48 protein-coding genes and 1 tRNA gene are annotated in these 57,526 nt (G+C 54.1%); 31 read left to right on the top strand and 18 right to left on the bottom strand.

The window, feature by feature from the left end; genetic code table 11:
* Positions 1–255 precede the first annotated feature (255 nt).
* Complete coding sequence (locus AC4FIC_RS04380) at positions 256–735, top strand: helix-turn-helix domain-containing protein (protein ID WP_100255959.1); 480 nt, start codon at positions 256–258, stop codon at positions 733–735.
* On the opposite strand, the gene AC4FIC_RS04385 is transcribed toward AC4FIC_RS04380, so the two are convergent.
* The 3 genes from AC4FIC_RS04385 to AC4FIC_RS04395 form a co-directional block, all read right to left on the bottom strand.
* Positions 730–3,657 carry a GGDEF domain-containing protein gene (locus tag AC4FIC_RS04385; RefSeq protein WP_476194800.1) on the bottom strand — a complete coding sequence of 976 codons (2,928 nt, stop codon included), beginning with the start codon at positions 3,655–3,657 and terminating at the stop codon, positions 730–732. The two genes, AC4FIC_RS04380 and AC4FIC_RS04385, sit on opposite strands and share 6 nt — an antisense overlap.
* A 211-nt stretch (positions 3,658–3,868) precedes the next feature.
* Entirely contained in the window at positions 3,869–5,059 is a 1,191-nt protein-coding gene (locus tag AC4FIC_RS04390) for an ROK family transcriptional regulator (RefSeq protein ID WP_100255961.1), read from the bottom strand.
* Positions 5,060–5,063: 4 nt separating this feature from the next.
* Positions 5,064–5,837: an ATP-binding cassette domain-containing protein gene (locus AC4FIC_RS04395; RefSeq protein WP_100255962.1), complete on the bottom strand. Its 774-nt coding sequence runs from the start codon at positions 5,835–5,837 to the stop codon at positions 5,064–5,066.
* A gap of 217 nt (positions 5,838–6,054) precedes the next feature.
* On the opposite strand from AC4FIC_RS04395, the gene AC4FIC_RS04400 reads away from it, so the two are divergent.
* Together AC4FIC_RS04400 and AC4FIC_RS04405 are read left to right on the top strand one after the other, a co-directional pair.
* Positions 6,055–6,993 carry a sugar ABC transporter substrate-binding protein gene (locus AC4FIC_RS04400; protein WP_100255963.1) on the top strand — a complete coding sequence of 313 codons (939 nt, stop codon included), beginning with the start codon at positions 6,055–6,057 and terminating at the stop codon, positions 6,991–6,993.
* A 75-nt stretch (positions 6,994–7,068) separates the two neighbouring features.
* Complete coding sequence (locus AC4FIC_RS04405) at positions 7,069–8,607, top strand: ABC transporter permease (protein ID WP_287418571.1); 1,539 nt, start codon at positions 7,069–7,071, stop codon at positions 8,605–8,607.
* Positions 8,608–9,122: 515 nt separating this feature from the next.
* On the opposite strand, the gene AC4FIC_RS04410 is transcribed toward AC4FIC_RS04405, so the two are convergent.
* From AC4FIC_RS04410 to ettA, 3 genes are all read right to left on the bottom strand, one after another.
* Positions 9,123–9,207, bottom strand: a tRNA-Leu gene (locus AC4FIC_RS04410).
* A 134-nt stretch (positions 9,208–9,341) separates the two neighbouring features.
* Positions 9,342–10,073, bottom strand: coding sequence for a PAS domain-containing protein (locus AC4FIC_RS04415; protein WP_158524267.1), 732 nt, complete (start codon positions 10,071–10,073; stop codon positions 9,342–9,344).
* Between the two features lie 120 nt (positions 10,074–10,193).
* Positions 10,194–11,849, bottom strand: coding sequence for an energy-dependent translational throttle protein EttA (gene ettA, locus AC4FIC_RS04420; RefSeq protein WP_100258667.1), 1,656 nt, complete (start codon positions 11,847–11,849; stop codon positions 10,194–10,196).
* A 303-nt stretch (positions 11,850–12,152) separates the two neighbouring features.
* Between ettA and glyA the strand changes: the two genes are divergently transcribed.
* Positions 12,153–13,415: a serine hydroxymethyltransferase gene (gene glyA, locus AC4FIC_RS04425; RefSeq protein ID WP_100255966.1), complete on the top strand. Its 1,263-nt coding sequence runs from the start codon at positions 12,153–12,155 to the stop codon at positions 13,413–13,415.
* Between the two features lie 107 nt (positions 13,416–13,522).
* Here glyA and AC4FIC_RS04430 read toward each other — a convergent pair whose 3' ends face one another.
* From AC4FIC_RS04430 to AC4FIC_RS04440, 3 genes are all read right to left on the bottom strand, one after another.
* Positions 13,523–14,185, bottom strand: coding sequence for an anthranilate synthase component II (locus AC4FIC_RS04430; RefSeq protein ID WP_100255967.1), 663 nt, complete (start codon positions 14,183–14,185; stop codon positions 13,523–13,525).
* Between the two features lie 98 nt (positions 14,186–14,283).
* On the bottom strand, positions 14,284–15,687 hold the full coding sequence (locus AC4FIC_RS04435) for an anthranilate synthase component I family protein (RefSeq protein ID WP_227003737.1): 1,404 nt from the start codon (positions 15,685–15,687) through the stop codon (positions 14,284–14,286).
* Complete coding sequence (locus AC4FIC_RS04440; protein WP_100255968.1) at positions 15,680–15,922, bottom strand: Trp family transcriptional regulator; 243 nt, start codon at positions 15,920–15,922, stop codon at positions 15,680–15,682. The genes AC4FIC_RS04435 and AC4FIC_RS04440 overlap by 8 nt, the downstream gene beginning before the upstream one ends.
* A 112-nt stretch (positions 15,923–16,034) precedes the next feature.
* Between AC4FIC_RS04440 and AC4FIC_RS04445 the strand changes: the two genes are divergently transcribed.
* Genes AC4FIC_RS04445 through AC4FIC_RS04460 form a run of 4 tightly spaced genes read left to right on the top strand, consistent with a single transcriptional unit; the run spans position 16,035 to position 18,718 of the window.
* Positions 16,035–16,613, top strand: a complete 579-nt coding sequence (locus AC4FIC_RS04445; protein ID WP_273285985.1) for an anthranilate synthase component II — start codon at positions 16,035–16,037, stop codon at positions 16,611–16,613.
* A 35-nt stretch (positions 16,614–16,648) separates the two neighbouring features.
* Positions 16,649–17,680 carry an anthranilate phosphoribosyltransferase gene (gene trpD, locus AC4FIC_RS04450; protein WP_100255970.1) on the top strand — a complete coding sequence of 344 codons (1,032 nt, stop codon included), beginning with the start codon at positions 16,649–16,651 and terminating at the stop codon, positions 17,678–17,680.
* A 55-nt stretch (positions 17,681–17,735) separates the two neighbouring features.
* Positions 17,736–18,539, top strand: coding sequence for an indole-3-glycerol phosphate synthase TrpC (gene trpC / locus AC4FIC_RS04455; protein WP_100255971.1), 804 nt, complete (start codon positions 17,736–17,738; stop codon positions 18,537–18,539).
* Positions 18,539–18,718, top strand: a complete 180-nt coding sequence (locus AC4FIC_RS04460; RefSeq protein WP_100255972.1) for a hypothetical protein — start codon at positions 18,539–18,541, stop codon at positions 18,716–18,718. Before trpC ends, AC4FIC_RS04460 begins: the two co-directional genes overlap by 1 nt.
* 123 nt (positions 18,719–18,841) lie before the next feature.
* On the opposite strand, the gene AC4FIC_RS04465 is transcribed toward AC4FIC_RS04460, so the two are convergent.
* The 4 genes from AC4FIC_RS04465 to rpsT form a co-directional block, all read right to left on the bottom strand.
* The gene (locus AC4FIC_RS04465; protein ID WP_100255973.1) at positions 18,842–20,620 is read right to left on the bottom strand and encodes a DEAD/DEAH box helicase; all 1,779 of its coding nucleotides are present in this window, start codon (positions 20,618–20,620) and stop codon (positions 18,842–18,844) included.
* A gap of 413 nt (positions 20,621–21,033) precedes the next feature.
* Positions 21,034–22,176 (bottom strand): alpha-hydroxy acid oxidase, encoded by a 1,143-nt coding sequence (locus tag AC4FIC_RS04470; RefSeq protein ID WP_100255974.1) that lies wholly within the window; start codon positions 22,174–22,176, stop codon positions 21,034–21,036.
* A gap of 206 nt (positions 22,177–22,382) precedes the next feature.
* Positions 22,383–23,315, bottom strand: a complete 933-nt coding sequence (locus AC4FIC_RS04475; RefSeq protein ID WP_273285986.1) for a LysR substrate-binding domain-containing protein — start codon at positions 23,313–23,315, stop codon at positions 22,383–22,385.
* 150 nt (positions 23,316–23,465) lie between these two features.
* A complete protein-coding gene (rpsT, locus tag AC4FIC_RS04480) occupies positions 23,466–23,732 on the bottom strand; it encodes a 30S ribosomal protein S20 (protein WP_100255976.1) in 267 nt (88 codons plus the stop codon).
* A 290-nt stretch (positions 23,733–24,022) separates the two neighbouring features.
* Between rpsT and murJ the strand changes: the two genes are divergently transcribed.
* From murJ to AC4FIC_RS04540, 12 genes are all read left to right on the top strand, one after another.
* Positions 24,023–25,570, top strand: a complete 1,548-nt coding sequence (gene murJ / locus AC4FIC_RS04485) for a murein biosynthesis integral membrane protein MurJ (protein WP_227003738.1) — start codon at positions 24,023–24,025, stop codon at positions 25,568–25,570.
* A 67-nt stretch (positions 25,571–25,637) separates the two neighbouring features.
* Positions 25,638–26,567, top strand: a complete 930-nt coding sequence (ribF, locus tag AC4FIC_RS04490) for a bifunctional riboflavin kinase/FAD synthetase (RefSeq protein WP_100255978.1) — start codon at positions 25,638–25,640, stop codon at positions 26,565–26,567.
* Positions 26,560–29,379 carry an isoleucine--tRNA ligase gene (ileS, locus tag AC4FIC_RS04495; protein ID WP_273285987.1) on the top strand — a complete coding sequence of 940 codons (2,820 nt, stop codon included), beginning with the start codon at positions 26,560–26,562 and terminating at the stop codon, positions 29,377–29,379. The genes ribF and ileS overlap by 8 nt, the downstream gene beginning before the upstream one ends.
* Positions 29,380–29,470: 91 nt before the next feature.
* Positions 29,471–29,917 (top strand): FKBP-type peptidyl-prolyl cis-trans isomerase, encoded by a 447-nt coding sequence (fkpB, locus tag AC4FIC_RS04500; RefSeq protein ID WP_100255980.1) that lies wholly within the window; start codon positions 29,471–29,473, stop codon positions 29,915–29,917.
* Entirely contained in the window at positions 29,907–30,854 is a 948-nt protein-coding gene (gene ispH, locus AC4FIC_RS04505) for a 4-hydroxy-3-methylbut-2-enyl diphosphate reductase (protein ID WP_287420869.1), read from the top strand. The genes fkpB and ispH overlap by 11 nt, the downstream gene beginning before the upstream one ends.
* 132 nt (positions 30,855–30,986) lie before the next feature.
* Positions 30,987–31,607: a GspH/FimT family pseudopilin gene (locus AC4FIC_RS04510; RefSeq protein WP_273285989.1), complete on the top strand. Its 621-nt coding sequence runs from the start codon at positions 30,987–30,989 to the stop codon at positions 31,605–31,607.
* Positions 31,604–32,170 carry a type IV pilus modification protein PilV gene (gene pilV / locus AC4FIC_RS04515; protein ID WP_100255983.1) on the top strand — a complete coding sequence of 189 codons (567 nt, stop codon included), beginning with the start codon at positions 31,604–31,606 and terminating at the stop codon, positions 32,168–32,170. Before AC4FIC_RS04510 ends, pilV begins: the two co-directional genes overlap by 4 nt.
* A complete protein-coding gene (locus AC4FIC_RS04520) occupies positions 32,167–33,144 on the top strand; it encodes a PilW family protein (protein WP_100255984.1) in 978 nt (325 codons plus the stop codon). Before pilV ends, AC4FIC_RS04520 begins: the two co-directional genes overlap by 4 nt.
* A 1-nt stretch (position 33,145) precedes the next feature.
* Positions 33,146–33,697: a pilus assembly PilX family protein gene (locus AC4FIC_RS04525; protein ID WP_100255985.1), complete on the top strand. Its 552-nt coding sequence runs from the start codon at positions 33,146–33,148 to the stop codon at positions 33,695–33,697.
* Positions 33,697–37,377, top strand: a complete 3,681-nt coding sequence (locus tag AC4FIC_RS04530) for a pilus assembly protein (RefSeq protein WP_476194798.1) — start codon at positions 33,697–33,699, stop codon at positions 37,375–37,377. The genes AC4FIC_RS04525 and AC4FIC_RS04530 overlap by 1 nt, the downstream gene beginning before the upstream one ends.
* 10 nt (positions 37,378–37,387) lie before the next feature.
* A complete protein-coding gene (locus tag AC4FIC_RS04535; protein ID WP_100255987.1) occupies positions 37,388–37,744 on the top strand; it encodes a hypothetical protein in 357 nt (118 codons plus the stop codon).
* 60 nt (positions 37,745–37,804) lie between these two features.
* A complete protein-coding gene (locus tag AC4FIC_RS04540; RefSeq protein ID WP_100255988.1) occupies positions 37,805–38,263 on the top strand; it encodes a type IV pilin protein in 459 nt (152 codons plus the stop codon).
* 9 nt (positions 38,264–38,272) lie between these two features.
* On the opposite strand, the gene AC4FIC_RS04545 is transcribed toward AC4FIC_RS04540, so the two are convergent.
* The 3 genes from AC4FIC_RS04545 to AC4FIC_RS04555 all read right to left on the bottom strand — a co-directional run bounded on the left by AC4FIC_RS04545 (position 38,273) and on the right by AC4FIC_RS04555 (position 41,935).
* The gene (locus tag AC4FIC_RS04545; RefSeq protein WP_287419567.1) at positions 38,273–38,863 is read right to left on the bottom strand and encodes a GspH/FimT family protein; all 591 of its coding nucleotides are present in this window, start codon (positions 38,861–38,863) and stop codon (positions 38,273–38,275) included.
* An 86-nt stretch (positions 38,864–38,949) separates the two neighbouring features.
* Complete coding sequence (locus AC4FIC_RS04550; RefSeq protein ID WP_100255990.1) at positions 38,950–40,317, bottom strand: sigma-54-dependent transcriptional regulator; 1,368 nt, start codon at positions 40,315–40,317, stop codon at positions 38,950–38,952.
* Positions 40,318–40,345: 28 nt separating this feature from the next.
* Positions 40,346–41,935: a sensor histidine kinase gene (locus AC4FIC_RS04555; protein ID WP_100255991.1), complete on the bottom strand. Its 1,590-nt coding sequence runs from the start codon at positions 41,933–41,935 to the stop codon at positions 40,346–40,348.
* A 126-nt stretch (positions 41,936–42,061) separates the two neighbouring features.
* Here AC4FIC_RS04555 and AC4FIC_RS04560 point away from each other — a divergent pair, with 126 nt between their 5' ends.
* Together AC4FIC_RS04560 and AC4FIC_RS04565 are read left to right on the top strand one after the other, a co-directional pair.
* The gene (locus tag AC4FIC_RS04560) at positions 42,062–43,684 is read left to right on the top strand and encodes an NAD+ synthase (protein WP_100255992.1); all 1,623 of its coding nucleotides are present in this window, start codon (positions 42,062–42,064) and stop codon (positions 43,682–43,684) included.
* 5 nt (positions 43,685–43,689) lie between these two features.
* Positions 43,690–44,349: an HAD family hydrolase gene (locus AC4FIC_RS04565; protein ID WP_100255993.1), complete on the top strand. Its 660-nt coding sequence runs from the start codon at positions 43,690–43,692 to the stop codon at positions 44,347–44,349.
* A 55-nt stretch (positions 44,350–44,404) separates the two neighbouring features.
* Here AC4FIC_RS04565 and AC4FIC_RS04570 read toward each other — a convergent pair whose 3' ends face one another.
* Positions 44,405–45,244 carry an outer membrane protein assembly factor BamD gene (locus tag AC4FIC_RS04570; protein ID WP_158524268.1) on the bottom strand — a complete coding sequence of 280 codons (840 nt, stop codon included), beginning with the start codon at positions 45,242–45,244 and terminating at the stop codon, positions 44,405–44,407.
* Between the two features lie 62 nt (positions 45,245–45,306).
* Between AC4FIC_RS04570 and rluD the strand changes: the two genes are divergently transcribed.
* The 5 genes from rluD to ilvN all read left to right on the top strand — a co-directional run bounded on the left by rluD (position 45,307) and on the right by ilvN (position 52,185).
* A complete protein-coding gene (gene rluD / locus AC4FIC_RS04575) occupies positions 45,307–46,296 on the top strand; it encodes a 23S rRNA pseudouridine(1911/1915/1917) synthase RluD (RefSeq protein ID WP_287419558.1) in 990 nt (329 codons plus the stop codon).
* Positions 46,293–47,018 carry a peptidoglycan editing factor PgeF gene (pgeF, locus tag AC4FIC_RS04580; RefSeq protein ID WP_100255996.1) on the top strand — a complete coding sequence of 242 codons (726 nt, stop codon included), beginning with the start codon at positions 46,293–46,295 and terminating at the stop codon, positions 47,016–47,018. Before rluD ends, pgeF begins: the two co-directional genes overlap by 4 nt.
* Before the next feature lie 81 nt (positions 47,019–47,099).
* On the top strand, positions 47,100–49,691 hold the full coding sequence (clpB, locus tag AC4FIC_RS04585) for an ATP-dependent chaperone ClpB (RefSeq protein WP_100255997.1): 2,592 nt from the start codon (positions 47,100–47,102) through the stop codon (positions 49,689–49,691).
* A 260-nt stretch (positions 49,692–49,951) separates the two neighbouring features.
* Positions 49,952–51,694 (top strand): acetolactate synthase 3 large subunit, encoded by a 1,743-nt coding sequence (locus AC4FIC_RS04590; protein WP_100255998.1) that lies wholly within the window; start codon positions 49,952–49,954, stop codon positions 51,692–51,694.
* A complete protein-coding gene (ilvN, locus tag AC4FIC_RS04595) occupies positions 51,694–52,185 on the top strand; it encodes an acetolactate synthase small subunit (RefSeq protein ID WP_100255999.1) in 492 nt (163 codons plus the stop codon). Before AC4FIC_RS04590 ends, ilvN begins: the two co-directional genes overlap by 1 nt.
* Positions 52,186–52,331: 146 nt before the next feature.
* On the opposite strand, the gene ilvC is transcribed toward ilvN, so the two are convergent.
* Positions 52,332–53,813, bottom strand: a complete 1,482-nt coding sequence (gene ilvC / locus AC4FIC_RS04600; RefSeq protein ID WP_100256000.1) for a ketol-acid reductoisomerase — start codon at positions 53,811–53,813, stop codon at positions 52,332–52,334.
* A gap of 360 nt (positions 53,814–54,173) precedes the next feature.
* On the opposite strand from ilvC, the gene ilvY reads away from it, so the two are divergent.
* The 4 genes from ilvY to msrQ are packed head-to-tail and all read left to right on the top strand — an operon-like array spanning position 54,174 to position 57,490.
* Positions 54,174–55,070 carry an HTH-type transcriptional activator IlvY gene (ilvY, locus tag AC4FIC_RS04605; RefSeq protein WP_100256002.1) on the top strand — a complete coding sequence of 299 codons (897 nt, stop codon included), beginning with the start codon at positions 54,174–54,176 and terminating at the stop codon, positions 55,068–55,070.
* A complete protein-coding gene (pssA, locus tag AC4FIC_RS04610) occupies positions 55,070–55,876 on the top strand; it encodes a CDP-diacylglycerol--serine O-phosphatidyltransferase (protein WP_100256003.1) in 807 nt (268 codons plus the stop codon). The genes ilvY and pssA overlap by 1 nt, the downstream gene beginning before the upstream one ends.
* A gap of 43 nt (positions 55,877–55,919) precedes the next feature.
* The gene (msrP, locus tag AC4FIC_RS04615) at positions 55,920–56,885 is read left to right on the top strand and encodes a protein-methionine-sulfoxide reductase catalytic subunit MsrP (protein ID WP_475844719.1); all 966 of its coding nucleotides are present in this window, start codon (positions 55,920–55,922) and stop codon (positions 56,883–56,885) included.
* The gene (gene msrQ, locus AC4FIC_RS04620) at positions 56,882–57,490 is read left to right on the top strand and encodes a protein-methionine-sulfoxide reductase heme-binding subunit MsrQ (protein WP_145980212.1); all 609 of its coding nucleotides are present in this window, start codon (positions 56,882–56,884) and stop codon (positions 57,488–57,490) included. The genes msrP and msrQ overlap by 4 nt, the downstream gene beginning before the upstream one ends.
* Positions 57,491–57,526: the final 36 nt, after the last annotated feature.

The raw sequence follows: 57,526 nt of genomic DNA on the forward strand, positions 1-57,526 counted from the left end.
GACCCAACGCATCAATCTGCGCCTCTAAGCGATCGCCGGCGTCTGAGCGAACCGGCACAATGGTAAAAGACAAGGGCATGAGCGGCTTCCTAAAAGATATTTAAGTTTAGCAGAGCAATGACCGCGTGGATTTCTTGATTGTGCCACGCAGCGCTTTAGCTCATCTCATGCAGATTGACAGCAAGCCCCAAGTTGACCGCGGCCTAAAAAACTGTTCATAATATGAGCCTCTCTCCTACTAGATAGCTTGCATCCATGACGCTGCACTCACATTTGTCAAAAGAAGAAAAGTCGGACCCGAGTGCAACCTTTGCGGCGCGGCTGCGGATCCTGGTAGCGGAAAGTTCGGTGTCAGCCTTTGCCCGCAAGGTGGGCCTGAGCGAGAGTTTGATTCGTAAATATCTCAATGGCACTGAACCAAGCCTGTCACGCGCCGATCTGATCGCGCGTCGGGTTAATGTCAGCCTGGAATGGTTAGCCACCGGCTGTGGCTATCAATATCGCCAAGCGGAGGTCGTAGATGAGGCAGCCTTGATGGTCGCCAACCAGATCGCCCAGCAGCTTCTAAGTGCCGATGCCCGCGAACTCGACGAGACGCAAGGCTTAACCTTGCTGGTTTCGATTTACCAGTTTTTACGCGCCCACAAAAAAACCGATGGTTATCTAGATGAACCCGGTGCACGGCAATTCGCCGTGCATGCGCTGGCCTCGATACAGGCGACCGAGCCTCTATAGGGTTTGGCTGGCAATGCACCGATCGCGCGAGCGTTTGGCCTGATACATCAGGCTGTCCACCTTCTGCATCAGTTGTTCTTCGCTCAGTTGCCGCGTTGCCTCGGGGTGGTACTCCACCAGGCCGACCGAACAGCCCAAGCCCAGGTCAGGGTTAACGCCGATCTTCTGCAATGCCTCGGGTTGAAAAAAAGTGTCGATAAAGCGATATAAAATGGCTTCGGTCTCGCCCAGATGGAGGTCTTGAAAACACACCAAAAATTCATCCCCGCCCAAACGATAGAGGTGATCTGCTGAGCGGATCCGAGCCGTCAAATCCGCGCAAAAGGCCTTCAGATATTCATCCCCTACCCAATGGCCGTGGGTGTCATTGACCGACTTAAAGTTATCCAAATCGATAAAGGCTAGGCACAGTGTGCTGACACTCCCGGGCGTCAGTAGGCGCTGTATATCTTCGCTAAAGGCGATGCGGTTGTACACACCGGTGAGCGCATCGTGATAGGCCAGACGATGGGAATCCAAGCGATCGAGTATATACTCGACCGAACGCGATAGGCGCTCACAAATTTTTTGCATAATGGCGCGTGCATCTTGAGAATAGCTGGCCAGGTCGTTAAAAAAACTCAAGCGTAACTGACCAGTGCCACCGATAAACTGCAGGGGATACTGTAAAACCTCTAGGCCAATGCGCTGGTCCAGGACGTTACCCTTGGTGATTTTCCGGTTCAACTCTTGCCCGTCACTGAGGGTCAGTTGTATCGTCGAGCTGTGAACGGTGATGAAATTCTGCAAATTTTGCAGAAAGGCGTCGAGCAACTCCTCCAACGTTGAGCTGCGTATGGCCGAATCGCTAAAGGCCACCAGGGTATGCAATAAACCATTTTCCAGCTTTAGGGCATCGATGCCTAGCTGACGCTGCGCCAGATTGATCGCCTGGCGGGCGTCAACGGTGGTCTGCATCAAGGGTTGTCGGCGGCCCTCTCTAAACCAACCTACTCGGCTGTGCAGATGGTTGGCACGGCATTGTTTTATCCCAATACGAGCCCAGGCTTTGGCCCGGCCCGGTTCATTGAGATCACGCAGATAAACCACCAGCAGGCGCACGGGTAAGAGTTCCAAATGCATATTTTTACCCAACCTGCCAAGTCGGTCGGACAGGGTGGCAAACAGATCTTCGGCCTGATCGACGTCCAAATCTTGTGTGATCAGGCCGATACAGCGAATAAAGGCTTCTCCCTCATGCGATCGCGTTTGGGTTTGGCGCAGCTGCTGATGAATGGCCAAGGGCAGTCGTCGGTCGCCATCTAGGTAGGCCGCTATGGCCTGCAGGGCCAACATCTCCTCCTTGTTTAAGAACCGAATGCCACTCATATTGCGATATTCCATTATCAAAAATATATCGTCTAATAGTGAGATGGTGCTCTGCAGATGATCGGCATAGAAGGCGGTTAGTGCCAAATTGTAGAGGGTGGTACAAATTTGATCGAAATTACCATCGGCCAAAACCAAGGGATAGGCCGCCTCGATGGCCTTGCGCGCGGGACCGCTTTGTCCCAAACCGTTAAGCAAGAAGGACAGGCCGTTGAGCGTATTGTGGATGCGCACTGATAGGCCGCATTGCTTGGTGAGGTTTAGCGCCTTTTGGATATGCGACACGGCCTCCTTCGGCCTGCCGTTGGAGCCAAGCACGATACAGATATGATGATGCGCCGTGGACTGGCCAATCAGGTTGTGTAGCTGTTTAAAGTCCCGAACGGCCGCCAAACACAGGCTGATCAACCGCTCCGGCTGCTCCGCCAGCAAGACCTCATTGAACCACAGAGAGCATTTCACGAAGGCCGCCAAATTAGGCCAGCCCTGCTGGCTCAGCGCCCGTTCCAACTGCTCTAGCCGTTCGGCGTCCAGGTCGAGTTGGCCGTCCATGCAGACACTGAGAAAAATATAAAACTCGGCGAGCAGCTGCTCCTGTGCCTGGTGCTGCTGGTGCGCATAGAACCTGAGGTTGTGAGCGGCCTTGGTGGCAGCTGGGAAGTCCTGCAAGCACAGATATCCGACACAGATGGCCGACATAGTCGCGAGACCGGACGGCACCGCTAAGGCCTCCAAATTGATTTGTTGCAACTCCTGCATATGGATATGGCAGCGTTCGGGATCATTGGTCAGAATCCAGGCAAACATTCTAGCACTGAGAATAGCCGCCTTGTCTTCGAGTACCAGATGTGGCTCAGCCTGGATGCGATCGGCCAAGGTCAAAATTTCATCGGGGCAGTATAGTGCTTGCGCGAACTCTAGATGCCGCCACATCTGAGCGCTCTGGAGTTCTACATGGTAATGCTGGCGGCTCTTAATAGAGCCGCCAGCCTTGTCAGGCACCGTTATATGGCGGCGCTTAATCTGCTGTACAAAACCTTGGATGTTTTTTAAATGTGTAAAGGCCATGGTCGACAAATACAGATGGAGGTGGATCTTGGCGGTAAATCGATAGTCTTCTTGTTGTAATAATTTCAGCGCGGAGGGCGATAGGTATTGCGCGTGGGTAACCGCAATGGTGACCGGCCGAGCGAAGCAGTGCTCGAGCAGGTAGGCCAAGGCTTTTTGCACCTCGATCTGCTCGTAGGAGAGCTCATCGGTATTCAGGGGTTCACGCTGCGCCGGTTCCTGATCGAGGACAAAGCTGCGTAGCACCGGTTTCAATACCGTAAAAAGGTTGGGCAGTTCAAGCACCTGCTCCATATCGGCGTCGGCCTGTTGCAACGCAAAACGGATAATGGACACAAAGGGTTCAAAGGGCAGATGCTGTGCACTGGAGTCGAGGCTGATCTTTAAATCGTAGGGATCGGTTGCGCTTTGGCCCTTAGCTAGGGCCGGGTTTTCCAAGAAGAGGGTGACCGGTTGGGTCGAATTCTGAAAGAAACCAGACATCATGTAGAGTCAATGCAGCAGATGATGAGTTTAAAACTAGTTAAGGGGGGCAAGCCTGTCAATGTTGGAACGCTGAGTGGGTTGGGCTGCCAGCCTGGAATGAACCTAAATAAAAGGGCATAGCGAGCTGGGTTGTCGTAGTGGATGGGGTAGAACCCAACAAAAGCAGAATTCAAATAAACGTATTTATAAATATATTGTGACTGTGTGGCTTTTAACTAGTGGCTTTTAAATAAGCATCACTGTCTGGTGCAAAGGTGGAGTATATAGGTAGTAACGCGCCACCCAAGGCTCGTGCATCAAAACCAATGTTTCCGCATATTATGGTGGGTTTAGACAGCCCTTCCCAATTGTCAGTATGGCAAGCATGGCGAATTGCGTCGACCAGGTAAGTGGTGGCTTTTGCCGGGATGCGGCCATCGATAATCACACCTTCTGGATCAACAAAGGCACAGCCAGAGGCGATTGCATAGGCAATGGCCAAAGCCGCTTTGTCTGCCCAGCGGGTATAAACCAGCCATGTTTCTGGGTTTATTTCACTGGCGCCCTCAAGAAAGATCTTGGCCAGTCCTAGCTGGCTGAGTTCCTGGTCTAGGTGATACAGGGAGGCGTCTGCGATGAGCTGTTTACTGCTGCTCAGGGGTATGGAACCCATAGCGCCAGCATTGGTGTTATGCCCTGCGTATATTTGGTTATTTAAGACCAAGCCACCACCGATAAATGTACCGACATAAAAATATAAAAAGCTCTGCCACTTATGCGGGTTGCCAAAGGTTAGCTCGGCAATGCAAGCTGCGGTAGCGTCATTGGTGAGTGTGGTTGGAATCGTAGTGAGTGCCGCAATCTCTGCGCGAATATTGATGTTGGCCCACGATTTGCGCGCTTCTATCGGGCCTTTAAGCTCTCCCGCCCAGCCATCCATCGAATAGGGCGCCGCCACGCCAATGCCAAGAACCTTTGTATGTTGTTCAGCGGTGAGGCTGCCAAGTATATGATCCAAGCTCCGTTTAATATGGTAAAAAACTTCCTTGGGCTCTGGAAAAGCATAATTGTAAGATAAACGTGAGCGCACCTCTCCGGTAAAGCCAACCAATAATACTTCCAACGAACTGCGACCAATTTTGATGCCTATGCTTAACGCACCATCTGGATTGAGCCGATAAGGCGTAGAGGGTTGGCCTTTGCCACCGCGACGCTTTTCTCCTGCCAGTAATAAATCTTGTTCTTCCAGCCGATTGATTATTATCGTGGCTGTTTGTGGCGTGAGGTTGGTTGCTTTGGCAATGTCGGCTTTGGTTATCCCCCGGGTTTCACGAATAATGGCCAGAATGCGCCGCTCATTATATTGGCGCATGCCGGTCTGATTCGTGCCAGCATTGCGCAATTGGGGGTTTTCCAAATTCATAGTGTTATATGTAACTCGCGTCTTTGTGAACAACCTGATCAACACCCGTGATCATGGATACAATTTCATTGCCATCTGTTTCAGCGGTCAATTTATCGCCAACAATTCGCCCTTGGCGAAAAACAATAATTCGGTCAACTAAATTAAATACTTGGCGTAAATTGTGGCTAATCAGAATCAGGGGTGTGCCCTTCTCTTTCAAGCCACGAATGATGTTTTCCACGCGGGTCGATTCTTGAATACCTAAGGCGGCAGTGGGTTCATCCATAATGATGAGCTTATCGCCCCATCCCGCTGCGCGGCTAATTGCGACACATTGGCGCTGTCCGCCAGACATGCCTCTTAAAGATTGGCTAAGATCAGGAATCTTAACACCTGTTTTTTGTAATAGCTCTTGAGACTCCGCCAACATAGCCTTTTTGTCCATCCAGCTAAATGGACCAAAGTCGAACTTGGTGAGTTCTCGGCCTAAAAATATATTGGTTGGTACATCCAATTCGTCAGCCAGTGCCAGATTTTGGTAGACCGTTTCGATGCCTGCATCACGCGCTTCTAAGGGTGAAGCAAAGTCAACTTCTTCACCGTAGAATTTTACGCTGCCGCGGGTACGCCGTTCAACACCGGTAAGGTTACGCACAAAAGTGGATTTTCCGGCACCATTATCACCTACGATGGCCACATGCTCGCCGGGCGCTAAGATAAAATCAGCATCGTTGAGGGCATGCACGCCGCCATAGTGTTTGGTAAGGCCGCTAATCTCTAAAACGGGATGGGTCATATCTGCCTCCAATGGGCTAAATGTTTCTGTTGAGCTGAGAATGCCGACGAAAGGCACCCCTGTCAATTATTAAGTAAAATTGATTTAATAATTGACAGGGGTGATACAAATGAGCAATGATTCTGTCAGGCCATCTAAATGCCGCAAATACCTGTTCAGCAAATTATATTTTGTAGTTGGCGCCACAGGACGAAAATAAAAACATATCGGAGTATCGATGATGAGCATGAAAATGAATAAATTAATTGGCGCAATCGCCGCAAGCGCTTTGTTGTCTGGCGCAGTCTATGCAGAGTCTATTGGTTATATTACCAAGTCAGCGACTAACTCTGGTTGGATGATGATTAACCAGGGCGCGGCTGATGCAGCGAAAGAGGCAGGCGTTGACCTTATAACAGTAGGACCTACTTTCCAGGGTGACCTGTCTAGTCAGCTAGAAGTGTTTGAAAACCTGTTGGCTCAAGGCATTAAAGCCATTGCCATTGCACCTGTTGATTCCTCAGGCATTGCGCCTGCAGTAAAAGATGCCATGGACGCTGGTGTGGCTGTTGTGGCCATCGACACGGGTGTAAACGGCGCGGCTGTAACGTCATTCGTTGCCACCGATAACTATGCTGTTGCCAAGGTTCAAGGCGCTTATGCCGCTACGTTAGTAAATGATGGCGATGCTATTGTTTATGTAACGGGTAACCAAGCTCAAAGCACGGGTCAAGAGCGCCGTAATGGCTTCACCGAAGCATTCAAAACAGCGCGTCCAAACAGTGAAATTTTAGAAGTACCGACTGAATGGAACTCTGCCCAAGCTCAAGAAGGCGTTGAAGCTATTCTCAATGCGCGTAACGATATTAAGATGGTCGCAAACGCATGGGATGGCGGCACTATGGGCGCTAAAGCTGCAATGGAAAACCTAGGCTTGTCTGCTGGTGACGTGTTGCTGGTTGGTTTTGATGGCGCAACCGATGCCGTTGAAGCAATGGAAGCTGGTTGGGTACATGCCGATACAGCGCAGATGTTGTATCAAATGGGTTATCAAGGCATTAAAGCGGCTGTTGATGCATCAAACGGAAAAACAGTATCTGCCCGTATCGATACTGGTTTCTTCTTGGTAACACCTACGACTGCTCAAGCTTACAAAGACCTGGTTGGTATTAAGTAAATCATAATAAACTTAGTTTATGTAGCATGATAATAGAGCCCGGCGATGCTGGGCTCTTTTATAATTGGAGAAGAGATGAACGTGTTGAGTTTACAAGATAAAGCAATAACCCACCTAGTTTCTTTCTTTCGCAAAGAATGGTCTGGGGCTCTATTAGCTATATTGATTTTATCCATTGCGATTGAAATGGTAACGTCTGGAAAACCATTTTTTCACCCTACAAATATCATGACCATTCTCAATAACTCTGCAGCAATTGGCGTCGTGGCGGGTGGCATGACATTAGTGATATTGGCCGCTGGAATCGATCTATCCGTTGGCGCAGTAATGGGTATGGTTGCTGCGGTAACAGGTTATATAGCCAGTTACTGGGGACTGCCACCCGGTATAGCAATTTTTTGCGGCTTGGCTTTAGGTGGCTTGATTGGAGCAATACATGGCTCATTAATCGCCTATTTAGGCATGCCGGCATTTATCGTCACCCTAGCAGGACTTTCGGTCTGGCGAGGCAGTGCTCACCTGTCTACAGGCGCTCAGGCAACACCAAAATTACCAGCTACTTTTGACCTGTTTGGTCGATACAACCCGTTTGCCGGATTGCGCGAACAGTTTCAAGCTGGTGAGCTTTCGGGCCTAATGGAGTCGCTTGGCGGGTTTGTGGATGCCAATTGGATGGGCTTCTTTCGCACATTTCAGATGAGCATGATCATCTTCATCGTATTTTTTATTCTGCTAGCTGTAGTCGTTTCCAATATGAGATTGGGGCGATACATCTATGCTATCGGCAGTAATGAACAAGGCTCTCGGCAAGCGGGCATCAACACCCGATTGTATACGTTATACACCTATGTCCTCTGTTCTATGGGCGCAGCCTTCGGTGCATTGTTGTTTCTCGGTCGCGCACCTTACGCCAAGTCAGATTATGGGCAAATGTGGGAGCTAAATGCCATCGCCGCGGTCGTCATTGGCGGCACGTCACTGTTTGGTGGGCGAGGCACCGTGATTGGTACCTTTATGGGCGTGGTGCTTATTAAGCTCATTAACAATGGCCTGACCTTGGCTCAGCTTGAAACCTTCTGGCAGATGGTGGTAACCGGCCTTATTATTTTAGTTGCTGTGGGTATCGACATTGTCCGGCAGTCAAAATCCGCTGTTAAGGTACAACAGATGTTGGGTGTGGTGGCGATCGTGTTGGCTCTGTTCGCAGCCCTGACACCATTGTCTGCGTTGATTAGCTCGCTGATTAGTCTACATGAGCACAATTCGATGGTCGCCATGCAGCAAGCTGGGGCCAATATGGTGTCCTACCACTATGTAAGGTTGTTAGATGAAGTTGGTGTGCTCAATCTACACACCATTATTTCAGGCACCTGGATGATAAGCCTTGCGCTGCTGGCTTTAGTGGCCGGTGCGGTGGTGACGGTGGTTAAATTACACAAAACCCTGTCCTTTGCCATGGGCGGTATTTTTGTCGTATCAGCACTGGCACTGATTGCTTCCGATATGGCCGCAGCCGCACCACTGCTGATTTTAGGCGCGTTTGCAATGGCGGGTCTGCCTACAGTGCCCTATATGTTTGAACGAGCCAGAGCGTTAGATAGCGCCAACGGCTGATTATCTGTTCTGGTTAAGCCCTTGTAGGCATGATAACTGTGCAAGGGCAGTAAAGAGGGAGTGCATGCGCTGCCTCTTTACGGTTCGACTCGCCAGATCCGTCTCAACCAGCCCATCACGGTATTTAGCGCCATCTGCTGAGCTATATTGATCTATTGGCATACAACTCCCCCCTAAGAACATAATCATTGTTTAGATCTAATTTATCCTGCCGAGTTGGCGCAACAGGTGCTTGATATGGCCTCGAGCGTAACCAGTGTTGTGCGGCTACATCAATATCAGGTTAGCGAAGTCTCAGGCATTAGCCGTCAGTTTACTTAAACGTAATTTAGTCGCTCATCAAGCGTTGTTGGTTGACCCAGTCTTTGGGCAAATTATAAATGGCTTGCGGGGGTCATGGGGTTTTAAAACTCGAGATACAGTTGTACAGCAGTCATATCTATCAGAAGTGTTGTAGAAGTAACTGGGGGAAAGGTCTGTATAGCAACATGAAAAGGCGCCCTAAGGGCTTAGAATGGTGCGGACGGAGAGACTCGAACTCTCACACCTTGCGGTACCAGAACCTAAATCTGGCGTGTATACCAATTTCACCACGTCCGCATAAAACGAAGTGAGCGCATAGTAATTAGTTTTTTCTTACATATCAAGCGCTTGCACGAATATTCTTCTTGTTATCGCGTTTACCTCAGGCTTATTTGAGCGGCCTATTCGCCTCCACAGGGCACCGCCGCGCATTACTGCTGCTCCGGGTGAGGGGGCGTCTTAAACCCAGCGGAGTTGTCGTTGAGGCCTGCCTTAAAGGGTGAAATGTCGATGGCGAAGCCCAAGACCCCCACGGCTTGTTGATCTTCACCCTGTAATGGATAGCGTTCGATGCGTACCCATTTTGCTGCTTGGCCGCTGAAGTCCAAGCGCAGGTCAAGTTTCTGCGCCATGCCGGTGGCCAGAGCCGCCTCATCGGCAGCCACAAAGGTGCTCACCAATTGGGCATTGAGTAGGTCGGCATCGGTCTTACCCTTTGGTTCTTGGCCATTAGCCCATTGCTGAACAAAGGCATGGTTGGCGACCAGATATCGTCCAAGCCGATCTTTAAGCCAAACGGGAAAAGGCAGGTTTTGCACTAGGGACTGAAGAATAATGTGGTCGTCGCGCAGTTGCTTGCTGGTGTCGAGCATATCCTTGGCCTGGATCAGGGCATTTTGTAAGTGTTTTTGATCGTTTTGCGCCAGTAACAGGGTGATGTGGGCGTACACCCTGAGCGCAATCAGTAAAAAGACCAGGCTGATCAGCGCCATCACCATGGTCAATATGCTGCTGGCTAGGCCCAACTTAGCGTTGAACAACCAGACGCTTGCCATTAGAAACAGGCCCGCACAAAAACCGACGGACACCAGCATTAGCAGCGGGCTCTTATAGGGCAGGCTCGGTTTGGCGATTGGCAGGGGGGATTTGAGCGTTTGAGGCATAACCGGCTTCACTATAAAGGCTAAAGAAACGTGCCCCCCGAAACCCAAGGGATCGAGCAGCACGTACATTGCTTTAGAGTATAGATCATCTTCGGCCGAGTCGCGGGGCTGCCGCGACGGCTATTTAATGCGCTTGTACTTCAGGCGTTTAGGGCCTTCATTGCCGTGACGTTTGCGGTGGTCGGCGTCGTATTCGGTAAAGTTGCCTTCAAAAAAGACCGCCTTAGAATCGCCTTCGAAGGCCAATATATGCGTTGCGATACGGTCGAGAAACCAGCGATCGTGGGAAATGACGATGGCCACGCCGGGAAAGGCCAAGATCGCCTCTTCCAGTGCGCGCAAGGTTTCAATATCCAGATCGTTGGTCGGCTCATCGAGCATGACCACGTTGCCACCTTCTTGCAGCACCTTGGCTAGAAATAACCGATTGCGCTCGCCACCGGAGAGGTTCTTAACAAACTTCTGCTGGTCGCCGCCCTTGAAGTTAAATCGGCCCAGATAGGCTCGCGATGAGGTTTCATAGGTACCGATGGTAATGGTGTCCATGCCGCCGGAGATCTCTTCCCAGACCGTATTGTCGCCATTGAGTTCGCGTAACTGGCCAACGTAAGCCGGCTTGACGGTTTCACCGATGCGAATCGTGCCATCATCGGGTTGCTGCGTGCCGGCGATCATATTAAACAGAGTCGATTTACCCGCACCGTTGCCGCCGATAATACCGACGATGGCACCCGGTGGGATAACAAAGTTGAGATCCTCATAGAGCAATCGGCCATCGAAGGACTTACTCACGCCTTCGGCTTCAATCACGATATCGCCCAAGCGTGGTCCAGGTGGGATATACATCTCATTGGTTTCATTGCGCGCTTGAAACTCTTGCGAATTCATTTCTTCAAACTGCTTGAGGCGAGCCTTAGACTTGGATTGACGGCCTTTGGAGCCCTGACGCACCCACTCCAGTTCGGCTTTCATGGCCTTACTGTGGGCTGACTGCTGCTTCGATTCGACGTCCAGACGCTGTTGCTTGTTTTCGAGCCATTGGCTGTAATTGCCTTCAAACGGGATGCCCTGTCCGCGGTCGAGCTCGAGGATCCAGCCGGCGACATTATCGAGGAAGTAACGGTCGTGGGTAATGGCGACCACGGTGCCGGTAAACTCGTGTAGGAAGCGTTCTAGCCAAGCCACTGATTCCGCATCGAGGTGGTTGGTCGGCTCGTCGAGTAACAACATATCGGGGTTGGACAGCAGTAATCGGCACAGTGCGACTCGGCGGCGTTCGCCGCCAGACAGATGTTCGACCCGGGCGTCCCAAGGTGGCAGACGCAGGGCATCGGCGGCTATTTCCAAACGGGTCTCGGTGTTGTGACCGTCGGCGGCATTGATGATGTTTTCCAGTTCCTGTTGCTTCTGGGCTAACTTGTCAAAATCAGCATCCGGTTCGGCATAGGCTGCGTATACTGCATCAAGTTCTACCTGGGCATTTTTAAGACCGCTGAGCGCCTCTTCCACTATCTCACGTACCGACTTGCTGTTATCCAGCTCTGGTTCTTGCGGTAGATAGCCAATCTTCAAGCCTGGCTGGGGGCGCGCTTCGCCGAGGATTTCGGTGTCGAGGCCGGCCATGATGCGCAGCAATGTAGACTTACCGGAGCCGTTTAGACCCAAGACGCCAATTTTCGCGCCGTGATAGAAAGATAGGGAGATATTTTTCAGGATTTCTCGTTTCGGCGGGACGATCTTGCCGACGCGATTCATGGTAAATACGTATTGAGCCACCGAAGGATCCTTGTCTGAAAAATAGGTGAGCAATTTTAATGGATGCGCGGGTGTAAGTCACTTCAATGCTATAAATAGTCCGCTGCCGTCGTTTGATTGCAGCGAAAGCATAACAATTTAACAACATACGACTAAATAAGCCCTTTTTCTGGGATTGCGCGTGGGTTTGTGTAAAATACGCCGTCTTCCTGACCGGTAAAATGCCTGGCAAAGCCTGGTTGTTATATCGATTTTTACGAAGCCCTAGTTATGGTCTGCGGTTGCGGTGTCTTAACTGAGGCTTCCAACACATTGGAGAGTCTAATGTTTGAAAAAACCATGAATATTGCCGATTACGATGCCGACCTGTGGCAGGCAATGGAAGCGGAACGTGTGCGTCAGGAAGAGCATATAGAATTGATCGCCTCAGAGAACTACACCTCGCCGCGCGTTATGGAGGCCCAGGGGTCTCAGCTGACCAATAAATATGCCGAAGGTTATCCCGGTAAGCGTTATTACGGCGGTTGTGAACACGTCGATGTGGTCGAGCAACTGGCCATCGATCGGGCCAAAGAGCTGTTTGGCGCGGAATTTGCCAACGTCCAGCCTCACTCCGGTTCACAGGCCAATGGCGCGGTCTATATGGCCCTGTGTAAGCCTGGCGATACTATCCTCGGCATGAGTCTGGCGCACGGTGGTCACCTGACCCACGGTGCATCAGTGTCCTTCTCTGGCCGAATCTACAACGCGGTTCAGTACGGTCTGAATACCGATACCGGTGAAATCGATTACGACCAGGTTGACGCTCTAGCCCGTGAGCATAAGCCAAAGATGATCGTAGCCGGCTTTTCAGCTTACTCACTGATCGTCGACTGGGCGCGTTTTCGTGCCATTGCCGACGAAGTGGGTGCCTTCCTGTTCGTCGACATGGCGCACATTGCCGGCCTAGTCGCGGCGGGTGTCTACCCGAGCCCGATGCCGTTCGCCGATGTGGTCACCACCACCACCCATAAAACATTGGGCGGCCCGCGCGGCGGCCTGATCCTGGCGCACAACGATGAGGCTTTGAACAAGAAGTTGAACTTTGCCGTCTTCCCTGAAAGTCAGGGCGGCCCGTTGATGCACGTTATTGCCGGCAAGGCCGTCTGCTTTAAAGAAGCAATGGAGCCTGAATTCAAGCTGTATCAGGCCCAGGTGGTTAAGAATGCCAAGGCGATGGCGGCGGCCTTTATGGCGCGCGGTATCCGCATTGTCTCCAACGGCACTGAAGATCACTTGTTTTTGGTCGATTTGATCGGCAAATCTTACTCGGGCAAAGACGCTGATGCGGCCTTGGGTTTGGCGAACATTACCGTCAACAAGAACTCGGTACCCAATGATCCGCGCTCACCTTTTGTAACCTCGGGTCTGCGCATTGGTACGCCATCGATCACGCGCCGCGGTTTTAATGAGGCCGAAGCGACCCAGTTGACCAATTGGATCTGTGATGTGCTGGATGCGCTGGAAACGGGCAACGCCGATGCGATGATCGCTGAAGTCAAAGCCAAGGTGATTGCGATCTGCGCTTCCTTGCCAGTCTATCGCTAAGAGAGCCTAAGGCGCGCCGTCTAGGCGGATCTCGCCGATAAAAAAACCAGTCTATTTAGGCTGGTTTTTTTTGCGCCGATGTTACTCAAGCAGCCTGTCGAGCGACCCTAGGCCTGAAATAAGAAGTTACGAATCAGGTCCTTACCGCCTTCGGTGGCAAAGGATTCCGGATGAAATTGAATCCCATAGATCGGGTAATCGATATGTTGTACGGCCATAATCTCAAAGTCCGCGTCGCTCTGCAGCTGACTGCGGTCGTCGAAATCGGCGGCGGCCAGGGCACCCACGGCCGAGGTTACGCGCAGGCAATCGGGTAGGGTTTTCGGATTGGCGATCAGCGAATGATAGCGCATGACCTCTAATTGGTCGGGGACACCGGTGAAGAGCCCACGCTGGTCGTGCTGGATGGGGCTAACCTTGCCATGCATCGGCACCGGCGCCTTGATGATATGCCCGCCAAAGCTGTGCACTATGCCTTGCATGCCCAGGCAAACGCCCAGCAATGGTGTGGTCGGACCCAGGGTACGAATTACCTCGGTGCAAACGCCAAAGTAACGCTCATCGTCGGGTGAGCCAGGCCCAGGTGAAATAATAATTCGGTCCGGTCGCAGTTCTTGGATCTGGGCCAGGCTCAGTTCATCGTTGCGTTTGACGCTCACCTTGAACTCACCTAGGTCGCCTCGGCTCTGCGCGGAGGACAGTATTTCACCTATATATTGATACAGATTGAAGGTGAAAGAATCGTAATTGTCGATGATCAGTACGTTCATGTTGGCTTACCTTATAGCACCCGGGGTCACACGGACACCGGGTCGGAATTATTAGCCCGGTCGATGACCGGTTGGTTGAGTGCTCGGAGCGCGAGTTGTTAGCTTGGCTCGGGCGTCATAAATTGCTCCAAGACCTTGCGCGTGCCGGCAAACTTGCGTTGAATTTCTTCGTACTCATCGTCGGGGTTGGAGTCGTACACATTGCCGCCGCAGGTTTGCACATAAGCCTGGTCGCCATTGGCGAAGATGGTGCGAATGGGAATAGCAAAGGTGCAGTCGCCATTGAAAGAAAAGTGCCCGACCGCGCCACCGTAGGGACCGCGTCCGTCGGACTCCAGGTCGTTGATGATTTTCATCGCCTCAATCTTCGGTGCCCCGGTTAGGGTGCCGGCCGGAAAGTTGCTCGCCAAGGCGCTGAACATATCCTCTTGCTCGGCGATAATGCCGACGATCTCACTGGAGATGTGCTGCACATGGCTGAAACGTTTGATGTCCATCAGACTGCGCACCTTGACGGTGCCAAAGCGTGCCACCCGGCCAATATCGTTGCGGTGCAGATCGACAATCATATTGTGCTCGGCGATCTCTTTGGGATCGTTCAATAAGGCGCGCGCGAGCAGGGTGTCGCCTTCCGGCGTCGTGCCGCGCAGGGTGGTGCCGGCCAACGGAAAGGTCTCCATTTCACCTTGACGCAGACGGAACAGCAGTTCTGGGCTGGCCCCGATCAGTTTTTGGGCGCCAAACTTAACGTAGTACATCTGCGGCGAGGGGTTCACGTCGCGCAGTTTTTCATAGAGGTTGATGGTGTCGCCATCCAGGCTGAAATACTTCTTGAACCCGACCTCGGTTTGGAAGATTTTGCCATCGATTATGTCTTGCTTAACCTTGAGCACGGCGGCGCGATGCTGTTCGCGTGACATGCTGTCGCCGGTGGCCGTGACCGTCAAGGGGCCATTGCCTGGGTAGCTGCTGGCAAGCAATTGCGTCACCCGATCGATGCGGTTGTTGTCGTAATAAAAATAGAACACCTCCCCGGTCATCTTGTCGCACACCAGGCCGTCCTTATAGAGGCCAAAACGGAAGGCATCGAACAGCTCACTGGTTTGAATATCGAGCTTGGCTTCAAAATAGTTCATCGCATCGTAACCCAAGTAGCCGGTCAGGCCGCCGGCGTACATGCGCGAAATAATATCCTGTGGCATCAGCGTGCGCAGCAGCTCATATGGATTGTCACTCTGATAATGGACCTGGGAGCCGTCGCGCTCGGTAATGGTTAGTTGATCGCCATTGGCGAAGATCACCTTTTCGGGGTCGAAGCCAATAATGCTGTGCCGGGCGATATGGCTGTCCTCACCGAGCGATTCGAGAATAAAACAGTTGTCATAGGCCTTATCGACTTTTTTGAACAGTTCAAAGAAATCGCAGTGGTCGGCGACCTTGAGATATTGCGGCTTGCGCGGCAGGGTAAATTTTAACGGTTGCACCATGGCAGTATCAGTCATCCTTAAGAGCCCTGGCGCCGCGCGAAACCGTCGCGATACCAACGCCGAGTTGTTCGGCAATTTTACGTTGCGGTACACCTTGAACCAACATCCGGAAGATCTGCAGTCGTTTGACTATTTCCTCATATTCGGACGGTGTTAACAGCTGCTCAAGGCAATGGGCCATCTCGGTCCGGCTTTGCGCGGTCAAGAGATGGTCGAGTAATGCGATCTGTTCGGGATTGTTTGTATTCATGTACTAGTATGCTATAACATTTTGCGCTAGAGTCAACTCTAGTTTTCACGCATCGATTCGGTGTTAAACTGGCGCGCGCTTTTTCGCATGGGATATTAAACGGAATGCCAGCATGTTGTTGATGATCGATAATTATGACTCCTTCACCTATACCCTGGTGAACTATCTGGAGTCGCTGTCGATTGAGGTTGTGGTCAAGCTTAACGATGAGATCGATCTGGCCGGTATTGCGGCCTTGGCCCCGGACCAGATAATGATTTCGCCGGGTCCGGGTACGCCCGATCAGGCCGGCATATCGCTCGCCGCGATCCGACACTTTGGCGCGGCGCTGCCGATCTTTGGCGTTTGCCTAGGTTGTCAGGCGTTGGGTCAGGTGTTTGGCGCCAAGGTGGTGCGGGCCAAGCAGGTTATGCACGGTAAAACGTCGGCCATCCATCATCGCCAACAGGGCGTATTTGCCGGTCTGCCGTCACCCTTTAATGCCACGCGCTATCATTCTCTGGCCCTGGAGCAACGCTCCATTCCCGACTGTCTTGAGGTCACGGCCTGGACCGAAGATGCCCAGGGTTCGCTAGACGAAATAATGGCGATCCGGCACACTGAATTGCGCTTAGAAGCCGTCCAGTTCCATCCCGAGTCGATTTTAACCGAACAGGGTCTGGCGCTATTAAGCAATTTTGTCACCCGATAACCGGTCAGGGCGGTTCCTGGCCACAGCGAGGCTTTATGGATATTAAACAAGCACTGGAGCGTATTGCCGGTCACGGTCACCTCAGCCAACCGGAAATGAGCGATGTGATGCGTTCCATTATGACCGGTGCATGCAGCGATGCGCAGATTGGCGCTTTTCTCATGGGCTTGCGCATGAAGGGTGAGACGGTTGAGGAAATCACCGGCGCGGTGACCGTGATGCGTGAACTGTCGACCAAAGTACCGGTAACCGCCGACCACCTAGTGGACACCTGTGGTACCGGCGGCTCGGGGCAAAAACTCTTCAATGTCTCAACCGCCAGCGCCTTTGTCGCGGCTGCGGCCGGCGCGCATGTTGCCAAGCACGGTAATAGAGGTGTGTCCTCGACCTTTGGCAGCGCCGACCTGCTCGAGGCGGCCGGTGTCGAGCTGGCCTTGCCACCAAGTGCCATAGCCCGGGCGATCGAAACGATCGGCGTCGGCTTTATGTTTGCCCAAGCGCATCACAGTGCCATGCGCTATGCCATGGGCCCGCGCAAAGAACTGGGCATGCGCACCATCTTTAATATGCTCGGCCCGCTGACCAATCCCGCCGGTGTAACGCGGCAAGTGGTCGGCGTCTTTAACGCTGAGCTCTGCGAACCGCTCGCCCTAGCGCTAAAACAGCTCGGCAGTGAGCATGTTATGGTGGTGCATTCGTTGGACGGTCATGACGAGTTCAGCCTGTCCGCGGCAACCTTCGTTGCGGAGCTGAAGGACGGTCAGGTGAACACCTACACCGTGGCGCCGGAAGATTTTGGCTTGGCGACGCAGGCCATGGTCGGCTTATCGGCCGACGGCGTGGCCGGCAGTTTGGCGCTGATCCAGGCGGTGTTCGATGGCTCTGGCGATGAGGTCAGTAACCGCGCCGCCGACCTGATTGCACTCAATGCCGGGGCCGCCATCTATGTTTCCGGTGTGGCCACCAGCTTTGCACACGGCGTTAGCATGGCCGAAGACGCCATTGCTTCAGGCCTGGCGCGCGAGAAGTTGCGCGAATTCGCTCAGTTCAGTCAGAGTGCCGGCTAGCCCTATAATGGGTCGCGCTCGGCCCACCCTATTGACCTCTATTTTTGGTAACCCAATGAACAACAGACCGACCATTTTGAATGAAATCCTGGATCGTAAAGTGCAGGAAGTGCAGCAGCGCAAACGTATTAAGTCGATGCGCGACCTGGAACAGGAATTTGACCGCTATGCGCCGCCGCGCGGCTTTACCCAGGCATTGCTCAATAAAATTGACCAAGGCCAGGCGGCGGTTATCGCCGAAATTAAAAAGGCGTCACCGAGCAAGGGTGTCTTGCGTGAGCCCTTTATTCCCCAGGCCATCGCCGAAAGTTATGAGCGCGGCGGGGCGGCCTGCCTGTCGGTGTTGACCGATGCAGATTTCTTCCAGGGCCACGAAGACTATCTGATTCAAGTCCGCGAGACTGTCGGCCTGCCGGTGATCCGCAAAGACTTCTTGATTCACCCCTACCAGATCGCCGAAGCCAAGGCGATCGGCGCCGACTGTGTGCTATTGATTGTCTCGGCGTTGGATCCCATTCAGCTACGCGATTTGCATGCGCAGGCTATCGCATACGGTATGGAGGTGTTGATCGAGGTGCACGATGCTTCCGAGCTGCGCGTGGCCTTGACGGTCGACAACCGCCTGATTGGGGTCAATAACCGTAACCTGCACACCTTTGAGGTGTCCCTGCAGACGACACTGGATCTGAAGGAAATGCTCGACCCCGAGCGTTTGCTGGTGACCGAGAGCGGCATCCTCAGTGGCGCCGATGTCCGTCTGATGCGCGATAACCAGATAAACGCCTATTTGGTTGGCGAAGCCTTTATGCGCGCCGATCAACCGGGTGACAAACTTGCCGAACTTTTTGGAGACTATTAATGCTACCGATCGTGCAAATTCTGCTGGTGCTGGGGGTTGTTATGGCCCTGGTGCTTTTCATCACCTCGCGCAATCCGACCCAGGTCACGGCCGAGCAACAGGCCAGTTACAGTAAATGGTTCCGCATTCTGGTGCCGATCATGCTCATTGCCGCGGCCATCAAGTACTTTATCGGCTAGCGCGAGGCTCCGTCCGTTTGAGGGCATGGGGCTTTTATCCAGGCCAACAAAAAGCGCGCTCAGTTTGCACTGAGCGCGCTTTTTTTATGACCTACCGCGAGGCGGCGTGAGCCGCCGGCTGATCTATTCTGAACGACGACGCGGTGCTGGCTTGCGATCGCTGCTGCCGCTGGCATCACGACGTGGTGCTGGCTTGCGCTCTGCGCCGCCGGCTGGAGTCGACTCAGACCACTCACGGATATTCAATGGTCGTCCCTTAACCCGAGTCTTCTGCAGATGTTGCAGAATATCGGCCGGCATACCCTTGGGTAAGTCAACCAGGGTGAAGGTGTCCTTGATGGTGATGTTGTTGATGAAGCGACCTTCAATGCCGCCTTCATTGGCAATGGCACCAACGATGGAACCGGCTTCGACGCCATCTTGACGACCGATGTCGAGCCGGTAGGTGCTGGCATCATAGCTCAGTTCACGCTTACGACCGGGCGCACTGTCGGAGCGTGGGCGGCTTGGCCGGCTGTCGCCACGATCACCGCGATCATTGCGGTCATGGCTTTCGCGACTGCGCGCATGCACGACCGGATCTTTCGGGATCTGCAAAGGCTTGTCTTCTTGCGCCATCTTAGCCAGAGCGGCTGCGATGTCGAGGATATCGACCTCTTCGTCTTCGGCTTCGATCCAGCTGGTCACCATGGCTTTGAAATAATCCAAGGAGCCCTTTTCAACGAGCTCGGACACGCTGGCTTTGAACTGCTCCGCCCGGTATTCGCCCAACTGTGCCGCTGACGGCATCGGGTAATCTTTCAGGACCGACTTAGTAGCCCGTTCGATATCGCGCAAGATCCGCTGTTCACGTGGCTTAACAAAGAGGATCGCTTTACCACTGCGGCCGGCTCGACCAGTACGGCCAATACGATGGGTATAGGTCTCGACGTCGCCTGGGATATCCCAGTTGATGACGTGGGTGATCCGTTCGATGTCCAGGCCGCGCGCGGCAACGTCGGTCGCGATCAGGATGTCCAGCTTGCCGCCGCGCATTGAATTGAGTATGTCTTCACGTTGCTTCTGGGCAACTTCACCACTCAGGGCGGTGGCTGCATAGCCGCGTGCCGAGAGTTTTTCCGACAGGAACTGACACTCTACTCGAGTCCGCACGAAGATGATGATGGCATTCCATTCTTCCACTTCGAGCAAACGAGTTAGAGCTTCCAACTTGTCCAGACCCTGAGCACGCCAGACGAACTGATCGATGCGGCTTTGCTCTTGGCTGCTGGCCTTGATTTCAATCTTGATTGGATCTTTCTGATAACGGTCGGTGATGCGCTTGATCTGGCCGGGCATGGTGGCCGAAAACATCGCCGTCTGCTTTTCTTCTGGGGTGTGTTCCAGGATCCAGTTGATGTCTTCAATAAAGCCCATGCGCAACATCTCGTCGGCTTCGTCGAGGACCATATGCTTCAGATCGGACAGATCCAGGGTGCCACGACGCAAGTGGTCCATGACACGGCCTGGTGTGCCGACGATAACTTGAGGATTCTGTTTTAACGCGCGTAACTGGTTACGCATGTCGGTGCCGCCGTAAATGGGCAGGACGTGAAAACCTTTCACGCCGCGGGCATAGACCTGGAAGGCTTCAGCAACCTGGATCGCCAACTCGCGCGTTGGACACAGAACCAGTGCCTGAGGGGTGTTGAGGCTGGTGTCGATCTTACACAGCAAGGGCAGTGAGAAGGCGGCGGTTTTGCCGGTTCCGGTCTGCGCCAAGCCGAGTACGTCACGGCCTTCCATCAGGGATTTAATAGCTTGGCTTTGAATCGGGGTTGGGCTTTCATAACCCAATGATTCCAGCGTGGCCAATATAGCAGGCGTTAGGCCCAGGTCGGCAAAGGTGATGTTTTCAGACATTTAAGATTCTCGATCAAATAAGTGCTGTACTCAATGTAAGCACTAAAGGGTGATTCCGGTGGCAGGCCATCCAGGTCGATTCCAGCGTCAAAGCTGGTGCGGTGTAAAATAAAACCGCGCAAAGGTGAAGGCAGGCTGCGCCCCGTGTCGCATCTGATTGCGAATAACCCTGTAGATCGTCATGAAAAACAAAATGCTCATTCCTGAGCTGCACAATTGCAGGCTGGGTCACCTTGGCGGCGCGGAGTATACAGATCCTGTATAAAATTGTCTGTTTATTTTTGCGACGCTAGGTAATAAGTATCGGAATGGCCTGTGGGGCGCGACGATATTGCCTCGAGGCCGTCCGAGCGGACACGGAACAAAACAGTAACGCGCGCTGGGCAGCGCTTGACTCTGAGCGTGAAGCCGGTCTAAAAGGTTCCCGGCAGCAGGTGGCTGCGGTTGATATTGCTCAACTGGCGTTCACCACAGAATGCCATGGTCAGATCCAATTCCTTATGGATAATCTCCAATGCGGTGGTTACGCCCTTTTCACCCATGGCACCGAGCCCATAGAGAAAGGGTCGGCCGATGTAAGTGCCTTTGGCGCCCAAGGCGATGGCCTTGAGTACGTCCTGGCCGCTGCGAATGCCGCCGTCCATATGGACTTCAATCTGATCGCCCACAGCATCGACGATGGCCCCCAGCTGGGAGATCGTGGACGGTGCGCCATCGAGTTGGCGACCGCCATGGTTGGAGACGATAATGGCATCAGCCCCGGCCTGCACCGCCAACTTGGCGTCCTCGACATCCAGAATGCCTTTGAGAATTAATTTGCCGCCCCAGCGCGCCTTGATCCATTGGACATCTGACCAATTTAGGGCTGGATCAAATTGTTCCGCGGTCCACGAAAATAAGGAATTTACATCGCTAACCCCCTCGGCATGACCGACGATATTACCAAAGGAATGGCGGCGTGTGCTGAGCATGCTCAAACACCAGGCCGGTCGAGTGAGAATCTGGCCCCAACCCTTGAGCGTCAGTAATGGGTTGGTGGACAGTCCGTTGCGCACATCCTTGTGGCGTTGGCCGATAATCTGCAGATCTAGGGTTAGTACCAGAGCCGAACAGCCTGCGGCCTTAGCTCGGTTGATCAGGTTTTCGGCGAACACCTTGTCTTTCATCACATACATCTGAAACCAGAAGGGCTCTGTGGTGTTGGCGGCGACATCTTCAATGGAACAGATGCTCATGGTCGATAGGGTAAAGGGGACACCGAACTTCTCCGCCGCTAGCGCAGCCTTAATTTCCCCATCGGGGTGCTGCATGCCGGTTAAACCCGTCGGCGCCAAGGCGACCGGCATGGTGGTTTGTTGGCCTATCATCGGCAGAGCGGTGCTGCGATCGGTCATATCGACGGCGATGCGTTGGCGCAGCTTTATCTTCTGGAAGTCACTGGAATTTTCTCTGTAGGTCGATTCGGTCCACGAGCCTGAGTCGGCGTAGTCATAAAACATTCGCGGCACGCGTTTTTGGGCCTTTATGCGCAGATCTTCAATAGTGCAAATGGTCATAGTCACCTCTTATTGTTGTGTTGGTTTGCAGTGCGATTCTTACTCAGCAGTGTTGGCGAGTCGGGCCTGATATTCAATGGTGTTAGGTGAAGCGCACCGGCCGCCATCGTCAACAGCCGGCCAGGCCTTATGGCACGGGCGGTTGCTCGACTTAAGAGTGGTCTGACCAATTTTGCAAATAGGGGCGGCGGATCTGCACGTGCGCCTTACTCGATCGACGCCAAAGGTGTAGGGGCGGCGTCATCGCCTAGCCCAATGTCGGCGCCGGTCAGCTCGTTTAACAGCCATTGCAGGGCCGGGCCGGGCGTACCCTTGCGCCAGGCCACCTTGGCATCGAAGGCGTGGTCATTGATTTTCAGTGCGATCAGCTCACCGCTGAGCAATTCGGCCTCAATTCGATGCTTGGGCAGAAAGCCCACGCCCAGCCCCGTTTTCTGGGCGGCAATCTTTTCCGCCATGCTCGATACCGTGATGACCTTGGTCTGGCGTGTCCAGCCGACGGTCATGGGAGCGAGCAGGAGGCTCGAATCGCGCACGACGATAACAGGGTACTCGTCGATCATGGCTTCGGTGACCGAGCAGGCATCGCCTGCCAAGGGATGGTCGCGATTGACGACAAACATCATGGTGACCGCGCCAAGCGTTCGACTGTCGAAGCCTTCCTGTTTCGGATCGCTATGATCGTTGGCGATTACCAGGTCGGCCTTGCGGTTTAACAGCGGCTCCCAGGTGCCCGATAGGGCCCCGGTAAGTAGATTGACCTTGATAAAGGGGTGAACCTGATTAAAGCGCTGTATTAGCGAAAATAGGGCAGAGCTGCTGTACAGCGTGTCGATGCTCAAGGTGATGACCGGTTCCCAACCATTGGCGATCTGTTGCGCGGAATAGGCCAGGTTTTCGATGTCCCGCAGGATCAACCGCCCTTCGACGAGCAGTAAATTACCGGCTGCGGTGAGCTTGGCCCGGTGGCCACTGCGGTCGAACAGTTTTAGCCCCAAATCCTGCTCCACCTTTTGGATCGTATAGGTTAGGGCCGAGGGCACCTTATGCAGTGCCTGTGCTGCGGCGGCAAAGCTGCCCCGCTGATCGATGGCGTCGAGCACCTTGAGTAGATCGAGGGTAATGGGATTGTGAGGCATAGCAGGCTGTTACTCGATGAGGTGACACACTATAGCCGCCGGCCGCGCTGTTATTCAAGTTTGATCGATTCGAGCCAGGGCGCAGCGGCCAATACCGTTCGGCATAAAAAAACCGGCCGAAGCCGGTTTCTTTAATTCTGGTCGCCTAAGTTAGGCTTGCAGAGCCTTAACGCTTGCATTTAAACGGCTCATCGTTCGGCCAGCTTTGGCCTTAGTGATGATCCCTTTACGCGCCATTCCGTCGAGGACGGGTTGCGCGGTTACCAGTGCTTTACTTGCGTCAGCGTAATTGCCTGTTTGAATTTGGGCTAAAACTTTCTTGACGTAAGTACGAACCATTGAACGCATGCTTGAATTACGAGCTCGGCGGACAACTGCCTGACGAGCGCGCTTTTTAGATCCAGCTGAGTTTGCCACAGAATGCTCCTTAAATTGGTAAACGGGTGTTGATAAATTTCGAGGGCGCGATTCTAGTGATTCGATTTATCCCTGTCAACGAAAAGCTTTACCGGGCAGGGTTTTTGGCGTCTTTTTTGGTACAGTAGCGGGCTCGATCCGGTGGGCGCGGGGGCTGCTCGGCGATCTTACTAGTTTGAAACGCTCAAAAGCGCTGGAAAATCGAGCCCGCGGCCTACGTGCCGCTTGCCGCTTACGGCGCCGTGCTTGTAAACTGCGCGGCTGTTTCATTGATTATGCAAGGACGGCCCTTGAGCCAGACTGCCCCCAGGTCAATCTTTACCAGTTCGCTGGTCGTATCCGCCGCTACCATGGCCTCCAGGGTCTTGGGTTTGGTACGTGATATGGTTTTTGCGGCCTATTTTGGCACCGGCGGCGCCCAGGATGCGTTTGTCGCGGCCTTTAAGATTCCCAATTTTTTGCGCCGCCTGTTTGCCGAAGGCGCCTTTAACCAAGCTTTTATACCCGTCTTGACCGAGGTTCGGCATGCTGAGGGTGATGCCAGTGTGCGCACCTTGGTCACAGCGGTGCAAATTCACTTGGCAGCACTGGTGGGTCTGGTGACGCTTATCGCCGTCCTAGCCTCGCCGATCTTGGCTTGGGTCTTTGCTCCCGGCTTTCATACCGATCCGGCCAAGCTTGGGCTGGTGGCGGACTTTCTTAAGCTGACCTTTCCCTATCTGTGGTTTATATCCTTGACGGCCCTAGCGTCCTCGGTCTTGAACTCCTATGGCCAGTTTGCCGCACCGGCCCTAACCCCTATTATTTTAAATCTATGCCTGATCGGTTCGGCGCTGTTCTTGGCGCCGCAGTTTGAGGTGGGCCAAACCGGCTTGGCCCTGGGTGTGCTGATCGCGGGCCTGCTGCAATGGCTGTTTCTCTGGCCGGCCCTGCTGAAGACCGGGGTTTGGTCGCCACTGAGCTGGACCACCACGCACCCCGGGGTTAAAAAAATCTTGATTTTAATGGTGCCGGCACTGTTTGGCGTGTCGGTCAGTCAGATCAATCTGCTGCTCGATACGGTTTTGGCCAGTTTTCTCGAGGACGGCTCGATCAGCTGGCTCTACTATTCGGATCGGCTGACCGAGCTGCCCCTCGGGGTCATTGGCATCGCTATTGCGACGGTGCTATTGCCGCGTTTGGCGACCTTGCACGCCGGTCGAGATGCGCTCCTGTTCGATCGCACCCTGGCCTGGGCGATCCGGCTGGTGTTGTTGATCGGCTTGCCGGCGATGGTGGCCCTGGTGCTGCTGCCGAGCGAGCTCTTGACGCTGCTGTTTCAATATAAAAATTTCTCCAGTCTCGATGTCGAACGCAGTGCCTTGAGTTTGGCCGCCTACGCCTTGGGCCTACCGGCCTTTATGTTGATCAAAATATTGGCACCGGCTTTCTTTGCCCGCCAAGACACCCGCACCCCGGTGCGTATCGGCATCCAGGCCATGGTCTGGAATATGGCTTTTAACCTAATGTTGATTCTGCCCCTGGCGCATGCCGGGCTGGCGCTGGCAACGTCAATGTCGGCCTGGCTCAATGCCGGGCTGCTCGCCTGGCATTTACGTCAGGAGGGTCGCTTCCCGCAATGGCCTATGCTCGGGCCGACCATCTTGCGCGCCCTGGTCGCCAGCGCCGTGATGGCCACGCTGCTCTGGGCGATGACCCGGTCGGCCGCGCTCACCATGCCAGATGATTTTCTTGGTCGGGCCGAAGTGGTCGCCCTGCTGGTGGTCGCCGGCCTGGTCAGCTATAGCCTGACGCTGTTGCTGGTCGGAGTGCGACCAAAGGACATTAAACATCCCTGATCGGGAGCGGGACAGTGCGATCCCTTTTCGGTATACTGCGCGGCCAATTTCGTCACGCTGGCCCGCCATGCGCATCTCTCGTTTGCCACTACAAGCCTTACCCGCTGCTGCCGTTACGATCGGCAGTTTTGACGGTGTGCATCTGGGCCATCAGCAAGTCATTACCCGGCTGATCGAGCAGGCGCGAGCGCGTAATCTGGTCTCGGTGGTGGTCACCTTCGAGCCGCAGCCGCGCGAGTTTTTGCGGCCCGGCGATGCCCCAGCCCGACTGACATCGCTGTCGGATAAGGCGCGCCGCTTAGCTGCTCTGGGTGTCGACCATCTGGTGGTATTGCCCTTTAATGCCTCGCTGCGCGGGCTCAGCGCTCAGGCCTTTGTCGAGCAAATTCTGATCGAGCGGCTTAATACCCAGTGGTTGCAGGTTGGTGACGATTTCCGCTTTGGCGCCGATCGGGCCGGGAATTTCGAGTTTTTGCAAGGTTTCGACTTTGAAGTCACCGATTTGGCCTCACAATGTGTCGACGGTCAGCGCATTAGCAGTACCCAGTTGCGCGAGCGAATTGGCCAGCATCAGCTACCCGCCGTGCAGGCCTTGTTGGGCGAGCCCTATACGCTAACCGGGCGGGTGATCTATGGCCGCCAATTGGGTCGTACCATTGGCGTGCCGACCGCCAACCTACTCTTGCCGCATCATCGCCTGGCCACCGACGGGGTTTTTGCCGTCAGCGCCGACATTGCCGGTCGAGTGTTACAGGGCGTGGGCAATCTGGGCACCAAACCGACGGTAGGCGACAGCCGATCTTGGCTGGAAGTACATTTTTTTGATTTTGACGGAGTCCTGTACGGACAACGTATTTCGGTGCAGCTGCATAAGCGGCTGCGCGGGACCCAAACATTTGCTAATCTTGACGCGCTGAAAATTCAGATACAACTTGATATGCAAGCCGCACACGCTTGGTTTGCGCAACTTACGGAAGTGAAACGTACCGATGACTGACTATAAAGCAACCTTGAACTTACCGCAGACGGATTTTCCGATGCGCGGTGATCTGGCCAAACGCGAACCTGTAATGCTGGCAAACTGGGAAACCAATGGCATTTACCAGCAGATTCGCGCGGCAAGCCTGGGTCGCCCTAAGTTTATTTTGCATGATGGTCCGCCTTATGCGAACGGACCCCTGCACATCGGTCATGCGGTCAATAAAATTCTCAAAGATATCATCGTTAAATCGAAGGGTTTTAACGGCTACGATGCACCCTATGTGCCCGGCTGGGACTGTCACGGTCTGCCCATCGAGCACAAGGTAGAAACGATGATCGGCCGGGCCGGCGACAAGGTCGACTTTAAGACCTTTCGCGCCAAATGCCGTGAATACGCGCACAGCCAAATCGATGTGCAGCGCGCCGGCTTTCAACGCATGGGTGTGTTCGGTAGCTGGGAACAACCTTACCTGACGATGAATTTCCAGACCGAGGCCGACATCATTCGCGCGCTCGGCAAGATTGCCGCGTCCGGTCACCTAGTGCGCGGCTTTAAGCCGGTCTACTGGAGCGTGGTGGGCGGTTCGGCCCTGGCCGAAGCCGAGGTGGAATACCACGATAAGGTCTCCTTCAATGTCGACGTCGCTTACGGCGCACGTGACGACAGCAAGGTCTTGGCCGCCATTGGCAGCAGCGCGGGCGAAGGTCCGGTCCAGGCGGTAATCTGGACGACCACACCCTGGACTCTGCCGTCCTCATTGGCCATCTCGGTCGGCGCGGAACTGGATTATGTTCTGGTGCAAAGCACGCATCAGGACCAACCGGTGCGCTTAATTGTCGCTGAGGCCCTGTTAGAAAGCTTTCTCGCGCGCACCGGCCTGGTTGAAAGCGCCATCTTGGCGCACTTCCCCGGCACGGTGTTGGAGCAGCAGGTCTTTACCCACCCGTTCTACGATCGCGATATTCCGGTTTTGTTGGGCGATCACGTTACGCTCGACGCCGGTACCGGTTGTGTCCATACCGCGCCCGATCACGGCGTGGAAGACTTCGTGGTCTGTGGCCGATACGGTATCGAGACGATCAATCCGCTCGATGACAAGGGCGTGTTTCGCGCCAATGTCGAACACTTTGCCGGTGAGCACGTTTACAAGGTCGATCCAAAGGTGATCGCTCTGGTTAAAGAACGCGGCCAACTGCTTAGTGAAGGTAAGTTAACGCACAGCTATGCTCATTGCTGGCGCACCAAGACGCCACTGATCTATCGTGCCACGCCACAATGGTTTATCAGCATGGACGCACAGGGTTTGCAAGAGCAGGCCATGAGCGCCATCAAGGGCGTCCGTTGGGTGCCGGCCTGGGGTCAGAACCGCATCGAGGCGATGGTCGGTCAGTCGCCTGACTGGTGTATCTCACGTCAGCGTACCTGGGGCACTCCGATCACCTTTGTGGTGCACAAAGAAACGGGCCTGTTGCACCCGCAATTACAAGAAATCATCGAAGCGGTCGCCTTGGCGGTCGAGCAGTCGGGTATGGATGCTTGGTACGACTTTGATCTCAGCTCGGTGATCGATGATGCCGATCAATATGAAAAAACCCAGGACACCTTAGATGTCTGGTTCGACTCCGGCGTGAGCCATTACTCGGTCCTGAGCAAGCGCGAAGAATTGGCACAATACCCGGCCGATATGTATCTGGAAGGCTCCGATCAACATCGGGGCTGGTTCCAATCGTCGTTGAAAACCGCCGTCGCGATGAACGGCAGCGCGCCCTACAAGCAGGTCTTGACGCACGGTTTTGTGGTCGATGAGAAGGGCTATAAGATGTCCAAGTCGTTGGGCAATGGCATGGAGCCGCAAGAGGTCTTTAACCAGTTTGGCGCTGATGTCTTGCGCCTCTGGGTGGCCTCGACCGACTATTCCGGTGATATGGCCTTCTCCAAAGCGATCTTAACGCGCACCTCAGATTCCTACCGGCGCATCCGTAATACCGCCCGCTTTCTGGTGTCGAATCTGAATGGCTTTGAACCGGCTCGAGACGCCTTGGGCGTCGACGACTTGCTGGCCTTGGATCGTTGGGCGATCGATCGAACGCTGAGTGTGCAGACCGAATTGGCGCACCTGTACGACAACTATCAATTTGTTCAGGTGGTGCAAAAAATTCACCATTTCTGTGCCTTGGATATGGGCGGATTCTACCTCGATATCATCAAGGATCGGCTCTACACCGCGCAGGAAAATTCCTTGGCCCGCCGTTCGGCGCAAACCGCTATGTACCATGTATTGCAAGCGATGGTGCGCTGGATTGCGCCCATCCTGAGCTTTACCGCCGATGAACTCTGGCCCTATATACCCGGTCAGGATAAGACCACCGTCTTTACCGAAACCTGGTACCCGGGTCTGAGCGCATTCGCCGCCGATGAAACGATGAATTCGGATTATTGGGCGATCGTACAGCAGGTTAAGGACGGCGTTAACGGCGTGCTCGAGCAAGCCCGCAATGAAGCCAAGGTCGGTGGCTCGCTAACCGCCGAGGTAACGCTCTACTGTGATGCCGAGCTGCATGCGACGCTGCTGCAGCTAGGTGATGAACTGCGCTTTGTGACCCTCACCAGTGCTGCCACCTTGGCCGATCTGGCGACAACACCGAGCGATGCGATGCCGACTGAATTGACGGGCCTGAAAGTCTCGGTGGTCAAGTCGACCCTGACCAAATGCGGGCGTTGTTGGCACCAGACCGAGGATGTCGGCCATCATGCCGCGCACCCAGAGTTATGCGGCCGGTGCGTCGAGAATGTCAGCGCTGCTGGCGAGCAACGCCACTTCGCCTAAGCCGAGCTCACGTTCTGCGTGCGGCGCAGAGCGTGTTACAAATCCCCGTGGCGATGCCGTGATGGCAGCGCCACCCTTAGAGGCTGTTTCTATGTCAAAAATTCATGAGAACTCCAAGGTCACGCTACATTTTACCTTGCGACTGGTCGATGGCCAGGTCGTCGACAGTACCCCCGAGCAGCAACCGGCTACCCTGACCATTGGCGACGGTAATCTGCCGATCGGCTTTGAACGCCATCTGCTCGGTCTGGAAACCGGTGATCGGCGCACCGTTCGAGTGGGCACGGAAGACGCGTTCGGGCAGCTCAATCCGTCCAATGTACAGACTTACAAAAAAGATCAATTTGCCGAATCCGGTGAATTGAGTCTGGGGACGGTCATTGCCTTTAAAGATGCTGCCGGTGCCGAGTTGCCCGGGGTGATCGCCGATATTCAGGACGAATCGATCGTCGTCGATTTCAATCATCCGCTGGCCGGCAAGGAACTCGACTTCGAAGTTGAAATTGTTGCCGTCGGAGTCGCCGACGATGGACATTAAGCTCGCCAATCCACGCGGCTTTTGCGCCGGCGTGGATCGCGCTATCGATATCGTCAATCGTGCCTTGGAAGTGCATGGCGCACCGCTTTATGTCCGCCATGAAGTGGTGCACAACAAGTTTGTGGTTGAAGACCTTAAACAGCGCGGGGCGATCTTTGTCGATGAACTCGACGAGGTACCGGACGACAACTGGGTAATCTTTTCCGCCCACGGCGTCTCGCAAGCCGTTCGACTGGAAGCGGCCGAACGCGGGCTGCGCGTTTATGACGCGACCTGTCCGCTGGTGACCAAGGTGCATTTGGAAGTCACCAGCTTCGCCGCCCAGGGTATGGAGTGCATTCTGATCGGTCATCGTGGCCACCCTGAAGTCGAGGGTACCATGGGGCAATATCAGCGCCAGCAGGGCGGCGGTATTTACCTGGTCGAGAACGAACAGGATGTCGCCGAGCTGCAGGTCCAGAATCCGGCATTGCTGGCCTATGTGACGCAGACCACCCTTTCGATGGACGACACCGCGCAGATTATCGATGCCTTACGGGCCAAATTTCAGCATATTCAGGGCCCGCGCAAGGACGACATTTGTTACGCCACGCAAAATCGCCAGGATGCCGTCAAGACCCTATCGGCCGAGTGTTCGGTAGTGATCGTGGTCGGCTCGCCGAACTCATCGAACAGCAATAGACTGCGCGAGTTGGCCGAACGGATGGGCTGTACCGCCTATCTGGTCGACAGCGTTGAGCAGCTCGACCCGACCTGGTTCGACGGCTGTGAGCGCATCGGCGTGACCGCCGGCGCCTCCGCACCGGAAATACTGGTCAAGCAGGTGGTTGAGGGTCTGCAACAGCTCGGCGCCAACGCGGCCATCGAGTTGGCTGGCGTGAAAGAAAACATTACCTTCTCCATTCCCAAAGAGTTACGCCTGACGCCCGCCGACTAAAAGCGGAACCGGTCAACAAAACCCCGTCCCAGCGCACCGCCTATCGCAGCACAGTGACCGTTTATCAGACCGGTCACTAGCGCTGCCATACTCCGCTCTACACTGATAGTCAGTCCTATTAGTGAGACGCCCATGACCCTGACACAACCGACCCAGAAACAACCGGCCCAGAGACAACCGACCCATCGACAGATCGAGCGGCGCAGAAAGCTGCAAGGCTTTACCTTGCTAGAGCTGATGGTCACCGTGATTATTCTGGGCATCATCACCGCCTTCGCCGCGCCGTCATTTAACAATCTGCTGCGCGACACCCGTATCGACGCTAATACCAGCAAGGTCCGCAGTGCGCTGACCTATGCCCGGTCAGAAGCGGTCAACCTCAGTTCCACCGTCACGGTCTGCTCCAGTACCGATTACCAAAGCTGCGATGGCGACGAGAATTGGGCCAGCGGCTGGATTGTCTTTCTCGATCTGAATGGGGATGGGGATTTCGACGACGACAGCGATGCCAATCCGTGCGAAACCAATATTGACGATTGTGTTTTGCGCGTCTGGGATCCGCTCGCCAGTGGTGCGAGCCTGATCGAAACGAACGACGCAGACTCGGTCACCTTCAGTGAGCAGGGCGCGGTCGTCGCCGCCACGGCCTTTAGTTTGGACTTGACCATGCCGGACTGTGCGCTGGGTGATCGACGCACCCTAAGCCTTAACGCCATCGGACGGCTGCAAGTCAGCACCGGAGACTGCCCATGAACCGTTTTGCCTCTGCACTGCCCATGCCATTTGCTCGAGCTCCCCGGGCCCAAGCTGGCGCGACCATGATCGAAGTGCTGGTCGCGATCCTTATTTTCTCCATCGGTTTGCTCGGTGTTGCCAGCACGCAAACGGTCGGCCTGAGCAATACTCAGAGCGCGCTGCACCGATCCTATGCCGCGCAACTGTCCTATGAGCTGGTCGATATTATTCGGGCCAATCCGATCGAGGCGCGTAATACGGCGAGTATTTTTGCCAGTTACGATACGGAGGTTAGCGCTAGTGTGCCGACCACGGTAGCAAACTGCCTGCAGGTCTCAGGCAGTTGCAGTACCGATGAGATGGCCAAGACTGCTTTGGCACAGTGGACCGCTCGTTTGCAGTCCGCGCTGCCCGAGGGCGAGGCCGAACTGAGTTTGAGCGGAGATATTTTTGAACTGCGTATTCGCTGGGCCGACTACCGCAACGACCAGATTCAGCAGGCGCTCAATGACGCCGACGCCGATATTGCCAGCAAAGATATCGATAAGATCGCCGATCGCATTACGGAATTTCGCATATGAACCGATCACCGCAGCAAGGCCTAAGTCTGGTAGAACTGATGGTGGCCGTCGTCTTAGCCAGCTTTATTATTACCGGCATTGTTCAGGTCGTGTTGTCGAACCGACAGGCCTTTAACCTCACCGAGTCGATGGTGCGGGTGCAGGAAAGTGGGCGCTTTACGCTCAATTTCATCGCCGATGATTTGCGCCAAAGCGGCAACTATGGCTGTACGCCGACCTTCGATGCGATCAGTCAAAATATCCAGTCCTTTACCGCCAACATGCCGGACATCAACGCCATTCAGACCACCGCACCAGCGGCCTTTGGCAACAGCGCCGATGGTGCCGACGGCGGGGCAAGCGCGTTCGATGCCCCCGATACCTTGGCCCTACTCAAGCTTAATCAAAATAGCGCGACCATCACCGCAGGGGTCTTGTCACCGAGCACATTGGGCATATCCAATGAGGGCAGCTTTGCCACGGGCGATTATGTCTTGGTCAGCAACTGCGAGGTGGCCGATCTGATTCGACTCGGCTCGGGCACCTCTAATATTCAGATGGTCGATGCCACCGGTGGGTTGCGCTACAGCTTTTTCGTGATGCAAAACAAGCGCTCAACCATCAACGAAATTGAGCATCGAATCTTTACCGTCAACGCCAACAGTGAGCTGGAGTTGGCGGTGAATGGCGCGCGTCAAGTCCTACTCGGGAGTGTGGAAAATATTCAATATAAGTATGGCGTCGATTCGGATGGGGATTTGGTGCCGGACTATTTTGCCAACATCCGTGATGTCCCGGTGGCCAGTATCGATGACATAGTCGCCGTCAAGGTCAGCGTGCTGACCGTGTCGGGTAGCCAAGCCGAAGGCGATATCGAGGGGGTGACCAGTTCGCCGCAGACCCTAACCTTCAATGACAAAACCCTAACCATGGCCGATCGACGACTGCGCAAGGTGTTTGAAACCACCGTTATTCTGCGCAATAGGATGAACTGATATGAATGCTAAAGTTTTGGTCCAGCGCCAGGATGCTAAGCCCATCGCGGCAAAGCAGGATGGCGCGGTGTTAATTATCGCCTTGGTGATGCTCCTTATTTTAACCTTGCTTGGGGTCTCGGTCATGGAGTCGTCGGTGGTAGAAGAGCGGATGGCCGGTAACAATCTCGATCGCAACATCGCCTTTCAGACGGCTGAAGCTTCCTTGCGCGCCGGCGAAGCCTTTGTTGCTGGCCTGGGCAATCGACCGGAACCGATCGATGGTGCCAGCTCCGGCTCGGTATCGATTCTGGGTAAGGTGCCGCCCGGTACGCCCAACTGGTGGACCAAGAGTGAGGCTTGGTGGGATGACAATGGCACCGAGTACAACGAGGAATTCGCAGGCACCCGAAAAAAACCGCGCTATGTTATCGAAGAATACGATCAGGTATGTGACGGGGCGGTGGATCCAACGGTTCGGCAATGCAAAATTATTTATCGGGTCACCGCCATCGCCTGGGGTGAACGGAACTCCACCGTACTATTGCAGTCTCTGTATGCGAGAAGGTACTAATGATGAAAAAAATTAACACCAATGTCACCCAGCTACGCCCGCAAAATTTGGGTTTTTTAGTGGTCATGTCGCTTGCCGGTGGCCTAAGTTCGGCCGCCAATCTAAGCTTGGCCGACGCGCCCCTTTTCCTGGCCAGCGGTGTCCAGCCCAACATCTATTTCATCGTCGATGATTCCGGTTCGATGGATTGGGAAACCCTCTACACCAAGGAGGCGACTGCTAACTTTGGTATGACCTCCAATGCGAATGGATCAAGCACGGTCGATGTTAGCCCGACCATTCAGACCAATGGCACCAGCAACCCCGATCGGAAAGAAATTCTAAACTCCTGTGTCGGCGTCAATGCGCTGCACTATAACCCGACAAAAACCTATACGCCCTGGGTGGGCAAGGACTCCAGTAACAATACCTATAAGGATCAGTCTGTTACCGCAGCAAAAAAATCGCCCTATAACGGCAGCGGCACAACCGATCTGACCGATGAGGATGGCAATGATGATCGGTCCGGCTATTTCCCTTGGTACGATCTAGATGGCGACAATGTTCTCGATGAATATGTCGATGGCAATGGTAATAAGTCGCGCGATGTTCTGGTCGATCGCAATGGTAACGGCACCTTTGACGGCTGGGTCACTATTAAGGATTCGAAAGGCAAGGACATCTCGGTATTTGAAAGTGAATTGGAATGCCCGGATGCCACGGTGATCCGCGCGGCCCTGGGTAGCAACGCCAAGACCAAGGACTTCCTTAATCGCTGGTTAATAGCGGTGGAGGATATGGACGCCGTTGAGAAGACAAACTTTGCCAACTGGTACTCCTATTATCGCAAGCGCAAGTGGGTGGCTAAGCGCGCCCTATCGACCATTATCGATGAGTCTACAGCACGCATGGGCATAACCACTATATGGAATAGAATTACCGAGAAGGTGGTTAATGTCGACAATATCTCGACGCCCTATAACAGCACAGCCAACGACAATAAAAACGACCTGATGGAGAGCATGTTCAAAATAGGTGCGAGTAATGGTACACCGCTTCGGTCAGCCTTGAAGTCAGCCGGGGAGTATTTTCGGGAAGCGCCCGGTTCCGGTCCGATCTTGAAAGCAGATGATGGCGGGTCATGCCAGCAAAACTTTGCCATTCTGATGACCGATGGAGTCTGGAACGGTAACAGTCCAGAGGTTGGTAATCAGGACGCCAATACGGCCTCGCCGTTCGACGGTGGCCTCTATGCGGATGCCTATTCAAACACCCTGGCCGATGTGGCGATGAAATACTACAAGACCGATTTGCAGTCATCATTGGCCGATAAAGTGCCGACCAATGATGCCGATACCAATACCGTTCAGCATCTGGTGACCTACACCGTGGCCTTCGGCGTATCCGGTACTCTGCCGGACGGATTGAAGCCCAGTGCGGACCCTGACGACAACTGGCCCGGCTGGCCTCAAGCCGCCTCGGGTTCAGACGAAACCATCGATGATCTGCGCCACGCAGCCTATAACGGCCGCGGACAGTTCCTCAATGCCGGCGATCCTCAAGAACTGATCGAATCGTTGAATGGGGCGGTGCAGGATATTCAAGGACGTGACGCCTCGGCCTCGGCGGTCAGCGTCAACACCGGTTCCATTTCGTCATCGACCATGTTGTTTCAGGCGGAATTTAACAGTCAGAAGTGGACCGGTAAGATCAATGGTATTCCGGTGAAGTTAGATGGTTCCTTGGATTTAGCCAATAAAGAATCGGCCTCAAAAGTGCCGTTACACGGCGACCGCACGATCATCAGTTATGATGGCAGCAGTGGCATCCCATTTCAGTGGGTCGACCTAACCAGTGCGCAAAAGGCGCTGCTCGGTTCCCAAGAAATATTGGACTATACCCGGGGCGATCGCAGCAAAGAGGTCGCCAAAAATGGCACCTATCGTGACCGAACGTTAATCGCTCCATCACTCGGCCCCCTGGGTGACATTATTAACTCAGCACCCGCCTATGTCGGCAACCCGGAATTCCTCTACCCGGATTGGTTGGAGCCTAATAATAAATACAGTACTTTCCGTCGTAATCCGGACGGGGACGGCGTTACTAAAAAGATCGGATCCTTGGAGTTGTATCGCACTCCCATGCTCTATGTCGGTTCTAACGATGGCATGTTACATGCGTTTAATGTCGATCCAGCTATCACAGGCACGGCAAACTTTGGTCTGGAAGTCTTTGCCTATGTGCCGACCCAGGCGATGAAAAAGTTACCCGATATTGCCAATAAAAACTACAAACACGCCTATTCGGTGGATGGCTCACCCGAAGTGGCGGATGCCTACTTTAATGACCGTTGGCACACCGTGCTGACCAGTGGCATGAACGGCGGTGGCCAGGGGATCTTTGCCTTAGATGTCTCTAACCCCAATGCCTATAACACTGAGGCGGCTGCAGCCGCGACGGTACTGTGGGAATTCACCGATGCCGATGACGCCGACCTGGGCTATACCTTTGGTAAGCCGACGATCGCAAAAGCCAATAATGGCAAATGGGTTGCGATCTTCGGCAACGGTTATAACAACACCGTGGCCGACGGCCAGGTTGGTAGTGGCAGCGCGCTAATCTATATAGTCGATCTGGAAACCGGCGCTCTGCTGCAGAAAATCGATACCCAGATGAACGCCCTAGCGACCCCGAACGGTATGTCGACCCCAACCACCGTGGATCTCGACGGAGACTATCTAGCCGATGCGGTCTACGCCGGTGACTTGGAGGGCAATATGTGGAAGTTTGATATATCCAGTGCCAACCCGGCGCAGTGGGGTGTCGCATACAAAACCGGTAGCACTCCCACGCCGCTCTATACCGCCTGTGCGACCGTGGTGTGCAGTACCACCAATCGTCAACCCATTAGCGTGAAGCCGCAGATCGGCTTCAACAAAGGCGCCACCGGCTTACTTATTTACTTTGGCACCGGCACCTATTTTTTACAGAATGATAACCAGAATAACGGACTGCAGTCGTTCTATGCCATCTGGGATAAGGGCCTTGCCACGCTAACCGCTTTTAACAAGTTTCATCTGTTGCAGCAGAATATTATCGAGGAAGTGGCGGTGCCGACGGAAAATTTAGACAGTAATGGCGCCGCCATTATTTCCTACCAACGGGCCACGTCGAACTTCCCGATCAACTGGCATAGCGCAGCCGGTCTGCCCGTTGACGGCAGCGATGCCGACCTGTTGGTCGACTCTCATCTGGGCTGGTATATGGACCTAGTGAACACCGAGGGGGGCAATACCGATGGCAAGGGTGAACGCTCGGTCAGCAATCCAATGCTAAGAGATGGCAGCATTATTTTCGTTACCGCCATTCCCGATCAGGATCCCTGTTCCTATGGTGGTAGCAGCTGGTATATGGAGCTTAATGCGGTCACTGGCGCTCGTCCCGAAACAGCCATTATCGATATCGATGGCGATGGCGATATTGACGAGGACGACTATATTGATACCATCGCGAAAAACCAGGTGGCCAGTTCCGGGGCCCGCTCTGCGTCCTTGGCGACCTCACCCATCTGCATTACCTTGCCCAACGGCGTTGAGACCTGCAAATCGAATACGTCCGATGCCAGCATACTGGAGGTCGAGCGCGACGCGGGCGTCCTGCTGGGTCGTTGGATGTGGCGTGAACTTAGAGTCGGTCAATAGGGGAATAAACATGCTTAAACTCATTCAAATAATGGTACTGATGAGCTGCTTGATGCTGCCGTTTTTAGGTCATGCAGCTGAGCCGCAGATGGAACAGTTCGTCGAGCAGGTCTGGGGTGTTGATACGGCCCAGGCGCGCGTGCAAATCGGCGACCAATCCTTCACCTACACCAACTTCACCATCGTGCAGGATTATCGCGCCGAGCCAGATCAACGCTTGCCGCTCAATGCCGCGCGCCGAGGTACCTGGGTGCTAGTGGACGCTTACTACTCGGTTGACCTGAAACGCTATATTGTTCAGCGCCTGCAGCTTTTACCCTCGACCGCGGTAGCAAAAAAATTACTCGAGAAGCTCAACGACGAGTAGCGAGCTGATGACGAACTTACTGGGCGCGCGTGAAAAAAAATCACCAGAGTGGGAGCTCCTATGAAACAACAGACTGCAGGCTTTACCCTAATGGAACTGATGATATCGGTAGCCATCATCGGAATTTTAGCGGCCTTTGCTTTTCCGCGTTACATGCAATTTGTCGACAACGCCCATCGCAACGATGCCCAAGCGGCATTGATTTCTTTGGCAGCCCATTTGGAACGGCGCTTCACGGAAAATAACAGCTATTGCGACAGCGGTAGTGTGGTGGAGACCGATTGTGGCGCGGCGGCAAGCGGTGATAAAGGCAAACCTACCTTCTTTGCCCAAACGGTACCATTGGACGGTGGGACGCCAATCTATAACTTAACCATTGAATCGGTATCGGCAACGACCTTTGAAGTGCGCGCGGTTCGGGTCGCCGGCCAGCGCATGGCAAACGACGACTGTGGCGATTTCACCTACACCCAAACCGGCCGCAAAGATCAGGTGAACGAGACTGAAACCTGCTGGTAGACTCAGACCTTAACGGTCACAGCGTGCCACCTGCCAGCGCTGGTGGCTGAAACGCATGGGCTGCTGCTGGTCATTGCGCCGGCTATGAAGTTTGGCGCGGCCTAAAATATTAATCGTCATATGGTAGGCCGTTTTATCGAGCTCGCCCAATGGGCATAGGGTGAACCCGCTGGCCATACCGAGATAGGTATTGTCGCCGCGGATATCGCCAAACCGGAAGTAGGGCTGGCCCAGATTGTAGTAACCGAAGCGGGTCTCCGCCTTGGGCAATAGGACCCGCAGTATTTTCTCATCAGGGTCTAATTTTTTATTACGGTTCGAGTCGGTGAACAGGGCCCATTCCTGATGCATATCGTCGGCGCAGCGATTCGCTTGCAATGGGCAGAGGGTGACCAACGAATTTTCCAATGCGGCAGAGGCCCTAGCAAAGCTAAAAAGTTGTAGCCAACGTTTTTTTTCTTGATAGGCGCTATAGGATTGGCTCAGCTCTGTGAGTCTGGGTAGGGAGGTACCGGTGACAATCATCACCACGGCAATGACCACCACAAGTTCTATTAGGGTAAAGCCGGTGCGCTGCATTTGCGGTCCCTGCAAATTCAATGTTGCGCTACTGTAACGAAGGTTTATTGAGCCGGTAAAGCAAGGCAGTGCAAGTATAGCTTGGTTAGCCAATCGGGTTAGCAGGGCTATTCCAAGCCGAGTTTTTTCAGTCGATACCGCAATGCTCTAAAGGTAATGCCTAAGCGCTTTGCCGCCGCGGTGCGGTTCCATCGGGTTGCTTCCAAGGCCTGCTCGACGACATTGCGTTCTATATCCATAAGGTAGTCTTCCAGCGACACGCCGTCCGCTCGAGCCGCCAATGCCGCAGGCTCATTAGGCGATGGCTCGGCATTATAACGGCTGTTCAAATTTAGATCGGCGGCGCCGATGGTGTCGTCCTCACACAGAGCAAAAGCCCGTTCGAGGATGTTTTCCAGCTCGCGAACATTGCCGGGGAAGCTATACAGATGGAGTTCTTTTTTCGCCTCAGCGGTTAGCCGGGCCATCGGCAGTTCATAGTTGCCGGCAATACGCTGGAGTATTTGTTGACTCAACAAGGGGATGTCATCGGTACGTTCACGCAGCGCCGGAATCGTTAAGGCAATCACATTGATGCGATAAAACAAATCCTGGCGAAACTCGCCTGCTTCGACCATGGCGTCGAGATTTTTGTGCGTTGCACTGAGAATTCGGACATCGACATCGAGCTCATTTTGAGTGCCGATTGGCCGAATTTTTTTCTCCTGTATCGCCCGTAACAGTTTGACCTGCATGGCCAATGGCAAATCGGCGACCTCATCGAGAAATAGGGTGCCAGCTTGGGCGGCTTGAAAAAATCCCTGCTTATCTTCCGTTGCCCCGGTAAAGGCCCCCCGCTTGTGACCGAAAAATTCACTCTCCATTAATTCAGAGGGGATCGCACCGCAGTTCACCGCGATAAAGGGTCCCAGCGCACGCGGACCGAGGGTATGAATCTGACGCGCGGCCAGCTCCTTGCCCGATCCGGACTCACCCTGAATAAAGACCGGCGCTTGACTGACCGCCAGTTTGCGAATTTTTTTCTGTAGCAGTTGCATGGCCGCGGATTGGCCCATGTCTAGGGCTTTGGCATGCATACCGGTGTCGAGTTGATGGCCCGTCGGAGGCTTTACCTTCAGTGCCTGGGTGATGAGGTTGCGCAGTTTATTGACATCGAGTGGTTTGGACACGAAATCAAAGGCCCCGGATTTCAGTGACTCGATGGCCAGATCCATATTGCCGTGCGCGGTAATGACCGCTATCGGGGTGTCGGGTTTGGTCTCGGCAACGTAACGCACTATATCCAGGCCATTGCCATCGGGCAGGCGCATATCGGTGAGGATTAAATCCACCTCCTGTTGTTTGATGGCCATAATGGCCGACGAGACATCGACCGCGCTGCAGCTTGCGATACCCATGCGCATTAGGGTGATTTCGAGCAACTCGCGGATATCCGGTTCATCGTCGATAATTAACACACATTGGGCGGTTGGCATAGGGCGCAAATCCTTTTCTACAGAGTGACTAACGCTCACTGCGTTGACTGAGCGCGTGCGGGAACACGATTCGAAAACAACCACCGCGGCGATTTTGCACATAGGACAATTTCAGTCGGTTGGCTTCACACAGTTCCTTGGCAATATAAAGGCCTAAACCGGTGCCGCTGTGTTCGGTGGTGTAAAAGGGTTCAAACAGGTTTTTAATCTGATCGCCGGGGACGCCCAGCCCCTCATCTTCGATATCAAGATAGTATTGTTCACTGCCCGACAGTTCGCCGGTGCTGAGCCTAAGCCGACGCTGTCCGACCTGCAGACCACTATAATATAGACCATTGGCGATAAGATTGTGCAACGCCTGTTTGATTTGGTGAATATCGATGTGCATGTTGAAATTAACCTCGACGGCAATTTCAATTTGGTCCTGCTGACGTTCTGTTTCGAGTTCGCGTTCCGCCAAGCACTGTTCGATTAGGGCGGCCGCAGCGATACTGCTAATTTGTTTGGGTCGTCGGCGCGACAATTCCAGAATGGTCTCGATGATTGTATTGACCCGCTGAGAGTGGGTGTGAATCATCGCCAATAAACGCTTATCGGCTTCTGCCAAGGCCGGTGCTTCATCGAGCAACTGGGCGGCATGGCTGATCGCACCCAATGGGTTGCGTATTTCGTGAGCGATCGAGGCGGTCAGGCGACCAAGCGAGGCCAGTTTTAGCTGTTGCGCCTGCTGTTGCATCCGACCGGAGTCCTCCAAGAAAATAATCAGGTCACTGGTTTGCGTCGCGTGCAGTCGGGCAATATTGACGCTCACCCCGGGATGCTCGGTATCGGCCTGAATCGGTTCGATCTCGTTATGGGGGTTGCGTTGCCAACTGGCCAACCGATCCTGCAGGGACTGGCTGAGCCAGAAAGGGGGGGTATCGGTCTCCTTGAGCAGGTCGCGCGCAGCATCATTCATCAAACGAATCGCGCCCTCGCTGGTGACCACTATGATGCCGGTGCGCAGCCGCTGGACGATCAGCTCATTGAGATGGCGCAGGTCGAGAATGGTATCGGCTTGGACTCGAGCCAGCTGCTCGGTTTTTTTTACCCGTTGGCCAACATATTGTAAGAAGAGGGTCTCGGCAAAATAACCCAGACCCAGCAAGGCGGCCTGCAATAGATCCCTAGTGGCGCCGTCGAGCGGTAATATTTCGGTATAGACCACACTGGAGGTGGCGGTAGCGGCCACTAACAGGCTCTGCCGCAAGGGTAGGAGTAGCCCCCCGATGCCAACGCTAATCAACATTAGGCTGCCGAAGCCGCTGTCGACGCCGCCGCTGTAACGCAAGATCAGCATCAGCAGCAGGATATCGGTGATCAATAGAACGGTGATCGGTGTTTTCGATAGCTGCTCATTCACCGTTAATAGCATGCCCAGTATGGTCAGGATTAAATAGACCAAGGTCGCCAATTGCATGGACTCAGGGTTGGGGCTGGGCAGCAGCTCTTTTGCGGTCTCCGGTAACAGCGCCAGAACACAGAGGCCGGTCGCCAAGATCAGCCGGAAGATACCGAAAGCGAACAACAGCTGTTGGACGCGAAAAACGGGTTGACTGAGTCGGATGCTAAAGCTCATGTCGGGGCTTCTTTTTCAGGCCCCGGTGACGATAAAGATCACCGGTCGCGGTGTTAATAGGGTAGAAACCTTGTTCTGCGGCGAAACAGGCTTCACAATATGGTAATTACCTCCTTAGAGTAGTCTATGAACATACGTGTGGCGCTGGCCCAGCATCGTTTTCCGGTTGGGGACATAGACGGCAACGTCAGTAAAATATTGCTCTTGGCCCAACAGGCCATCGATCAACAGGCCGACATGGTGGTGTTTCCGGAACTGACATTGACCGGTTATCCGCCGGAAGACCTGCTCTTGCGCCCCAGCCTGGGTAAGCGGGTCAGTGATGGTTTACATCGCCTGTTCGACGCCAAACTGCCCATTGCCATCGTCGTCGGTTACCCCCAGCGGGAAGACGGCAAGCTGTTTAACAAGGCCATGGTGATCGACCATGGCCAGGTCATTGCCGACTACCGCAAGCAGCATCTGCCCAACTACCAAGTGTTTGATGAGAAACGCTACTTTCAGAAAGGCACGCAAACCTGCGTCTTTAGTTTTAAAGGCGCTCAGATAGCCCTAAGTATTTGCGAAGATATCTGGTACGACGGCCCCGCGCGCAGGGCCTTCGAAGCCGGTGCCATGATAAACATCAATATTAATGGCAGCCCCTATTCGATCAATCGCACCGCGGAACGGCATGAACAGGTGACTAAGGTCGTCAAGCAATGGCCGATGACCACCCTCTATGTCAATCATATAGGTGGCCAGGATGAGCTGGTGTTCGATGGCGGCTCCTTTGTTGTCAATCCTAATGGTGATGTCGCCCATACTCTGGCGCTGTTTAAGGAGAGCCTAGCGCTGGTCGATTTAACCTCGGTGGCCGGCCAATGGTGCGTAGTGGCGCCCTCGATTGCGCCGGAGCCCTCTAACTCGGCTGCCTTGTACGAGGCGTTGAAAGTCGGCTTGGCCGACTATGTTAATCGCAACGGCTTTTCAGGCATCGTGCTGGGCATGTCCGGGGGCATCGACTCGGCCCTCAGCGCCGCCATTGCCGTCGACGCCCTGGGCGCCGATCGCGTGATGGGGGTGATGATGCCTTACCACTATACCGCCAAGATCTCCCTAGAGGACGCCGAGGCCGAAGCGAAAAACCTAGGCATTCGCTATGAAGTGTTGCCTATAGGCGATGCCTTTGAAACGGCGTTGAGCACCCTAAAACCAGCCTTTGGTGACAAGCCGGTCGATGTTACCGAGCAAAATATGCAATCGCGTATGCGCGGTGTCTTCTTGATGGCGCTGTCCAATAAACTCGGCTTTATGGTGCTGACCACCGGGAACAAGAGTGAACTGGCGGTTGGCTATGCCACCCTCTACGGCGACATGTGCGGCGGCTATAACTGCCTGAAGGATGTCCCTAAGACGTGGGTCTATACCCTGTCCAATTGGCGCAATGAACAGAGCCCGGTGATCCCGGAGCGGGTCATTACCCGGCCGCCCTCGGCGGAATTGGCACCGGATCAGCTCGATGAGGATAGCTTGCCGCCTTATCCGATACTGGATGAAATTATCGAACGCTATGTCGAACGGGATGAAAGCCTCGATGCTATCGTCGCCGCCGGCTTTGACTACGACACTGTGTATCGGATCGTACGGCTGATCGACCTCAACGAATACAAACGCCGACAGGCACCAGAAGGGGTTCGGGTCTCCAAACGCGGTTTCGGCCGCGATCGGCGTTACCCGATCACCCATGGCTGGAAACCAGGAAACTAGCCGTAATGATTAATATTTTATGGGATCTAGACGGTACGCTGATCGACTCGATGGCGGTAATCGCCCGTTGTTTAAATCAAACTTCAGAGCACTTCGACCGTGGCCCAGTACCGGCGGCCCAGATCCGTTCGATGATCGGTCCGGAATTGGGTGTGTCGCTCGGCCGCATATTGGATACTCAGGATGCCGAGCAGATCCAACGCGCGAAAGACTTTTACCGCTCCTGTTATCAGTACAGCTTGCACGACAGCCCGGTTTACCCCGGCATGCTCGAGGTGCTGCAGCACTGTAACCGAATCGGTGTACGGCAGTTTATTGCTACGGCCAAGTATCAGCTCTATGCCGAACAGATTATCGCCCACAGCGGCCTGGCCGAGTTCTTTACCGGGATCTATGGTTCGACCGAAAGCGGTCAATACGGCGACAAGAAAGAACTACTGGCCTGGTTGCTGGCCGAAGAGAAGCTCAAAGCCAGTGAAACGCTGATGATCGGCGATACGGCCTATGATGTCGCCGCAGGGCGCCACCATGATCTGACATCACTGGGGGTCTTATGGGGCTATAGTGACGCGCCCACTCTGCTCGCAGCCGGTGCGCACCAATGTGTTGCGGCGCCTGAGGATCTGATGGCGGTAATCAAGGGTTCCACGATGGCGTTTTGCTAGCCTCGCTGAGAGGTGCACGACGGCTTGGTTAAGCCGTCGTTGCGCTATTCAGACGCTAGCTGGTTAGACCCAAGGTTAACAGCTTGACCCACCAGCGGTCTTCGGCCCACTTGGGCGCTTGGTAGCTGCCGGAAGCGAATACCGCATGGTCCGGATAGGTTGTTTGCAGGCGGGTTAGAGTGATCTGTCGATCTTTATCGAGTTCCAGCGCGCCATAGGCTTCTGTTAAGACCACGAGGGCATCTGCCTCGGCGCTAACACCCGGATAGTGTTGAATCACCACCTGAGCGCGTTCCGCGGCGGCAACCCAGGCGCCACGCCGGATGTAGAAGTCGGCAACAATCAACTCATGGCGCGCCAGGGCGTCCTTCAGGACGATCATCGCGGTCAGGGCCGGTTCTCGATAAACACTCTCTGGAAATTGGTCGCTAAACTCCAGTAGCGCGAAAAAGGCTTTTTGGCCCTGCTCTGGCGATCGCATCGCCGGATCCACCTTGCCAAAAATGCCTCGATTGGCAAGAAACAATCGGTAATAGCTCATCGAGCGCAGAAACCAGGCGTAATCGACCGACGGGTAATCCGGATTTAAGCGCGTAAAGCGATCCGCCTCGATCAGTGCCGTGGCGAAGTCATTGGACTGATAGCGGGCGTAAATTAGATCCAGAGCACTGGCCTGGGCGAAACGACCAAACGGGAAACGGCTTTGCAGATCGGTTAAACGTTCGATGGCTAAGCTGTAATTGCGTTGGTCGAGATAGGTTTGCGCGGCCTCATAATAGCCCGATTCGGTGTCTTTCACCTTGTTTCCGAACGAGGCGCAGCCGGTTAAGAGGACCACAAACGCCAAAAAGGCTATTTGACTCACTTTTTTTGCGCTTTGCGCTACGGTAAACATGCTATCTCTCATTAAATCAGTAAAATGACTGCCATTGTAACCACAGGATACCCAAGCCTCCAATGACTGATACCACAGATTCCATCAAGGAAACGAAAATTGTCCCCCTTGACCAAGGGCACAAACGTTTCGATCAGGTAGCTGCACTGCTTTTTGATGACTACTCGCGTTCCAGAATACAGAACTGGATCAGTGGCGGGCAGCTGACGGTAGATGGTAAGACCAGACGCAATCGAGACAAGCTGATCGGGGGCGAAACGCTGGTGCTCGACGCTGTGCTAGAGGTAAATGAAGGCTGGGCAGCACAGTCTATTGAACTCAACGTGGTTTACGAAGACGAGCATATCATCGTGATCAATAAACCCGCCGGCCTGGTAGTTCATCCCGGCGCGGGGAATCCAGACGGGACCATGCTCAATGCACTACTCTATCGCTATCCGGAGCTTGCCTCCGTGCCGCGTGCCGGCATTGTCCACCGGCTCGACAAGGACACCACCGGTCTGATGGTTGTGGCGCGAACGCTACAAGCCCAAACTGGGCTGGCGGAGCAACTGCAAGACCGAAGCATGGGGCGAGAGTATTCGGCCATCTGCATGGGGGTGATGATTTCCGGTGGTACGATCGACGCCCCGATCGACCGGCATCCGAAGCAGCGCACCAAGATGGCTGTTGCCCCTTTGACCATGGGCAAGGAAGCGGTCACTCACTATCGCGTGATCAAGCGCCTGCGCAATCACACCTTGGTGCGCTGTAAGCTGGAAACCGGCCGCACGCATCAGATTCGCGTACACATGTCGCACATTGGCAATCCGATTGTCGGCGACCCAGTGTATGCCGGCCGATCGCGCCTGCCTAAGGGCGTTACGCTCGAGGTTATGACGGTGATGAAGCGTTTCAAACGACAGGCTTTACACGCCGGCTATCTGGAGCTCATTCATCCGCAAACGGGGCTGCAAATGCATTGGGAAGCAGATATCCCCGCCGACTTCCAAGAACTGCTCGATGAGATGGAACATGAATTGAAGGTCTATGGTACCGAGTTCGACCTGTGAGTTTTGAGTTTGCGCCCTGGCCCTTACCGGCCAACGTTCAGGCCGGATGGACCACTCGGCAAGGCGGCGTGAGCCAAGCACCCTTTGGATCTTTTAATCTGGCCCATCATGTCGGTGAGTCAGCCTCGACGGTCGCCACCAATCGCCGGCTATTGCGTCAGCGATTGCCCGGTGCGCCGACTGTCACCTGGTTGCATCAGACACACACCAATCGCGTCGTCCACGTGGCTGCCGCCGATCCCCAGCAGGGCCAAGACGGCAGTTATTGCACCGCCGTCGGATCCGCTTGCTGTGTTATGACGGCAGACTGTTTGCCGGTGTTTTTCTGGCGCGCCGATGGTGCCCAGGTGGCCATAGCCCATGCCGGTTGGCGCGGGTTGGCCGACCATATCCTCTTGGCCACTCTGGCGAACTTTGACCGAGCTGATCGAGTCTATTGTGGCATCGGACCGGCGATCGGTCCGAAGGCCTTCGAAGTCGGCCCGGAGGTTAGGGCGATGTTCAACAGTTGGCCCGGCTATGAGCAATTTTTCACGCCGCGCGGCAGCAAATACCTCTGTGATCTGGCCGGGCTGGCAGCATCCCAACTCACCGCTGCAGGCGTACAACGCGTCTATCGATCGAATGCCTGTACCGTGCAAAACCCGGAACTTTATTACTCCTATCGCCGGGACGGTCAAACGGGTCGCATGGCCAATTTGATTTGGAAAATGGCGCGTTAAGTCGGTTCAGCTGGGCTTGATTCCGGTCCCTTAGCCCTCATTTATGTAACAGACTTATAAACGTCAGATTAGGGTAATAGTATGCGTATTGATCGTCTTACCAGCAGCTTACAGTTGGCATTATCCGATGCACAGTCGATTGCACTGGGCCAGAACCACAGCTTTATCGAACCGGTCCATCTGCTGATCGCGTTGCTCAATCAAAAAAACACCTCTATAGCCGCCGTGCTGAAAAAAGCCGGCGCGACTGTGGCTAAATTAAAGGCTGCGGCCGATACGCAGTTGCAGCAACTGCCGGAAATAAGCGGGTCCGACGATGACGTGCATATGTCCAATGACCTGGGTCGAGTGCTGAATCGGGCCGATAAGTTATCGCAACAACGTAAAGATCAATTTATAGCCAGCGAGCTGGTACTCTTGGCCATGTTGCAGGACCGGTCGCGCATTGCCAAAACCTTGCAGGAAGCCGGACTGGTCGAAGTTGTCTTGCAGCAGGCCATTGACGATATGCGCAATGGCGAGTCGGTGTCCAGCGCCGACGCCGAGGAGAGCCGGCAAGCCTTAGACAAGTATACCGTCGATCTAACCGCTCGCGCCGAAGCGGGCCAGCTCGATCCAGTGATCGGCCGGGACGATGAAATTCGCCGGACCATCCAAGTGCTGCAACGCCGGCGCAAAAATAATCCGGTCTTAATTGGCGAGCCCGGGGTCGGTAAGACCGCCATCGTCGAAGGCTTGGCGCAACGCATCATCAATGGTGAAGTGCCGGAAAGCTTGAAGAATAAGCGCGTGCTGTCGCTCGATCTGGCGGCGCTGGTGGCCGGTGCCAAGTTCCGCGGTGAGTTCGAAGAACGACTCAAGGCGGTATTAAATGAATTGGCCAAGCAGGACGGCCAGATCATCCTCTTTATCGACGAATTGCATACTGTGGTCGGTGCCGGTAAAGGCGACGGCGCCATGGATGCCGGCAATATGCTTAAGCCGGCGCTGGCGCGAGGCGAATTGCATTGTGTTGGCGCGACCACCCTGAACGAATATCGCCAATATATTGAAAAAGACGGCGCCTTGGAGCGTCGCTTCCAGAAAGTTCTGGTCGACGAACCCAATGAAGAAGATACCATCGCCATCTTGCGCGGCCTAAAAGAGCGCTATGAAGTGCATCATGGGGTAACCATAACCGACGGTGCCATTATTGCGGCGGTCAAGTTGTCCCAGCGTTATATCTCCGATCGCCAGCTGCCCGACAAGGCCATCGATCTGATTGACGAGTCGGCAAGCCGAATCCGCATGGAGATTGACTCCAAACCGGAGTCGATGGATCGACTCGAACGCAAACTGATTCAATTAAAAATCGAGGCCGAGGCGCTGAAGAAAGAAAGCGATCCCCAGGTGCGCTTATCTCTGGCGCGACTGCATGAATCGATTGCCGAATTGGAACGGGAATATTTCGACCTGGAAGAAATATGGCTGGCTGAAAAGGCTGCCGTGCAGGGCTCGCAGCACGTCAAAGAACAGCTTGAACAAGCCCGAGCGGAACTGGAGGCCGCTCGCCGGGCCAGCGATCTGACTAAGATGTCGGAATTGCAGTACGGCCGTATTCCAGAACTGGAGAAACAACTCGATATGGCCGCTCAGGCCGAGATGATGGATATGCAGTTGCTGCAGTATCGGGTAACCGATGAATCGATCGCCAATGTGATTTCGCGCTGGACCGGCATCCCAGTCGACAAGATGCTCGAAGGTGAACGTGACAAACTGTTGCGCATGGAAGAGGTCTTGCATACCCAGTTGATCGGCCAGCATGAGGCGGTGGTCGCGGTATCAAACGCCATCCGGCGCTCGCGTTCGGGCCTGTCCGATCCGGATCGACCCAATGGCTCCTTTCTCTTCTTGGGACCAACCGGCGTCGGTAAGACAGAGCTGTGTAAGGCGCTGGCCAACTTCCTGTTCGATACCACGGACGCGATGGTGCGCATCGATATGTCCGAATTTATGGAGAAGCACTCGGTCGCGCGTTTGATCGGCGCGCCGCCGGGTTATATCGGTTATGAAGAGGGGGGTTATTTAACCGAGGCGGTGCGCCGTAAACCTTACTCGGTGATCCTGCTCGATGAAGTCGAAAAGGCCCATGGCGATGTCTTTAATATACTGTTGCAGGTCCTCGATGACGGTCGCCTGACCGACGGGCAGGGTCGCACCGTCGATTTCCGTAATACTGTTATTGTGATGACCTCCAACTTGGGTTCAGAACAGATTCAGCAGCTCTCGGACGCGGCCCAGTATGATGAAATGAAAGCCGCGGTGATGACGGTCGTGGGCGGCTATTTCCGACCGGAGTTTATCAACCGACTCGACGAGGTCGTGGTCTTTCATCCGCTCGCGCGTGAGCAGATACAGGGCATCGCGAAAATCCAATTGGCGCAGCTGCATCGTCGCCTGACCGAGCAGGAGCTGGGCCTGAGCATCAGCGATGCGGTGCTCGATAAGCTCTGTGCCGCCGGCTTCGATCCGGTCTACGGGGCGCGGCCGCTCAAGCGGGCGATCCAACGTGAATTGGAAAATCCGCTAGCGTCGGCTTTACTTAGGGGCGACTTCAGCCGGGGGGATCATATTCAGGCCGACTTGATCGACGCTCAGGTGGTATTTAAGCCCCTAAAGCCGAGTACCCACTAAGCCGATCTCGGTCCGACCGCCATTTAGCGATGGACATTCTTTGATCAGTCGCTAAAATGGAGCTCGAGACCGATCAATACCGATCTGTCCGTGCAACAAGGTTACAGGCAGCAATATCGACGTCGGAGTTGTTGGATATGAAATCCACAAACGGTCGGTTGTGTTGATGCTTAGGTTTACCGACCTAAACGTTTGAACACAGGCTGAAGAAGAGCTGATAAAGCGAACGCGTTCCTGTACCACAGCAAAGGTCTACAAACATGTCAAAATCGTCGCTTCAGCCAGAATTGCTTTCTGGTGGTGAAATGCTCTGTCGTGCGCTGCATGACGAGGGTGTCGAATTCATTTACGGTTATCCGGGTGGCTCGGTGCTGCATATTTATGACGCGTTGCACCATCAGTCCAAGATTAAACATGTGTTGGTGCGCCATGAACAGGCCGCCACCCATATGGCTGACGCCTATGCCCGTGCGTCGGGCAAGGCTGGTGTCGTACTGGTGACTTCAGGACCGGGGGCGACCAACGCCATCACCGGGATTGCCACAGCCTATATGGACTCCATTCCGATGGTGATTATTACCGGCCAGGTGATGAGTCATCTGATCGGCGGCGATGCTTTTCAAGAAACCGACATGATGGGTATTTCACGGCCGGTGGTGAAGCACAATATGATGGTGCGTGACCCGAAAGACATTCCGATGTTGATCAAGAAGGCCTTCTATTTGGCCGAAAGCGGTCGCCCGGGTCCGGTGGTCATCGACATCCCCAAAGATATGACCATGCCCAACCAAAAGTTTCCGTACATTTATCCGGAGCGTATCAAGATGCGCTCATACAATCCGGTAAAAAAGGGCCACAGCGGTCAAATTCGTAAAGCCGTTACGTTGATGATGCAAGCCAAGAAGCCGGTAATCTATGCCGGTGGTGGCGTTATCTTGGGCCGTGCCTCCGACGAACTGACGAAAATGGCACATCTGTTGAACTTTCCGGTGACCAATACCTTGATGGGCCTAGGGTGTTTCCCCGGGACCGATGAGCAGTTTATCGGCATGTTAGGCATGCACGGTACCTACGAGTCGAATATGGCCATGCACAATGCCGATCTGATTATCGCCATTGGCGCTCGGCTGGACGATCGGGTAACGAACAAGGTTTCAAAGTTTTGCCCTGACGCGAAATTGATCCATATCGACATCGATCCAACCACGATCTCCAAACACATAGCCGCCGATGTCCCTATCGTCGGGCCGGTTAAATCGGTGTTGATTGAAATGCTTGAGCAGCTTGAGCAAAGCGGTCAGCAAATCGATGATGCCGCGCTGGATCAGTGGTGGGCGCAGATTGACGAATGGCGTACCCGTCACGGTGGGCGCTATCGCACCGACGACTCGACCAAGATGAAGCCGCAGTTTGTGATCGAGACCCTGGCCCGTGTCACCAAGGGCGACGCCTATATCTGTACCGACGTTGGCCAGCATCAGATGTTTGCCGCTCAGTATTACAAGTTTAATAAGCCCAATCGCTGGATCAATTCCGGTGGCCTGGGCACCATGGGCTTTGGTTTACCGGCGGCTATGGGTGTGCAGATTAACTACCCAGAGGCTGATGTGGTTTGCGTCACCGGTGAAGGCTCTATTCAGATGAACATTCAAGAGCTGTCGACCTGCAAACAGTACGGTTTGCCAGTCAAGATTGTTTGTCTGAACAACGGCTACCTGGGCATGGTGCGCCAATGGCAGGATATGAATTACGAATCGCGTTATTCCAACTCCTACATGGATTCGTTGCCTGATTTTGTCAAACTGGCCGAAAGTTACGGCCACGTCGGCTTTGTTGTCGAAAGCGCCGATCAGCTGGAAAGCACGCTGATTGAAGCCATGGCGATTCGGGATAAGGCGGTCTTCGTCGATGTACGGATCGATCCGGACGAGCACGTCTATCCGATGCAGGTGCCCAATGGGTCCATGTGCGACATGTTCTTAAGCAAGACGGAGCGTACCTGATGAGACACATACTATCGGTATTAATGGAAAATGAATCGGGCGCCCTGGCGCGCCTAGTAGGCTTGTTCGCTCAACGCGGCTACAACATCGATTCACTCAATGTTGCGCCAACCGATGACCCGACCTTGTCGCGTTTGACCCTGGTTACGCATGGGGACGAACAAATGGTGGAGCAAATCACCAAGCAGCTGAACAAGCTGGTCGAAGTAGTAAAGGTGGTTGATCTGACCGAAGGTGGGCATGTCGAGCGCGGTCTGATGCTCGTCAAGGTTCGCGCCACGGGCGCTCAGCGCGAAGAGGTTAAACGTACCACCGACATCTTTCGAGCACAGATTGTCGATGTATCGCCGACCACCTTTACCATCATGGTAACCGGAGAGGAAGAGAAACTGGCGGCGTTCCTCGAGGCGCTAGCGGGCACAACCATTATGGAAGTAGCCCGTACTGGAGTCTCCGGTGTCGCTCGGGGTGAAAAGGTCCTCAGCGTCTAAGGCGATATCGACTGAAAGGGTATCGAAGCGCTCAAGGTGAGCGCTTTTTTTTGTCCGCGCGTATAGCCAAGACAAAAAAAACCCACACTAGGTGTGGGTTAATACTCGTTCCCTTTTGAGGAGCTCACTGAGTTCTGTTGACCGGCTTACGCCTCGACGATGCGCTTCATATCGGTCATATAGCCGCGTAATTCTTCACCGATGTATTCGATCGGATGGTTACGAATGGCGTCGTTCGCCTGTACCAGGGTCAAATTGTCTACCGAGTTAGAAGCAGCCTTCATGCCCTTGCCGATCACATCGGTGCCGATACCAGGCATGAAATGTTCAGCCAATAGCGGTACGGCGGCATGGGCGAAGAGGTAGTTACCATATTCAGCGGTATCGCTGATCACCACATTCATTTCATACAGCTTCTTGCGCGCGACCGTATTGGCAATGAGCGGTAACTCATGTAACGACTCGTAATAGGCGCTTTCTTCGATAATGCCGCTTTCAACCATGGTTTCAAAGGCCAGTTCAACACCGGATTTGACCATCGCAATCATCAGAATGCCGTTGTCGAAATAGTCCTGCTCGTCCAGGTCGTTCACCGCCGCAGGAGCCTGTTCAAAGGCAGTTTGGCCGGTCTCTTCGCGCCAGCGCAACAGATCCTTATCATTGGCATCCCAATCGGCCATCATGGTGGTAGAGAAATGACCACTGATGATATCGTCTTGATGCTTGCGGAACAGGGGTCGCATCAATTCTTTCAGGGTTTCTGACAATTCAAAGGCACGCAATTTGGCGGGATTGTCGAGGCGATCCATCATATTGGTGATGCCACCGAGCTTGAGCGCTTCGGTAATAGTTTCCCAGCCAAACTGAACCAATTTGGCGGCGTAGCTGCTGTCGACACCCTCTGCGATCATCTTGTCGTAGCAGAGAATCGAACCGGCTTGCAACATGCCGCACAGGATAGTCTGTTCGCCCATCAGATCGGACTTCACTTCGGCAACAAAGGAGCTCTGCAGCACGCCGGCACGATGACCGCCGGTTGCGGCAGCCCATGCCTTGGCGATCGCCATGCCATTGCCTTGTGGATCGTTTTCAGGATGCACGGCGATCAACGTCGGGACACCGAAACCACGTTTGTATTCTTCACGCACTTCAGTACCAGGACATTTCGGCGCGACCATGACCACGGTGATATCGGCGCGAATCTTTTGGCCTACCTCAACGATATTAAAGCCATGTGAGTAACCCAGGGCTGCACCCTGCTTCATCAGTGGCATAACCGCTTCAACCACGGCAGAATGTTGCTTGTCGGGGGTTAGGTTAACGATCAAGTCGGCGTGGGGAATTAACTCTTCATAAGAGCCAACGGTAAAGCCGTTTTCATGCGCATTCTTCCATGACTGACGTTTTTCGGTGATCGCAGCCTGGCGTAAGGTATAGGCAACATCCAAGCCTGAGTCACGCATATTGAGGCCCTGATTCAAGCCCTGAGCGCCACAACCGACGATAACAACCTTCTTACCCTTTAAAAAATCGCACTCATCGGCAAATTCGTTGCGGTCCATAAATCGACACTGACCCAATTGCGCCAGCTGTTCACGTAAGTTAAGGGTGTTGAAATAATTATTCATTCTAATACCTGCCAAATCTGGATGTGGCTTCTGCCACGGTTGGATGCAGTTTAGCGAAAGCAGACGAGCGCTGAAAATGAATTGTTGGCAAGCGAGTGTTGCGGAAAATGACTTTCTGGTCGAGATTTACCGGCCAGCGTCCGAACAGGCCGTGATTTGGGGCTGCGAACGCCACTCGATCGTGCCATTCGGCCCTGCTAAGACATTAATAAACAGCCGTTCCGATGCCGCCTAGAGCCGTAAAGCCGACAGGTGCAAGCCAGTGCCTGAGTGCCCGTACAGAAACCCGCTTATTATTATTGCAAATGCTGCAACACAGTCGCTTCCGTGGCATAATTCGGCCCCTTATAGGAGAGGTCTATGGATCTTCGAGCGTTACGTCAATTTATACATCTGTCGCAAACCCTGCACTACGGTAAAACATCCGAGGCAATGCACGTCAGTCCATCTACATTGAGCCGCAGTATTGCGCGTTTGGAGGATGAGCTCGGTGCTACCCTATTTGAGCGGGATAACCGAACCGTGGTTCTGACCCAGGCGGGACGGCAGTTTCGGGAGTTCTCAGAGACGACCCTGACGCACTGGCAAGATCTTAAGCATCAGCTGAAAAATGATCCGATTGAATTGACCGGTCAAATACGGCTTTATTGCTCTGTCACCGCAACCTATTCGGTGATGTCAGAGCTACTGACCCGATTTCGTGGGGAATACCCAAACATCGAAGTGATACTGGAGACCGGCGATACCGCGCAAGCGATTCAACGGGTTATGGACGATGAGGTCGACATAGCCGTGGCCCCCTTGCCCGACCAATTGCCCAACCCGCTCTTGTTTAAGTCATTGGTGGTGACCTCATTAGACTTTATTGGACCGACTGCCGACGGGCCCGTCAGTGCGTTGTTGGCGCAAAATCCGATTCCTTGGGGGCAGGTGCCCTTTATTATGTCGGAATTTGGCCTGACCCGAAAACGGCTTGACCATTGGTTTCGGGGTTCGAGTATCAAACCCAAGGTCTATGCTCAGGTCGCCGGCCACGAAGCCATCGTCGCCATGGTCGGCTTAGGGTTAGGCGTTGGCGTTGTACCCGCCTTGGTGACCGAAAATAGCCCGCTTAAAGATAAGATTCGTACCATTGCGGTAGAGAAAAAGCTGCAGCCCTTCGACGTCGGTGTGTGTGTATTAAATCGGCGATTACAGGACCCGTTAGTCCATGCCTTTTGGAAGACGGCACAAAAAATTCAGCAAGAGAGTAACTAATGTCGACCAAAAATGAATCAATAGTAGAGCCAGAAACGGAAACGGAAACGGAAACGGAAACAGTCGCTGTCGCCGAGACCAACCTGCGCCGCGGGGTCTATTTGATCCCCAATCTATTAACCACCAGCGCTCTGTTTGCCGGCTTTTTTGCCATCATCTCGTCGATCAATGGTGACTTTGAAAAGGCCTGTATTGCCATCTTTGTCGCGCAATTGCTCGATGGAGCCGACGGTCGGGTGGCCCGGATGACCCATACACAATCGGAATTTGGTGCGCAATATGACAGCATGTCAGACTTGGTCGCCTTTGGTTTGGCTCCGGCGTTGTTAGCCTTTTTGTGGTCTTTGAATGGCCTAGGCCAGACCGGTTGGGTGCTAGCCTTTATTTTCGCCGCCAGTGGCGCGTTGCGCTTGGCCCGCTTTAATGTCCAAATCAGCAAAGTCGATAAGAAGTACTTTGTCGGTCTACCTAGCCCAGCAGGGGCTGCAGTGATCTGGTCGATCATCTGGTCGATGGAGGCTTTTGGTGTTAGTGGTAGTCAGCTAATCTGGTTTATGGCGATTTTAGTGCCGCTGGTCGGGGTGATGATGGTGAGCCCGATACGCTACTTTTCTTTTAAAGATATCAGCGCTCAGCGCCGAGTACCCTTCTTTGTTCTGTTGGCTATCGTGTTAGTGCTGGCCTTGGTGGCCCTGGATCCGCCTAGAGTTCTGCTCGGCTTCGCATTGACCTATGCCTTACACGGACCTATTCTGGAAGTGATAAAGTTTGTTACTGGAAAGAAAAGAAAGGCAACTTCTTCATAAGTCAGGGCCCCAGACTGGCTTTTTATTACTAGAGGCAGGCTAAATGGCCCGGACATTGATCGACACTGAAAATAACACCACCCCGCAGAGCGCGTTTCTAAATCGTCGCCAGATCATTCAAGGCGCGGGCGCTTTGGCGCTGACGACGGTGGGCGCGTCCTACTCGATGGCGGCGCAATCAACGGCGCCGACCTGGCTCGATAAAAAAATAGCCTCTACCGTCTACCGCAGCTACAACGCCGGTGAACCCCTAACCGATGCACAAGACGCCAAGCAGTATAACAATTTTTATGAGTTTGGCACCGGCAAGGGCGACCCGGCAAAATATGCCGACGAGTTCAATCCCTATCCTTGGCAGATTGAGGTTGGCGGCGAGTGCGACAACCCCGGCGTAATTTCATTGGAAGACCTAATTTCGAGTCAATCCTTGGAGGAACGCATTTATCGCATGCGCTGTGTTGAAGCCTGGTCGATGGTGTTGCCTTGGACTGGTATTGAGCTGGGTAAGGTATTACGCCAGTTTCAGCCCAACAGTCGAGCAAAGTATGTCGCCTTTGAGACCATTATTCGTAAAGACGAGATGCGCGGTCAAAAAGATCCCTTTTCCTTTATCGACTGGCCCTATGTAGAAGGCTTGCGCATAGACGAGGCGATGCACCCCTTGGCGTTCTTGGCCGTGGGTATGTATGGCGAAGCCTTGCCAGTGCAAAACGGTGCCCCGATTCGGTTGGTCGTGCCGTGGAAATACGGTTTTAAGAGCATTAAGTCGATCGTGCGCATTCGTTTTGTCGATGAGCAGCCCCCGACCACGTGGAATCTGTCCAATGCTAAGGAATACGGCTTTTACAGCAACGTCAATCCCGGCCGGTCCCATCCGCGCTGGAGTCAGGCGACCGAGCGGCGGATAGGGGCTAATGGTAAGATCGAAAGAATCCCGTCGCAACTCTTTAACGGCTACCCCGAAGTTGCCAGCCTGTATGACAAGATGGATCTAGGGCTGTTCTTTTGACGCTAATCACTAAGAGACTGGCTTGGTGGCTGATATTTTTGGCCGCAGCCAGTCCATCTCTGGTGCTGTTCTCACTTTACCTATTTAATCCTCGCAGTCTTGGGGTCGACCCCATAGAAGTGATACTCAAAGAGATGGGCGAGTGGGCCTTGCGTTTTTTGCTGCTATCGCTGGCCTGCTCACCCATTCGTCGGCTTGGTTGGAAGTCGATCGTGCGCTATCGACGTATGCTTGGGCTTTTTGCCTTCTACTACGCGTCGTTACATCTTTCGACCTACCTATTGGGTTGGATCGAACTGGACTGGCAGGTCTTTAGCGAAGACATCATTAAGCGACCCTTTATTTATTTAGGTATGATTTCCTGGAGCCTGTTGGCGATCCTTGCGCTAACTTCGCCCAAAGCGATGGTACGGCTGCTTAAAAAGCGTTGGAGCATAATTCATAAGTTGGTGTATCTCATTATTGCCCTGGTCTGGGTGCACCTGTGGCTGCAATCGCGGGCATCTGCCGGAGAAGCCGTACTTTATGGCGCACTTGCGCTGTTATTACTGGGCGAGCGAGTTTATCGCAAGGCCTCAGTTTATCGGGCGAAAGCCGCAAGATAGCGCCTGTGGGCCAATTTGCTCAGTTATTTGCACTTA

The sequence above is a fragment of the Reinekea sp. genome (assembly GCF_982785585.1).

Bases quoted from the DNA above. Each gene is read 5' to 3' on its own strand.
- AC4FIC_RS04380 (WP_100255959.1), top strand. From the start codon at position 256: ATGACGCTGCACTCACATTTGTCAAAAGAAGAAAAGTCGGACCCGAGT.
- AC4FIC_RS04385 (WP_476194800.1), bottom strand. From the start codon at position 3,657: ATGATGTCTGGTTTCTTTCAGAATTCGACCCAACCGGTCACCCTCTTC.
- AC4FIC_RS04390 (WP_100255961.1), bottom strand. From the start codon at position 5,059: ATGAATTTGGAAAACCCCCAATTGCGCAATGCTGGCACGAATCAGACC.
- AC4FIC_RS04395 (WP_100255962.1), bottom strand. From the start codon at position 5,837: ATGACCCATCCCGTTTTAGAGATTAGCGGCCTTACCAAACACTATGGC.
- AC4FIC_RS04400 (WP_100255963.1), top strand. From the start codon at position 6,055: ATGATGAGCATGAAAATGAATAAATTAATTGGCGCAATCGCCGCAAGC.
- AC4FIC_RS04405 (WP_287418571.1), top strand. From the start codon at position 7,069: ATGAACGTGTTGAGTTTACAAGATAAAGCAATAACCCACCTAGTTTCT.
- AC4FIC_RS04415 (WP_158524267.1), bottom strand. From the start codon at position 10,073: ATGCCTCAAACGCTCAAATCCCCCCTGCCAATCGCCAAACCGAGCCTG.
- glyA (WP_100255966.1), top strand. From the start codon at position 12,153: ATGTTTGAAAAAACCATGAATATTGCCGATTACGATGCCGACCTGTGG.
- AC4FIC_RS04430 (WP_100255967.1), bottom strand. From the start codon at position 14,185: ATGAACGTACTGATCATCGACAATTACGATTCTTTCACCTTCAATCTG.
- AC4FIC_RS04435 (WP_227003737.1), bottom strand. From the start codon at position 15,687: ATGACTGATACTGCCATGGTGCAACCGTTAAAATTTACCCTGCCGCGC.
- AC4FIC_RS04440 (WP_100255968.1), bottom strand. From the start codon at position 15,922: ATGAATACAAACAATCCCGAACAGATCGCATTACTCGACCATCTCTTG.
- AC4FIC_RS04445 (WP_273285985.1), top strand. From the start codon at position 16,035: ATGTTGTTGATGATCGATAATTATGACTCCTTCACCTATACCCTGGTG.
- trpD (WP_100255970.1), top strand. From the start codon at position 16,649: ATGGATATTAAACAAGCACTGGAGCGTATTGCCGGTCACGGTCACCTC.
- trpC (WP_100255971.1), top strand. From the start codon at position 17,736: ATGAACAACAGACCGACCATTTTGAATGAAATCCTGGATCGTAAAGTG.
- AC4FIC_RS04460 (WP_100255972.1), top strand. From the start codon at position 18,539: ATGCTACCGATCGTGCAAATTCTGCTGGTGCTGGGGGTTGTTATGGCC.
- AC4FIC_RS04465 (WP_100255973.1), bottom strand. From the start codon at position 20,620: ATGTCTGAAAACATCACCTTTGCCGACCTGGGCCTAACGCCTGCTATA.
- AC4FIC_RS04470 (WP_100255974.1), bottom strand. From the start codon at position 22,176: ATGACCATTTGCACTATTGAAGATCTGCGCATAAAGGCCCAAAAACGC.
- AC4FIC_RS04475 (WP_273285986.1), bottom strand. From the start codon at position 23,315: ATGCCTCACAATCCCATTACCCTCGATCTACTCAAGGTGCTCGACGCC.
- ribF (WP_100255978.1), top strand. From the start codon at position 25,638: ATGCGCATCTCTCGTTTGCCACTACAAGCCTTACCCGCTGCTGCCGTT.
- ileS (WP_273285987.1), top strand. From the start codon at position 26,560: ATGACTGACTATAAAGCAACCTTGAACTTACCGCAGACGGATTTTCCG.
- fkpB (WP_100255980.1), top strand. From the start codon at position 29,471: ATGTCAAAAATTCATGAGAACTCCAAGGTCACGCTACATTTTACCTTG.
- ispH (WP_287420869.1), top strand. From the start codon at position 29,907: ATGGACATTAAGCTCGCCAATCCACGCGGCTTTTGCGCCGGCGTGGAT.
- AC4FIC_RS04510 (WP_273285989.1), top strand. From the start codon at position 30,987: ATGACCCTGACACAACCGACCCAGAAACAACCGGCCCAGAGACAACCG.
- pilV (WP_100255983.1), top strand. From the start codon at position 31,604: ATGAACCGTTTTGCCTCTGCACTGCCCATGCCATTTGCTCGAGCTCCC.
- AC4FIC_RS04520 (WP_100255984.1), top strand. From the start codon at position 32,167: ATGAACCGATCACCGCAGCAAGGCCTAAGTCTGGTAGAACTGATGGTG.
- AC4FIC_RS04525 (WP_100255985.1), top strand. From the start codon at position 33,146: ATGAATGCTAAAGTTTTGGTCCAGCGCCAGGATGCTAAGCCCATCGCG.
- AC4FIC_RS04530 (WP_476194798.1), top strand. From the start codon at position 33,697: ATGATGAAAAAAATTAACACCAATGTCACCCAGCTACGCCCGCAAAAT.
- AC4FIC_RS04535 (WP_100255987.1), top strand. From the start codon at position 37,388: ATGCTTAAACTCATTCAAATAATGGTACTGATGAGCTGCTTGATGCTG.
- AC4FIC_RS04540 (WP_100255988.1), top strand. From the start codon at position 37,805: ATGAAACAACAGACTGCAGGCTTTACCCTAATGGAACTGATGATATCG.
- AC4FIC_RS04550 (WP_100255990.1), bottom strand. From the start codon at position 40,317: ATGCCAACCGCCCAATGTGTGTTAATTATCGACGATGAACCGGATATC.
- AC4FIC_RS04555 (WP_100255991.1), bottom strand. From the start codon at position 41,935: ATGAGCTTTAGCATCCGACTCAGTCAACCCGTTTTTCGCGTCCAACAG.
- AC4FIC_RS04560 (WP_100255992.1), top strand. From the start codon at position 42,062: ATGAACATACGTGTGGCGCTGGCCCAGCATCGTTTTCCGGTTGGGGAC.
- AC4FIC_RS04565 (WP_100255993.1), top strand. From the start codon at position 43,690: ATGATTAATATTTTATGGGATCTAGACGGTACGCTGATCGACTCGATG.
- AC4FIC_RS04570 (WP_158524268.1), bottom strand. From the start codon at position 45,244: ATGTTTACCGTAGCGCAAAGCGCAAAAAAAGTGAGTCAAATAGCCTTT.
- rluD (WP_287419558.1), top strand. From the start codon at position 45,307: ATGACTGATACCACAGATTCCATCAAGGAAACGAAAATTGTCCCCCTT.
- clpB (WP_100255997.1), top strand. From the start codon at position 47,100: ATGCGTATTGATCGTCTTACCAGCAGCTTACAGTTGGCATTATCCGAT.
- AC4FIC_RS04590 (WP_100255998.1), top strand. From the start codon at position 49,952: ATGTCAAAATCGTCGCTTCAGCCAGAATTGCTTTCTGGTGGTGAAATG.
- ilvN (WP_100255999.1), top strand. From the start codon at position 51,694: ATGAGACACATACTATCGGTATTAATGGAAAATGAATCGGGCGCCCTG.
- ilvC (WP_100256000.1), bottom strand. From the start codon at position 53,813: ATGAATAATTATTTCAACACCCTTAACTTACGTGAACAGCTGGCGCAA.
- ilvY (WP_100256002.1), top strand. From the start codon at position 54,174: ATGGATCTTCGAGCGTTACGTCAATTTATACATCTGTCGCAAACCCTG.
- pssA (WP_100256003.1), top strand. From the start codon at position 55,070: ATGTCGACCAAAAATGAATCAATAGTAGAGCCAGAAACGGAAACGGAA.
- msrP (WP_475844719.1), top strand. From the start codon at position 55,920: ATGGCCCGGACATTGATCGACACTGAAAATAACACCACCCCGCAGAGC.